General features: G+C 71.4%; 54 protein-coding genes, 1 pseudogene and 1 riboswitch (1 of these 56 running past the window's edge). Of the genes and pseudogenes, 32 read left to right on the top strand and 23 right to left on the bottom strand.

Annotation, left to right across the window (positions count from 1 at the left end):
- The first annotated feature begins 192 nt into the window (after positions 1–192).
- Both ACFUPX_RS27335 and ACFUPX_RS27340 read left to right on the top strand, forming a co-directional pair.
- Complete coding sequence (locus tag ACFUPX_RS27335) at positions 193–1,047, top strand: helix-turn-helix domain-containing protein (protein ID WP_383328033.1); 855 nt, start codon at positions 193–195, stop codon at positions 1,045–1,047.
- A 44-nt stretch (positions 1,048–1,091) separates the two neighbouring features.
- Positions 1,092–1,637, top strand: coding sequence for a hypothetical protein (locus tag ACFUPX_RS27340; RefSeq protein WP_383328036.1), 546 nt, complete (start codon positions 1,092–1,094; stop codon positions 1,635–1,637).
- Between the two features lie 237 nt (positions 1,638–1,874).
- On the opposite strand, the gene ACFUPX_RS27345 is transcribed toward ACFUPX_RS27340, so the two are convergent.
- Positions 1,875–2,090, bottom strand: a complete 216-nt coding sequence (locus ACFUPX_RS27345) for a DUF397 domain-containing protein (RefSeq protein WP_383328039.1) — start codon at positions 2,088–2,090, stop codon at positions 1,875–1,877.
- A gap of 244 nt (positions 2,091–2,334) precedes the next feature.
- Positions 2,335–2,469: riboswitch (cobalamin riboswitch) on the top strand.
- 104 nt (positions 2,470–2,573) lie between these two features.
- Between ACFUPX_RS27345 and ACFUPX_RS27350 the strand changes: the two genes are divergently transcribed.
- The 5 genes from ACFUPX_RS27350 (at position 2,574) to ACFUPX_RS27370 (ending at position 9,101) form a co-directional block, all read left to right on the top strand.
- Positions 2,574–3,515, top strand: coding sequence for a cobalamin biosynthesis protein (locus ACFUPX_RS27350; RefSeq protein ID WP_383328042.1), 942 nt, complete (start codon positions 2,574–2,576; stop codon positions 3,513–3,515).
- Complete coding sequence (locus ACFUPX_RS27355) at positions 3,512–5,020, top strand: cobyric acid synthase (protein ID WP_383328045.1); 1,509 nt, start codon at positions 3,512–3,514, stop codon at positions 5,018–5,020. The genes ACFUPX_RS27350 and ACFUPX_RS27355 overlap by 4 nt, the downstream gene beginning before the upstream one ends.
- Before the next feature lie 67 nt (positions 5,021–5,087).
- Positions 5,088–7,151 carry a putative cobaltochelatase gene (locus tag ACFUPX_RS27360; protein WP_383328048.1) on the top strand — a complete coding sequence of 688 codons (2,064 nt, stop codon included), beginning with the start codon at positions 5,088–5,090 and terminating at the stop codon, positions 7,149–7,151.
- Position 7,152: 1 nt separating this feature from the next.
- The gene (cobO, locus tag ACFUPX_RS27365) at positions 7,153–7,761 is read left to right on the top strand and encodes a cob(I)yrinic acid a,c-diamide adenosyltransferase (RefSeq protein ID WP_383328051.1); all 609 of its coding nucleotides are present in this window, start codon (positions 7,153–7,155) and stop codon (positions 7,759–7,761) included.
- The gene (locus tag ACFUPX_RS27370) at positions 7,755–9,101 is read left to right on the top strand and encodes a cobyrinate a,c-diamide synthase (protein WP_383328054.1); all 1,347 of its coding nucleotides are present in this window, start codon (positions 7,755–7,757) and stop codon (positions 9,099–9,101) included. Before cobO ends, ACFUPX_RS27370 begins: the two co-directional genes overlap by 7 nt.
- Before the next feature lie 64 nt (positions 9,102–9,165).
- On the opposite strand, the gene ACFUPX_RS27375 is transcribed toward ACFUPX_RS27370, so the two are convergent.
- Complete coding sequence (locus tag ACFUPX_RS27375) at positions 9,166–9,897, bottom strand: ZIP family metal transporter (RefSeq protein ID WP_383328056.1); 732 nt, start codon at positions 9,895–9,897, stop codon at positions 9,166–9,168.
- Between the two features lie 155 nt (positions 9,898–10,052).
- Here ACFUPX_RS27375 and ACFUPX_RS27380 point away from each other — a divergent pair.
- From ACFUPX_RS27380 to cobC, 3 genes and pseudogenes are all read left to right on the top strand, one after another.
- Positions 10,053–10,421 (top strand): annotated as a pseudogene (locus tag ACFUPX_RS27380) (cobalamin biosynthesis protein); the annotation flags it as partial.
- A 68-nt stretch (positions 10,422–10,489) separates the two neighbouring features.
- The gene (locus tag ACFUPX_RS27385; protein ID WP_383328059.1) at positions 10,490–11,326 is read left to right on the top strand and encodes a sirohydrochlorin chelatase; all 837 of its coding nucleotides are present in this window, start codon (positions 10,490–10,492) and stop codon (positions 11,324–11,326) included.
- A complete protein-coding gene (gene cobC / locus ACFUPX_RS27390) occupies positions 11,310–12,374 on the top strand; it encodes an Rv2231c family pyridoxal phosphate-dependent protein CobC (protein WP_383328062.1) in 1,065 nt (354 codons plus the stop codon). The genes ACFUPX_RS27385 and cobC overlap by 17 nt, the downstream gene beginning before the upstream one ends.
- Positions 12,375–12,570: 196 nt before the next feature.
- On the opposite strand, the gene ACFUPX_RS27395 is transcribed toward cobC, so the two are convergent.
- On the bottom strand, positions 12,571–13,503 hold the full coding sequence (locus ACFUPX_RS27395; protein WP_383328065.1) for an SCO1860 family LAETG-anchored protein: 933 nt from the start codon (positions 13,501–13,503) through the stop codon (positions 12,571–12,573).
- A 310-nt stretch (positions 13,504–13,813) separates the two neighbouring features.
- Between ACFUPX_RS27395 and ACFUPX_RS27400 the strand changes: the two genes are divergently transcribed.
- Positions 13,814–14,635 carry a 2-phosphosulfolactate phosphatase gene (locus tag ACFUPX_RS27400; protein ID WP_383328068.1) on the top strand — a complete coding sequence of 274 codons (822 nt, stop codon included), beginning with the start codon at positions 13,814–13,816 and terminating at the stop codon, positions 14,633–14,635.
- 111 nt (positions 14,636–14,746) lie between these two features.
- Here the strand turns inward: ACFUPX_RS27400 and ACFUPX_RS27405 are convergent, their stop codons facing one another.
- Positions 14,747–15,844, bottom strand: coding sequence for an amidohydrolase family protein (locus ACFUPX_RS27405; RefSeq protein ID WP_383328071.1), 1,098 nt, complete (start codon positions 15,842–15,844; stop codon positions 14,747–14,749).
- Between the two features lie 88 nt (positions 15,845–15,932).
- On the opposite strand from ACFUPX_RS27405, the gene ACFUPX_RS27410 reads away from it, so the two are divergent.
- The 6 genes from ACFUPX_RS27410 (at position 15,933) to thpD (ending at position 21,466) form a co-directional block, all read left to right on the top strand.
- Positions 15,933–17,036, top strand: a complete 1,104-nt coding sequence (locus tag ACFUPX_RS27410) for a pyridoxal-phosphate-dependent aminotransferase family protein (RefSeq protein ID WP_383328074.1) — start codon at positions 15,933–15,935, stop codon at positions 17,034–17,036.
- Between the two features lie 108 nt (positions 17,037–17,144).
- Positions 17,145–17,666 (top strand): DinB family protein, encoded by a 522-nt coding sequence (locus ACFUPX_RS27415; RefSeq protein ID WP_383328077.1) that lies wholly within the window; start codon positions 17,145–17,147, stop codon positions 17,664–17,666.
- 343 nt (positions 17,667–18,009) lie between these two features.
- Entirely contained in the window at positions 18,010–18,603 is a 594-nt protein-coding gene (gene ectA / locus ACFUPX_RS27420; RefSeq protein WP_383328079.1) for a diaminobutyrate acetyltransferase, read from the top strand.
- Between the two features lie 74 nt (positions 18,604–18,677).
- On the top strand, positions 18,678–19,949 hold the full coding sequence (gene ectB / locus ACFUPX_RS27425) for a diaminobutyrate--2-oxoglutarate transaminase (RefSeq protein ID WP_383328082.1): 1,272 nt from the start codon (positions 18,678–18,680) through the stop codon (positions 19,947–19,949).
- A 53-nt stretch (positions 19,950–20,002) separates the two neighbouring features.
- A complete protein-coding gene (locus ACFUPX_RS27430) occupies positions 20,003–20,407 on the top strand; it encodes an ectoine synthase (protein WP_371529901.1) in 405 nt (134 codons plus the stop codon).
- 159 nt (positions 20,408–20,566) lie between these two features.
- Entirely contained in the window at positions 20,567–21,466 is a 900-nt protein-coding gene (thpD, locus tag ACFUPX_RS27435) for an ectoine hydroxylase (protein ID WP_383328086.1), read from the top strand.
- A gap of 83 nt (positions 21,467–21,549) precedes the next feature.
- On the opposite strand, the gene ACFUPX_RS27440 is transcribed toward thpD, so the two are convergent.
- A complete protein-coding gene (locus ACFUPX_RS27440; RefSeq protein ID WP_383328089.1) occupies positions 21,550–22,617 on the bottom strand; it encodes an alkene reductase in 1,068 nt (355 codons plus the stop codon).
- A 144-nt stretch (positions 22,618–22,761) separates the two neighbouring features.
- On the opposite strand from ACFUPX_RS27440, the gene ACFUPX_RS27445 reads away from it, so the two are divergent.
- Positions 22,762–23,241: a MarR family winged helix-turn-helix transcriptional regulator gene (locus ACFUPX_RS27445; protein WP_383328092.1), complete on the top strand. Its 480-nt coding sequence runs from the start codon at positions 22,762–22,764 to the stop codon at positions 23,239–23,241.
- A 493-nt stretch (positions 23,242–23,734) separates the two neighbouring features.
- Here ACFUPX_RS27445 and ACFUPX_RS27450 read toward each other — a convergent pair whose 3' ends face one another.
- The 6 genes from ACFUPX_RS27450 to ACFUPX_RS27475 form a co-directional block, all read right to left on the bottom strand.
- Entirely contained in the window at positions 23,735–24,745 is a 1,011-nt protein-coding gene (locus tag ACFUPX_RS27450; protein ID WP_383328095.1) for a maleylpyruvate isomerase family mycothiol-dependent enzyme, read from the bottom strand.
- Entirely contained in the window at positions 24,745–25,359 is a 615-nt protein-coding gene (locus ACFUPX_RS27455) for a sigma-70 family RNA polymerase sigma factor (protein ID WP_383328097.1), read from the bottom strand. The genes ACFUPX_RS27450 and ACFUPX_RS27455 overlap by 1 nt, the downstream gene beginning before the upstream one ends.
- A gap of 69 nt (positions 25,360–25,428) precedes the next feature.
- On the bottom strand, positions 25,429–26,475 hold the full coding sequence (locus ACFUPX_RS27460) for an aminotransferase class V-fold PLP-dependent enzyme (RefSeq protein ID WP_383328100.1): 1,047 nt from the start codon (positions 26,473–26,475) through the stop codon (positions 25,429–25,431).
- Between the two features lie 70 nt (positions 26,476–26,545).
- Positions 26,546–27,265, bottom strand: coding sequence for a DsbA family oxidoreductase (locus ACFUPX_RS27465; RefSeq protein WP_383328102.1), 720 nt, complete (start codon positions 27,263–27,265; stop codon positions 26,546–26,548).
- Between the two features lie 77 nt (positions 27,266–27,342).
- On the bottom strand, positions 27,343–27,822 hold the full coding sequence (locus ACFUPX_RS27470) for a GNAT family N-acetyltransferase (protein WP_383328105.1): 480 nt from the start codon (positions 27,820–27,822) through the stop codon (positions 27,343–27,345).
- Positions 27,823–27,917: 95 nt separating this feature from the next.
- On the bottom strand, positions 27,918–28,949 hold the full coding sequence (locus tag ACFUPX_RS27475) for a GlxA family transcriptional regulator (protein WP_383328108.1): 1,032 nt from the start codon (positions 28,947–28,949) through the stop codon (positions 27,918–27,920).
- A 71-nt stretch (positions 28,950–29,020) separates the two neighbouring features.
- Here ACFUPX_RS27475 and ACFUPX_RS27480 point away from each other — a divergent pair, with 71 nt between their 5' ends.
- Positions 29,021–30,415: an MFS transporter gene (locus ACFUPX_RS27480; protein WP_383328111.1), complete on the top strand. Its 1,395-nt coding sequence runs from the start codon at positions 29,021–29,023 to the stop codon at positions 30,413–30,415.
- Between the two features lie 106 nt (positions 30,416–30,521).
- On the opposite strand, the gene ACFUPX_RS27485 is transcribed toward ACFUPX_RS27480, so the two are convergent.
- Positions 30,522–31,130, bottom strand: a complete 609-nt coding sequence (locus tag ACFUPX_RS27485; RefSeq protein WP_383328114.1) for a DUF1349 domain-containing protein — start codon at positions 31,128–31,130, stop codon at positions 30,522–30,524.
- A gap of 5 nt (positions 31,131–31,135) precedes the next feature.
- Complete coding sequence (locus tag ACFUPX_RS27490) at positions 31,136–32,665, bottom strand: aldehyde dehydrogenase (NADP(+)) (RefSeq protein ID WP_383328117.1); 1,530 nt, start codon at positions 32,663–32,665, stop codon at positions 31,136–31,138.
- Positions 32,666–32,813: 148 nt separating this feature from the next.
- Between ACFUPX_RS27490 and ACFUPX_RS27495 the strand changes: the two genes are divergently transcribed.
- From ACFUPX_RS27495 to ACFUPX_RS27515, 5 genes are all read left to right on the top strand, one after another.
- Positions 32,814–33,584 carry an IclR family transcriptional regulator gene (locus ACFUPX_RS27495; protein ID WP_383328120.1) on the top strand — a complete coding sequence of 257 codons (771 nt, stop codon included), beginning with the start codon at positions 32,814–32,816 and terminating at the stop codon, positions 33,582–33,584.
- Positions 33,585–33,602: 18 nt separating this feature from the next.
- Entirely contained in the window at positions 33,603–34,076 is a 474-nt protein-coding gene (locus ACFUPX_RS27500; RefSeq protein ID WP_383328229.1) for a GNAT family N-acetyltransferase, read from the top strand.
- Between the two features lie 37 nt (positions 34,077–34,113).
- Positions 34,114–35,415 (top strand): sensor histidine kinase, encoded by a 1,302-nt coding sequence (locus tag ACFUPX_RS27505; RefSeq protein ID WP_383328232.1) that lies wholly within the window; start codon positions 34,114–34,116, stop codon positions 35,413–35,415.
- A gap of 28 nt (positions 35,416–35,443) precedes the next feature.
- Complete coding sequence (locus ACFUPX_RS27510) at positions 35,444–36,112, top strand: response regulator (protein ID WP_383328123.1); 669 nt, start codon at positions 35,444–35,446, stop codon at positions 36,110–36,112.
- A 94-nt stretch (positions 36,113–36,206) separates the two neighbouring features.
- Positions 36,207–37,655, top strand: a complete 1,449-nt coding sequence (locus ACFUPX_RS27515; RefSeq protein WP_383328126.1) for a peptidoglycan D,D-transpeptidase FtsI family protein — start codon at positions 36,207–36,209, stop codon at positions 37,653–37,655.
- Between the two features lie 71 nt (positions 37,656–37,726).
- Here the strand turns inward: ACFUPX_RS27515 and ACFUPX_RS27520 are convergent, their stop codons facing one another.
- The 5 genes from ACFUPX_RS27520 to ACFUPX_RS27540 form a co-directional block, all read right to left on the bottom strand.
- The gene (locus tag ACFUPX_RS27520) at positions 37,727–38,461 is read right to left on the bottom strand and encodes a DUF6223 family protein (protein ID WP_383328129.1); all 735 of its coding nucleotides are present in this window, start codon (positions 38,459–38,461) and stop codon (positions 37,727–37,729) included.
- Positions 38,458–38,820: a PadR family transcriptional regulator gene (locus tag ACFUPX_RS27525; protein ID WP_383328132.1), complete on the bottom strand. Its 363-nt coding sequence runs from the start codon at positions 38,818–38,820 to the stop codon at positions 38,458–38,460. The genes ACFUPX_RS27520 and ACFUPX_RS27525 overlap by 4 nt, the downstream gene beginning before the upstream one ends.
- A 2-nt stretch (positions 38,821–38,822) precedes the next feature.
- Entirely contained in the window at positions 38,823–39,602 is a 780-nt protein-coding gene (locus ACFUPX_RS27530; RefSeq protein ID WP_383328135.1) for a CPBP family intramembrane glutamic endopeptidase, read from the bottom strand.
- 138 nt (positions 39,603–39,740) lie between these two features.
- Entirely contained in the window at positions 39,741–40,565 is an 825-nt protein-coding gene (locus ACFUPX_RS27535; RefSeq protein WP_383328138.1) for an HAD family acid phosphatase, read from the bottom strand.
- 149 nt (positions 40,566–40,714) lie between these two features.
- A complete protein-coding gene (locus ACFUPX_RS27540) occupies positions 40,715–41,302 on the bottom strand; it encodes a TIGR03086 family metal-binding protein (protein ID WP_383328141.1) in 588 nt (195 codons plus the stop codon).
- A gap of 164 nt (positions 41,303–41,466) precedes the next feature.
- On the opposite strand from ACFUPX_RS27540, the gene ACFUPX_RS27545 reads away from it, so the two are divergent.
- Positions 41,467–42,675 (top strand): MFS transporter, encoded by a 1,209-nt coding sequence (locus tag ACFUPX_RS27545; protein WP_383328144.1) that lies wholly within the window; start codon positions 41,467–41,469, stop codon positions 42,673–42,675.
- On the opposite strand, the gene ACFUPX_RS27550 is transcribed toward ACFUPX_RS27545, so the two are convergent.
- The 3 genes from ACFUPX_RS27550 to ACFUPX_RS27560 all read right to left on the bottom strand — a co-directional run bounded on the left by ACFUPX_RS27550 (position 42,650) and on the right by ACFUPX_RS27560 (position 46,204).
- The gene (locus ACFUPX_RS27550) at positions 42,650–43,996 is read right to left on the bottom strand and encodes a S28 family serine protease (protein WP_383328147.1); all 1,347 of its coding nucleotides are present in this window, start codon (positions 43,994–43,996) and stop codon (positions 42,650–42,652) included. The genes ACFUPX_RS27545 and ACFUPX_RS27550 overlap by 26 nt on opposite strands.
- Positions 43,997–44,087: 91 nt before the next feature.
- Entirely contained in the window at positions 44,088–45,254 is a 1,167-nt protein-coding gene (locus ACFUPX_RS27555) for a hypothetical protein (RefSeq protein WP_383328150.1), read from the bottom strand.
- Positions 45,251–46,204 carry a 5-dehydro-4-deoxyglucarate dehydratase gene (locus ACFUPX_RS27560; protein ID WP_383328153.1) on the bottom strand — a complete coding sequence of 318 codons (954 nt, stop codon included), beginning with the start codon at positions 46,202–46,204 and terminating at the stop codon, positions 45,251–45,253. The genes ACFUPX_RS27555 and ACFUPX_RS27560 overlap by 4 nt, the downstream gene beginning before the upstream one ends.
- A 253-nt stretch (positions 46,205–46,457) precedes the next feature.
- On the opposite strand from ACFUPX_RS27560, the gene ACFUPX_RS27565 reads away from it, so the two are divergent.
- The 7 genes from ACFUPX_RS27565 (at position 46,458) to ACFUPX_RS27595 (ending at position 54,102) form a co-directional block, all read left to right on the top strand.
- Positions 46,458–47,267 (top strand): NAD-dependent epimerase/dehydratase family protein, encoded by an 810-nt coding sequence (locus ACFUPX_RS27565; RefSeq protein ID WP_383328156.1) that lies wholly within the window; start codon positions 46,458–46,460, stop codon positions 47,265–47,267.
- 278 nt (positions 47,268–47,545) lie between these two features.
- The gene (locus ACFUPX_RS27570; protein ID WP_383328159.1) at positions 47,546–48,316 is read left to right on the top strand and encodes a DeoR/GlpR family DNA-binding transcription regulator; all 771 of its coding nucleotides are present in this window, start codon (positions 47,546–47,548) and stop codon (positions 48,314–48,316) included.
- Positions 48,317–48,472: 156 nt separating this feature from the next.
- Positions 48,473–49,843, top strand: coding sequence for an ABC transporter substrate-binding protein (locus ACFUPX_RS27575; protein WP_383328162.1), 1,371 nt, complete (start codon positions 48,473–48,475; stop codon positions 49,841–49,843).
- Positions 49,840–50,793: a carbohydrate ABC transporter permease gene (locus ACFUPX_RS27580; protein ID WP_383328165.1), complete on the top strand. Its 954-nt coding sequence runs from the start codon at positions 49,840–49,842 to the stop codon at positions 50,791–50,793. The genes ACFUPX_RS27575 and ACFUPX_RS27580 overlap by 4 nt, the downstream gene beginning before the upstream one ends.
- Positions 50,790–51,683 (top strand): carbohydrate ABC transporter permease, encoded by an 894-nt coding sequence (locus ACFUPX_RS27585; RefSeq protein WP_383328168.1) that lies wholly within the window; start codon positions 50,790–50,792, stop codon positions 51,681–51,683. Before ACFUPX_RS27580 ends, ACFUPX_RS27585 begins: the two co-directional genes overlap by 4 nt.
- Positions 51,680–52,669 (top strand): zinc-dependent alcohol dehydrogenase family protein, encoded by a 990-nt coding sequence (locus ACFUPX_RS27590; RefSeq protein ID WP_383328171.1) that lies wholly within the window; start codon positions 51,680–51,682, stop codon positions 52,667–52,669. Before ACFUPX_RS27585 ends, ACFUPX_RS27590 begins: the two co-directional genes overlap by 4 nt.
- A gap of 197 nt (positions 52,670–52,866) precedes the next feature.
- Positions 52,867–54,102, top strand: coding sequence for a TerD family protein (locus ACFUPX_RS27595; RefSeq protein ID WP_383328235.1), 1,236 nt, complete (start codon positions 52,867–52,869; stop codon positions 54,100–54,102).
- 154 nt (positions 54,103–54,256) lie between these two features.
- On the opposite strand, the gene ACFUPX_RS27600 is transcribed toward ACFUPX_RS27595, so the two are convergent.
- Both ACFUPX_RS27600 and ACFUPX_RS27605 read right to left on the bottom strand, forming a co-directional pair.
- On the bottom strand, positions 54,257–54,484 hold the full coding sequence (locus ACFUPX_RS27600; RefSeq protein ID WP_351161959.1) for a CarD family transcriptional regulator: 228 nt from the start codon (positions 54,482–54,484) through the stop codon (positions 54,257–54,259).
- Positions 54,485–54,663: 179 nt separating this feature from the next.
- Positions 54,664–55,661, bottom strand: partial view of a 1-aminocyclopropane-1-carboxylate deaminase gene (locus tag ACFUPX_RS27605; protein ID WP_383328175.1) — the 3' portion only. It continues 40 nt past the right edge of the window; 998 of the gene's 1,038 nt are visible here — the last part of the coding sequence; its start codon lies off the right edge, out of view; the stop codon is at positions 54,664–54,666.

The raw sequence follows: 55,661 nt of genomic DNA on the forward strand, positions 1-55,661 counted from the left end.
CACCTCATGGGTGCGTCCCACCCGGCTCTCGCATGTCCGCACTCCTCTGTCCTTCACACGATCGAGCGCATGCGATGCAGCGAAGTGACATATGGCATAATGCAATGGAGCTGTCTGCTAGCGTCGGCTGAACATATGGCCCTCTGCCTTATGTCATTGAAACTACAGCCATCACGACAGCGAGGAGCCACCATGTCGAGGGATGTCGACCCGAGCCTGAATCGCCGCAGGCTGCGCATCGCACTCCGTAAGGCCCGCGAGGCCACGAAGCAGTCGCAGGGCCAGGCCGCCCACGCCCTCGACTGGTCGCTTTCCAAGATCATGAGGATCGAACAGGGGACGGTCAGCCTCTCCGTCACCGACCTTCGCGCTCTTCTCCAGCAGTACGCGGTGACGGACCCGGAACTCACCGAGGAGCTGGAAGAGGCCGCCCGCGGCTCCAAGGGTCCGAGCTGGTGGGCCCGGTACAACGACGTCATCGGGCAGCAGTTCAGTCAGTACCTGGGGTACGAAAGCGCGGCCGCGTCCTTTCGCACCTACAACCCCGTCATCGTGCCCGGCCTTCTGCAGACGGACGAGTACGCGACCGCCCTCCTCGCGCCGCGCCTCGACGAGGACCGGGCAGGGAAGATCGTGGAGCTGCGGACACTGCGCCAGGAGCGCGCTCTGGAGGGTGAGAACCCGCCGTGGACGTTCTTCATCGTCGACGAGGCCGCACTGCACCGGCAGGTCGGCGGACCGCGCGTGCAGCGGGCCCAGTTGCAGCGCCTGATCGACGTATCGACGCGCCCGAAGGTGTCCCTCCAGGTTCTGCCGTTCACGGCGGGCGCCCACTACTCCACGCTGAGCAGCTTCATTCTGCTCGGCTTCTTCGACGACGAGGACCTGCTCTACCTGGAAGCCCAGGGGAACCAGTCGATCCGTGACGACCACGAGCTGATCGTGCGGCACCAGGAGTGCTTCGAGGCTCTCCGCGAGACCGCGTACGCAGGAGAGCAGGCCATCGACCTGATCAATCGGGTCAGGGACGGCATTGACAGCAGCTGATCTTCCGGACCCAAGGAGTCCGGGAGGAGCGAGGAGGCCTCAAGATGCCAGCCGCGTTGCGAGAGTGGTGGCGGGGGGTTCTGGCGGCCATCAGGCAGGCGCCGTGGCGTAACGGCGGTTCGGGTGGTGCGCAAGGTGCCGGTGGGGCCTCCACCGGCACGGCCGACGATGCCGACGCCGACGCCGCTTCCGAGCAGCCGACGGCGTCCGGCCCCTCCTACAACCAACTCGTCCGCGAAGCGATGACCGACCAGGGCCGCACGGACCGGATGGACACGCTGGACCGCCATCGCACGGACGACAACGTCCGGATGTTCACGACCAGGATCGTCTACTGCACCGGTTGCATACTCGTCCTGGCGCTGACGCTCACCGGAGTGCTCGTCGTTCTGGCCGTCGTGGGCATGACGGGCTTCTGGACGGTCGGATCGGTGATCGCCCTCTTCTCGGCCCCCGTCGTCGCACTCAGCCGCCAGCTCACCAAACTGATCTCGCAGACAGGGGCGACGCCCACGCTCAGCGACGACCGCCGTGCTGTGGTTCCCGCCCAGCAGTCCGAGCCCAGGGCCGAGGCCGATGATCCTGCCTGAACTCGGCCAAGCCCCACCAGAGCCCCATGGACACCGCGGCCGCCATGGCCGCGGAGGACCAGACGGCCAGCCGTGCGGCCGTGCCCTCGACCAGCTGGGAAGCCGCCGCGCCGACCAGCGTGGCCGCCGCGCCGAGCAGCACACACCCCGCCACGACCGCGACGACCCCTGCTGGTTTCCGCTTCCCCCCGCGCACACCGTTCACCAAGTGCCGCGCTTCAGCGAGATGACGCTCGGTCATCCTGCTCCCCCTCCCTCTCCCCCCGCGCCGACGAAAGCGCTCAGGAACGCCTGCCAGCGCCCGACGGAGAAGACGACATGTGGCGCCGAGGGGTTCTGCGAATCACGGACGATCACCGCCTCCCGCACGAAGGCGACTTCGACGCAGTCCCCGTCGTACCCGCTGAAGCTGCTCCTGCGCCACAACCGTCCGGACGACTTCTCATTGCCCACGCCGACCTCCCCCTACCAGAGAGCCGGTGTCCGCACGATAGCGCCGTGATGTCGGCGGGCCGACAGGTCCGCCGAGAACCACCGCACCACGTAACGACCCGGACCAAATGACTCTTGGACCGCTCTCCGGTTGTCGTGTTCCAGTCTAGGAAAGTTCAATTTCCAGGCCTAGGGAAAAACCGGCCTCATGTGGGCCTCGGCACACTCTCCCGTCCCAGGTCAACGGCAAGTTGACGGGCGTTCGCGGGCGTGGTGGACTGCCGGAGCCATTACGGCGGCAGGAGAGGAAGCCGGTGTGAATCCGGCGCGGTCCCGCCACTGTCATCGAGGGTTCGACTCCTCGGAAGCCAGGAACTCTCCCCGCCGGTCACGTCGAACCAGGGCGCGGACACCCTGAGTGAGGACATATCGCCATGCGCGGCCGCCCGTTGCCGGTTCCTGTGACCCTGCTCGCTCCCCTTCACGTACCGGCCGGCTGAACCCGTGCGTGCCGATCGCGACTTCGCGTACGGCGCTGCCGCCGGCCTCCTCGGTGATCTGTTCCTCGGCGATCCTCGCCGCGGGCATCCGGTCGCCGCGTTCGGGCGGGCCGCGGGCGCTGTCGAGCGGGTGCTGTGGCGTGACCACCGCGGGTGGGGCGCCCTGCACACCGTGGTGTGCGCCGGGGGCGCGGCCTGCGCCGCCGTTCTCGCCTCTTCCCTCGTACGGGACGCACGTGCCGCATCCGTCGCGCTGACCGCCGCCACGACCTGGGCCGTGGTCGGCGGGACCTCCCTTGGACGTGAGGCGCGGGCCATCGGCGGTGCGCTCGCCGCCGGGGACGACGAGGTGGCGCGGGAGCGGCTGCCGCATCTGTGCGGGCGCGATCCGCAGGCCCTGGACGCCGACGGCATCGCGCGGGCCGTGGTCGAGTCCGTCGCCGAGAACACGTCCGACGCGGTGGTCGGCGCCTTGGTGTGGGGGGCTCTGGGCGGGGTCCCCGGCCTCGTCGCCTTCCGGGCCGTGAACACGCTCGACGCCATGGTCGGGCACAAGTCCGTGAAGTACCGGCGCTACGGGTGGGCTTCCGCGCGGCTCGACGATGTCCTGGGGTGGCCGGGCGCCCGGCTCACCGCGGTACTCGCGGCCGTCGCCGGGGATGCTCCCAAGGGAGCGCTGCGGGCCTGGCGGGACGATGCCGCCAGGCATCCGAGCCCCAATGCGGGGCCGGTAGAGGCCGCCTTCGCCGGGGCGTTGGGGGTGCGGCTCGGGGGGACGCTCTCGTACGGAGGCCGGGTGGAGGAGCGCCCCGTCCTGAACACGGGCGGGCGGGCCGTCGAAGTGGCGGACATCGAGCGGGCCGTGCGGTTGTCGCGACGGGTCGGGCTGCTGGCCCTGGGGGTCGCGGCAGTGGTCAGCACTATGCGGAAAGGCGGCGCCTCATGAGTGGCGGACTGCTCGTTGCCGGGACCACCTCCGACGCGGGCAAGAGCGTCGTCACCGCGGGGATCTGCCGGTGGCTGGCCCGCAAGGGCGTCTCCGTCGCGCCCTTCAAGGCGCAGAACATGTCCCTCAACTCCTTCGTCACGCGCGAAGGCGCCGAGATCGGGCGGGCCCAGGCCATGCAGGCGCAGGCCGCCCGGGTCGAGCCGAGCGCGCTGATGAACCCCGTACTGCTCAAGCCGGGCAGCGACCGCAGCAGCCAGGTCGTCCTCATGGGCAAGCCCGTGGGCGAGATGACGGCGCGCGGCTACCACGGAGGGCGGCAGGAAGCGCTGCTCTCGACCGTCGTGGGATGCCTCGAAGAACTTCGGGGCAGCTATGACGCCGTGATCTGCGAAGGCGCGGGCAGTCCCGCCGAGATCAATCTGCGGCGCACGGACATCGTGAACATGGGGATCGCGCGGGCCGCCCGCTTCCCCGTGGTCGTGGTGGGAGACATCGACCGCGGGGGCGTCTTCGCCTCCTTCTTCGGGACGACCGCGTTGCTGAGCGCCCAGGACCAGGAGCTGGTCGCCGGGTATCTCGTCAACAAGTTCCGGGGCGACGTCTCGTTGCTCGAACCGGGGCTCGACATGCTCCTCGACCTCACCGGGCGGCGCACGTTCGGTGTCCTGCCGTTCCGGCACGGCCTCGGCATCGACGAGGAGGACGGGCTGCGGGTGTCCCTGCGGGGCGCCGTCCGGGAGTCCGTCGTCGCTCCCCCGGTCGGTGAGGACGTGCTGCGGGTCGCCGTCTGCGCCGTGCCCCTGATGTCGAACTTCACGGACGTGGACGCCCTGGCCGCCGAACCGGGCGTCGTCGTACGGTTCGTGGACCGGGCCGACGAGCTCCTCGACGCCGACCTCGTGGTCGTACCGGGAACACGCGGCACCGTCCGGGCACTGGAGTGGCTGCGCCAGCGCGGTCTCGCGGACGCCATCGCGCGGCGCGCCGCCGAGGGGCGTCCCGTGCTCGGGATCTGCGGTGGCTTCCAGGTGCTCGGCGAACACATCGAGGACGACGTCGAGTCGCGGGCGGGGGCCGTGGACGGCCTCGGACTGCTGCCCGTGCGCGTGCGCTTCGCGCGCGAGAAGACCCTGGCACGGCCGGTCGGCGAGGCCCTCGGTGAGCCCGTCGAGGGGTACGAGATCCATCACGGCGTCGCCGAAGTCCTGGGCGGAGAGCCCTTCCTGGACGGCTGCCGCGTCGGCGAGGTGTGGGGCACGCACTGGCACGGCTCGCTGGAGAGCGACGCGTTCCGACGCCGCTTCCTGACCGAGGTGGCCCGCGCCGCCGGGCGCCGTTTCGTGCCCGCGCCCGACACCAGCTTCGGGGCGCTGCGCGAGGAGCAGCTCGACCTCCTCGGCGACCTGATCGAGGAACACGCGGACACCGACGCGCTGCTCGGCCTGATCGAGAACGGCGCCCCCTCCGGCCTCCCCTTCATCGCACCCGGGGCGCCCTCATGACCGGCGGAGGCGGACGGCTGAGATCCGCTGTCCCCCGCCCCGCCCTGAACCACGTAATGGAGGCCTTGTGAGTACCCCCTATCCGTTCACCGCTCTCGTCGGGCAGGACGATCTGCGGCTCGCCCTGCTGCTCAACGCCGTCTCGCCCGCTGTCGGCGGTGTGCTCGTCCGCGGGGAGAAGGGGACCGCCAAGTCCACCGCCGTGCGGGCCCTTTCCGCCCTGCTTCCGCAGGTGCCCGTGGTCGCCGGGTGCCGCTTCTCCTGCGATCCGGCCGCCCCCGACCCCGCCTGCCCCGACGGCCCGCACGACGCGGGCGGGGCCTCCGTGCGCGACGCGCGGATGGTCGAGCTGCCCGTCGGCGCCTCCGAGGACCGTCTCGTCGGGGCGCTCGACATCGAGCGGGCGCTCTCCGAGGGCGTGAAGGCCTTCGAGCCGGGCCTGCTCGCCGACGCCCACCGCGGCATCCTCTACGTCGACGAAGTCAACCTGCTGCACGACCACTTGGTCGACCTGCTGCTCGACGCCGCCGCCATGGGCGCCTCGTACGTGGAACGCGAGGGCGTGTCCGTGCGGCATGCCGCGCGGTTCCTGCTCGTGGGCACCATGAACCCCGAAGAGGGCGAACTGCGTCCGCAGTTGCTCGACCGGTTCGGGCTCACCGTCGAGGTCGCCGCGTCCCGCGAGACCGATCAGCGCGTCGAGGTCGTGCGCCGACGGCTCGCGTACGACGACGACGCGGAGGGCTTCGCCGCGCGGTGGCACGACGACGAGTCCGCGCTGCGGGAGCGGATCGTCGCGGCGCGCGCGCTGCTTCCCCACGTGCGCCTGGGCGACGGGGCGTTGCGGCAGATCGCGGCGACCTGCGCGGCCTTCGAGGTCGACGGGATGCGGGCCGACATCGTGATGGCGCGTACCGCGACGGCGCTTGCCGCCTGGGCGGGGCGCGAGGACGTACTCGCCGAGGACGTGCGCCAGGCCGCTCTCCTGGCGCTTCCGCACCGGCGCCGGCGCAACCCCTTCGACGCGCCCGGCCTCGACGAGGACAAGCTCGACGACACGCTGGAGCAGAACGGCGACGGCGACGACGACCCGGAGCCGGACGGCGACGGCCCCGACGGGGGCGGTCCCGACGGGGGCGGGCAGCCGCCCCAGGAAGGGCCCGACGCGCCCGAGGCGCCTGACGTGCCCGACCAGCGTGATCCCCACGACGCACCGGCCGACGACGGCGAGAGCGGCCCGCAGGAGCAGGAGCCCGCACAGGCCCCCGCCACCGGTGGCGGTGCCGGTGAGCAGCAGGCCGTCCGGGCCTCCGAGCCGTTCCGTACGAAGACGCTGACCGTGCCCGGCCTCGGTGAGGGCGCCGCGGGGCGGCGCTCCCGGGCGCGGACCGAGCACGGGCGGACGACCGGGGCCCGGCGGCCCCGCGGGGCGCTCACCAAGCTGCACCTGGCGGCGACCGTGCAGGCTGCCGCCCCGCATCAGCGGGCGCGCGGGCGCGTGGGGCGTGGCCTCGTCGTGCGGCGGGACGATCTGCGGCAGGCGACGCGCGAGGGGCGTGAGGGCAACCTCGTGCTCTTCGTCGTCGACGCCTCCGGGTCCATGGCGGCGCGGCAGCGGATGAGCGCCGTGAAGGGAGCGGTGCTCTCGCTGCTGCTCGACGCCTACCAGCGGCGGGACAAGGTCGGCCTCGTCACCTTCCGTGGGTCCGACGCCGAGGTGGCGCTGCCGCCCACCTCTTCCGTCGACGCGGCGGCGGCCCGCCTGGAGACGCTGCCCACGGGCGGGCGCACCCCTGTCGCGGCCGGGCTGCTCAAGGCGCACGACGTGCTGCGGGTGGAGCGGCTGCGGGACCCGGCGCGGCGTCCGCTGGTCGTGGTCGTCACGGACGGGCGGGCCACGGGAGGCGTGGAGCCGGTGGCCCGCGCCGGGCGTGCCGCGCGGCTGTTCGAAGCCGCCGGGATCGCTTCCGTGGTCGTCGACTGCGAGTCGGGGCACGTGCGGCTCGGGCTCGCGGGGCAGCTGGCGGGCGAGCTCGGCGGGACCGTCGTGACGCTGGACGAACTGCGGGCGGATTCCATCGCCGGGCTCGTCAAGGACGTACAAGGAACTCGGATGAGGAGCGTGGCCTGAGATGCCGCAGGGACAGCCGAACGTGGTGCCGGACGACGGGCTCACCACGCGTCAGCGGCGCAACCGGCCGCTGGTGATGGTGCACACCGGGATCGGCAAGGGGAAGTCCACCGCCGCGTTCGGGATGGCGCTGCGGGCCTGGAATCAGGGGTGGCCCATCGGGGTCTTCCAGTTCGTGAAGTCGGCGAAGTGGAAGGTCGGCGAGGAGAACGCCCTCAAGGTCCTGGGCGCGAGCGACGAGGGCGGCCCCGTCGACTGGCACAAGATGGGCGAGGGCTGGTCGTGGATCCAGCGCGCGCCCGCCGAGGGCGAGCCCAGCCACGAGGACAAGGCCCGCGAGGGCTGGGAGCAGGTCAAGCGCGACCTCGCCGCCGAGACGTACTCGCTGTACGTCCTCGACGAGTTCGCCTACCTCCTGCACTGGGGGTGGATCGACGTGGCCGAGGTGATCGAGGTCCTGCGGGACCGCCCCGGGCATCAGCACGTCATCATCACCGGGCGCTACGCACCCGAGGCCCTGGTCGAGTTCGCCGATCTCGTCACCGACATGTCCAAGGTAAAGCACCCGATGGACGCCGGTCAGAAGGGCCAGAGGGGCATCGAGTGGTAGCTCGGCTTGTCGTTGCCGCGCCGTCTTCCGGGTGCGGCAAGACGACCGTGGCCACGGGTCTGATGGCTGCGTTCGCGGAGGCCGGGCTCGCGGTGTCCCCGCACAAGGTGGGGCCCGACTACATCGATCCCGGGTATCACGCGCTGGCCACGGGGCGCCCCGGGCGCAACCTCGACGCGTACATGTGCGGGCCCGGGATGGTGGCGCCCCTACTCAACCACGGGGCGCGCGGCGCCGATCTCGCCGTGGTCGAGGGCGTCATGGGGCTGTACGACGGGGCCTCGGGGCAGGCTGAACTCGCTTCCACCGCGCATGTGTCGAAGCTGCTGCGGGCGCCGGTGGTCCTGGTCGTCGACGCCTCCTCCCAGTCCCGCTCGGTCGCCGCGCTGGTGCACGGCTTCGCGTCCTGGGACCCCGAGGTGCGGATCGGGGGCGTGATCCTCAACAAGGTGGGCTCCGCGCGCCACGAGGAGCTGCTGCGGGACGCGCTCGACGAGTCCGGGGTGCCCGTGCTGGGCGCGCTGGGGCGGGTGCGCCAAGTCAGTACGCCCTCGCGGCATCTGGGGCTCGTCCCGGTGGCCGAGCGGCAGACCGAAGCCGTCGATTCGGTGGCCGCGCTGGCCTCGCGGGTGCGGGAGGGCTGCGACCTCGAAGCGATCCTCGCACTGGCGCGCAGCGCGCCCCCGATGACCGGCGAGACGTGGGATCCGGGGCCGGCGCACGGCGTGGCCGACGGCCGCCGCCCCGTGGTCGCCGTCGCGGGCGGGGCCGCGTTCTCCTTCTCCTACGCCGAACACAGCGAGCTGCTCACCGCGGCGGGCGCCGAGGTCGTCACCTTCGATCCGCTGCACGACGAGGAGCTGCCGCCGGGCACCGCCGGACTGATCATCGGCGGCGGGTTCCCCGAGGTGTACGCGCCCGAGCTCTCCGCCAACGAGCCGCTGCGCAAGGTCGTCGCCGAGCTGGCCCTGAGCGGGGCGCCGGTCGCCGCCGAGTGCGCCGGGCTGCTCTACCTGACCCGGGAGCTGGACGGAAAGCCGATGTGCGGGGTGCTCGACGCCCACGCCCGGATGTCCGAGCGGCTGACTCTCGGGTACCGCGAAGCCGTCGCCGTGTCGGACAGTCCGCTCGCCGCCGTCGGCACCCGGATGCGGGGGCACGAGTTCCACCGCACCGTCGTCGAACCGGGCGCGGGGGCGGCTCCCGCCTGGGGGATGCACTCCCCCGAACGACGCGTCGAAGGCTTCGTACAGCAGGGTGTGCACGCGAGTTATCTGCACACGCACTGGGCCTCCGACCCCCGTGTCGCCCGCCGGTTCGTGGCGAGGTGCGGGGGATGAACGGCGCCCTGGTGGGGGCAGGGCGGCGGGGCGGGGCCCGGTGAGCCCGGTCCGCGCCGTGGCCTCACTCCGCGATGCCCACCACCAGCCAGATGAAGGCCGCCCCCGCCACCGTGCACAGCAGCGTCGAGCGGGCCGGATGATCGTGGTGGGCCTCCGGCAGGATCTCCGCGGCAGCCAGGTAGAGGAGCGCTCCGCCGAAGAAGCCGAGATATCCGCCGAGAAGTTGCTCCGGAATGGTGAACAGGAGCGTCGACGCGGCGCCCACCACCGGGGCCACCGCGTCCGCGAAGAGCATCGCGAGGGCCTTGCGGCGGGCGTTCCCGTACAGGCTGGTGAGCGTGTACGTGTTGAAGCCGTCCGCGAAGTCGTGGGCGATGACCGCGAGCGCCACCGCCACGCCCATGCCGCCGCCCACCTGGAACGCGGCGCCGATCGCCACCCCGTCCATGACGCTGTGCCCGACCATCGCGCCGGCCGCCGTGAGGCCCACCTGGGGGACTCGGCCGTTCGTGTGCTCGTCCGCGCCGTGGGCGGCGTGGCGGCCCGCGAGGAGGTGCTCCACCAGGTGCGCGGTGAGGAAGCCCGCGACGAACAGGAGCAGCGCCGCCGGTACGCCGAAGACCGGGGCGCCCGCGGCCTCCAGGGCCTCCGGCAGCAGGTCGAGACCGACCACGCCGAGCATCAGACCGCCGGCGAGCCCCAGGACGAGGTGGCGCCGGTCAGTGACCCGCTGGGCCGTCCAGCCGCCCACCAGGGTCATCACAAAGGCGCCGAGCGCCACGAACACCGCCATGCGCCCTTGCTAGCCGATCCACCCCCTGCCCCGCACATCCACGACCCGCTGTGACACGGACGCCCACCGTTCTTCACCCGTACGAGAGGAACCCCTCGCCCATGGCCGACACCGGCCACGCCCGGACCTCCGCCGCCGAGGAGGGGGCCGAGTTCGTGGTGGGCGTCGGTGCGGGCAAGGGGGTGCCCGCCGCGGAGGTCGTCGGGCTCGTCGAGGACGCCCTCCGGGAGGCGGGGATCTCCGCCGCGTCCGTCACCGCGTTGGCGACCCTGGACACGAAGGCCGCGGAACCCGGCATCATCGGGGCGGCGGCGCGGCTCGGGGTGCCGGTCGTGGCGTACGCGGCCGACGAGTTGTCCGGTGTCGACGTGCCGAACCCCTCGGCGGCGCCGCTCGCCGCCGTGGGTACGCGCTCCGTGGCGGAGGCCGCCGCACTGCGCGGCGGCGGTGAACTCGTGGTACCCAAGCGGAAGTCGGCGCCACCGGGCCGTGCGTCCATGGCGACCTGCGCGGTGGTGCGCCGCACGTACGAGGCGCCGCGCGTCTTCGCACCTCATCCCGACGGAACAGGCACAGCAATCAAGGAGTCCGAGTGACCACCCCGCCCGCACTGCTCATCGCCGGTCACGGCGCCCGGGACGAGGCCGGGGCGGCCGCCTTCCGGGACTTCGTGCAGGAGCTCGCCCGCCGAAATCCCGGACTCCCGGTCGCGGGCGGCTTCGTCGCGTCGGCCCCCACGCTGGGCGGGGCGGTCACCGACCTCGTCGAACGGGGCGTGGAGCGTTTCGCGGCCGTACCCCTGACCCTGGTGCCGCCCTCGCCCGCCGAGGGCGACGTCCCCTCGGCGCTCGCCCGCGAGTTGGAACGCCACTCCGGCACGTCGTACGCCTGCGGCAGCGCTCTGGGCCCGCATCCCTCGCTCCTGAAGGTCCTGGGCCGCCGTCTGGACGAGGCGCTCGGCGGCTCGGCCCGCACGCCCCAGGACCGCGCGAACGTCACGGTGCTGCTCGTGGCCCGGGGGTCGGCCGACCCGGAGGCCAACGCCGAGGTGCACAGGGCGGCGCGGCTGCTGTGGGAGGGGCGGGGTTACGCCGGTGTGGAGACGGCGTTCGTGTCGCTCGCGGCGCCGGACGTGCCGTCGGGCCTGGACCGCTGTGTGCTCCTGGGCGCGCGGCGGATCGTGGTCCTGCCCTACTTCCTCCTCACCGGCGTCCTGCCGGAGCGGCTCCTCCAGCAGACGGAGGGCTGGGCGGCGGCGCACCCCGAGATCGAGGTGCGCACGGCGGACGTGATCGGCCCCGAGGAGGAGCTGCTCGACCTCGTCATGGAGCGCTACCGGGAGGTGGCCGGCGGCGATCCCCGGGCACTCCAGCACGGGCACCCTCACCACGACCACGACCACGAGGGTACGCATGCCCACGCACACTGACCGCGAGGGCGGGCCGGACCTGCGGCATCACGGGGACGCCGAGGTCCGGGGCGCCGTCGGCCTCACCGACCTCGCGGTGAACGTCCGCGCGAACACCCCGCCCGCCTGGCTGAAGCGGCACATCGCCGCCTCGCTCGACGGCCTTGCCGCCTATCCGGACGGCCGGGCCGCGCGGGAGGCGGTGGCGGCCCGGCACGGCGTGACGCCGGAGCGGGTGCTGCTCACCTCGGGCGCGGCGGAGGCGTTCGTGCTCCTCGCGCGCGCCCTGAAGGTGCGTCAGCCGGTGGTGGTGCACCCGCAGTTCACCGAGCCCGAGGCGGCGCTGCGGGACGCGGGGCATGTGGTGCGGCGGGTCCTGCTCCGGGAGGACGACGGGTTCCGCCTCGCGGGGGCGACGGTTCCGCAGGACGCCGATCTGGTCGTGATCGGCAATCCGACGAACCCGACGTCGGTACTTCACCCGGCGGCCTCGATCGCCGAACTGGCCCGCCCTGGCCGGGTGTTGGTGGTGGACGAGGCGTTCATGGACGCGGTGCCCGGCGAGCGGGAGGCGTTGGCGGGACGCACGGACGTACCGGGTCTGGTGGTGCTGCGGAGCCTGACCAAGACCTGGGGTCTGGCGGGGCTGCGGATCGGTTACGTCCTGTCCGACCCGGAGACGATCGAGACGCTGGCCGCCGCGCAGCCCTTGTGGCCGGTGTCCTCGCCCGCCCTCGCTGCGGCGGAGGCGTGCGTGGCGCCTGCGGCGCTGGCCGAGGCGTCGGAGGCGGCCCTGCAGATCGCCGCCGACCGGGCCCATCTCCTGCGTGGGCTCAGGGAGTTCGCCCCCTGGGGGGTGCGGGCCGTGGAGGGTGCGGAGGGTTCCTTCATCCTGCTCCGGGCGCCCGACGCCCCGGCCCTGCGCGAACGCCTCCGGGAGCGGGGCTTCGCCTTGCGGCGGGGGGACACTTTTCCGGGGCTCGGGGAGGAGTGGCTGCGGGTGGCGGTGCGGGATGTGGGGACCACGGATCGGCTGCTGGGGGCGTTGAAGGCGGCGCTGGGGGGCTGAGGTCTTTTTCTTCCCCAACCCCGCCCCTCCCCGAGAACCCGCTCGGCGCGGGGGCCCTGTGCTTGTGCGTGCCGTCATCACCGGCTTCGCCGAGTTCGTCCTCACACGCCGGACGGGCTGAATCTGTCAGCCCGTCCGGCGTGTGAGGCCATCTTGTACGGGGTCTGGGGCGGAGCCCCGCCGGGACTCCCGAGCCTCAGCCCCTGCGCCCCCGGCGAGTCATCGCCACCGCCCCGCCACCCGCGACGAGCAGCAGCGCCCCGCCGCCCAGCAGGTAGGGGGTGCTCGAGTTCCCGCCGGTCTCGGCGAGGTTCGACTCCGCGGGCTTCTCCGGCTTCGCGACGACCGGCTTCTCCCCCGTGCCCCCCTGCGGCTTCACCGGCGGCGAAGGCTTCGGCTTCGCGACCGCCGGCGTCTCGCAGGACGCGCCCGCCAGCGTCAACGTCCCTTCCACCTCCGCGACATTCAGCTTCAGCGGGTTCACGGACACCTTCAGCTCCAGCGCGGACGCGGCAGCCGTACGCGATGTCGTGTGCGTCTTCGACAGGTCGAGCCGCACCTCTCCGACGCCCGGCACCGCCACCTGGGTCGTACCCCCCGCCGACAGCGTGACCTTCTTGCCGAGCACCGTCACACCGCCCAGCAGATTCGCCTCGGCGACCGGCCGCTTGCCCGCCGCGCAGACCGCCTTGGACGTCACCTGCTCGACCTCGATCAGGGACAGCAGGGGCAGGCCGGGCACGTGCACCTTGGCCCGCGCGATGTTGCTGTACCCCTCGGCCCTGCCGTCCTCGACGGTCGCCTTCGCGGTGGCCACGTCCGCCCGCAGCACGCTGAACGCCTGGCCGCCGTTGACCCCGTCCAGCTTGGCGGTGAGCGCGGTCTTCTGGGCGCTGGCCGGCGCCTGCACCTCGTTGAGCGAGACCCTGAGCGGGACGTTCACGGTCTTGTTGAGCAGGGACACGTCGAGCCCGGTGCGCAACACGACGGCGTTCGCGCGGCCCTTGTCGCCACCCGTCGCCGAGGCGGGGCCCGCGGCGGCGAGCGCCAAGGGTCCCGCGACGAGTGCCGTGGCGGTGGCGATCACGCCGAGACGGCGTGCGGGCAGGCGGAAGGCATTGCTGTTCACGGTGGTGGAACCCCCACAAGAGTTACGGAGTCGCCGGAAGCGTCGCGCTTCGCTGGATGGGGACATCGCTGGAGCGCGACACCGGCAACATCGACAGGGGGAATCTTTACGCACTGAGAGTGAATAGCCAGCGACCAAGCGTGAGTTCACTCCAAAGGGAGGTTTCCGCCCTTGCTTTCGAATCTTTCGGCACGCGCGTTCCCACCAGCCACCTGAGCAACTCCCTGGCTCGAACACGCCGGTTGACGCCGGGTCCATGGCCGAATGGTGTGCAACGAATCAGGGGCCTTGCGCGTAACGCTCCGTCAATATGAGGCACGTGGAACACATGGCGCAGGGCGAGTACGGGGTGCGGTTCGAGTGGGGGCCAGAGGGAGCCCGGCGGCTCATGGCGGGCGGGGAGGTGACGTGCCTGGTCGTCGTCGACGTGCTGTCGTTCACGACGGCAGTGTCGGTCGCGGTCGATGCGGGGACGAAGGTCTTCCCGTACGCGTGGCGGGACGAGAGCGCGGTCGCCTTCGCCGCCGGGCGGGACGCCGAACTGGCGGTGGGGCGGCGCGCGGTGAGCGCCGGGTCGCCGTGGTCCCTCTCCCCCGCCGCGCTGCGCCGGGCACCCTTCACGCCCCGCCTCGTGCTGCCCTCCCCCAACGGGTCGGCGATCGCCGCAGCCGCGGGTACGTCCGGTGCGGTCGTCGCCGGGTGCCTCAGGAACGCGGCGGCGGTGGGGAGTTGGCTCGCGGGGCAGGGCTACGGAGCGCCCGGCCGGCCGGTGGCCGTGGTCGCCGCGGGCGAGCGGTGGACCGACGGGGGCTTGCGTCCCGCCCTGGAGGATCTGCTGGGGGCAGGGGCGATCATCGCCGCGGTCGCATCGGCGGCGGGCGGCACCGCGGGGCTCTCACCGGAGGCGGCCATGGCGGCGGCCTCGTACACGTCCTGCCCGGATGTCGCATCGGCGGTGACCGACTGCGCGTCGGGGCGGGAACTGCGGGGCCACGGCTTCGCGGAGGACGTGGCGGTGGCCGTGGAGGTGGGGGCTTCGGAGGGGGTGGCGGTGTTGGTGGACGGGGCCTTTTCCTTCACCGATCCCGCCCCTTCCCGAATCCGCGGCTCCGCCGCCACCGGTGGCCGTTGACCACCGGCTTCGCCGAGTTCGTCCTCACACGCCGGTCGGGCTCACACGCCGGTCGGGCTGAATCCGTCGGCCCGCTAGGCATGTGGGCGGGATCGGGGAAAGAACCCGCCCTTACCCCACCACCCTCCCGTTCAGCACCACCCGCCGCGGATTCCCCAGCACCCCCACGTCCTCCCGCGGATCGGCCCCGTACACCACCAGGTCCGCCGGCGCCCCTTCCACCAGGCCGGGGCGCCCCAGCCAGGCCCGCGCCCCCCACGTCGTCGCCGCCAGCGCGTCCAGTGCCGGGATCCCGGCGAGCCTCAGCTCGGCCACCTCGGCGGCGACGAGGCCGTGGGCCAGGGAGCCGCCCGCGTCCGTGCCCGCGTATACGGGCACCCCTGCGTCGTACGCGGCCCGCACGGTGTCGTAGCGCCGCTCGTGCAGCCGCCGCATGTGCCGCGACCACTTCGGGAACTTCGACTCGCCGCCGTCGGCCAGCTGCGGGAACGTCGCGATGTTCACCAGCGTGGGGACGATCGCGACGCCACGCTCGGCGAAGAGCGGGATCGTGTCCTCGGTGAGGCCGGTGGCGTGCTCGACGCAGTCGATGCCCGCCTCCACCAGGTCCCGCAGGGAATCCTCGGCGAAGCAGTGCGCCGTCACCCGCGCGCCCAGGCGGTGCGCCTCCGCGATCGCCGCCTCCACCTCCGCCCGGGGCCAGCACGCCGTCAGGTCGCCCGCGTCCCGGTCGATCCAGTCGCCGACCAGCTTGACCCAGCCGTCGCCGCGTCTCGCCTCCTGGGCGACGTACGCCACGAGGTCGGAGGGCTCGATCTCGTGGGCGTAGTTGCGGATGTAGCGGCGCGTGCGCGCGATGTGGCGGCCCGCCCGGATGATCTTCGGGAGGTCCTCGCGGTCGTCGATCCAGCGGGTGTCGGACGGGGAGCCCGCGTCGCGGATGAGAAGGGCGCCGATCTCGCGGTCGGTCAGCGCCTGCTTCTCGGCCGTGGCCGCGTCCACCGGGCCGTGCCCGTCGAGGCCCACGTGGCAGTGCGCGTCGACCAGGCCGGGGAGCGTCCAGCCGTCGATCGTGACGTCCGGCGCCGCCGCCGGGCGGTCGTACGTCACCCTGCCCCCGACCACCCACAATTCGTCCCGGACCTCGTCCGGGCCGACCAGCACCCGGCCCTTCACGTGCAGCACCGCGTGATCGCTGTGATCGCTCATGTGCAGCAGCTTAGGAGCCTGTCGGTACGCTCGGACCGGCAGCCCGAACGAACTCGTGAGCGAAGTGAGCAGCGAAGTGAGCAGTACCGTGACGACGCATCCTTTCCTTGACCTGGCCCCCTTGAGCGCCCGGCACTTCGCCTCCATCGAGGAGCGCGTCGCCGGGCTGCTCTCCACCTCGCAGGACGTCGTGATCATGCAGGGCGAGGCGCTGCTTCCCCTGGAGGGCTGCATCCGGGGTGCGGCGCGGCCCGGCACGACCGCCCTGAACGTCATCACCGGGCCCTACGGGCAGACGTTTGGAAACTGGCTGCGGGACTGCGGGGCGACCGTCGTCGATCTCGCCGTTCCCTTCCACACCGCGGTGACCGCCGAGCAGGTCCGCGAGGCGCTCGCCGCGCACCCCGAGATCGACTTCGTCTCGCTCGTCCATGCCGAGGCCGCGACCGGCAACACCAATCCGGTCGCCGAGATCGGTGAGGTCGTACGTGAGCACGGCGCCCTGTTCATGCTCGACGCCGTCGCCTCGGTGGCCGCCGAGCCGCTGCTGCCGGACGCGTGGGGCGTGGACCTGTGCGTGATCGGCGCGCAGAAGGCGATGGGCGGCCCCGCGGGCGTCTCGGCGGTCTCCGTGAGCGAGCGGGCCTGGACGCGGCTCGCCGCCAATCCGCAGGCGCCGCGCCACTCGTACCTCTCCCTCCTGGACTGGAAGGAGCGGTGGATCGACGGCGGGCGCAAGGCGCTGCTGCACGCCCCGGCCCAGCTGGAGATGCTCGCGCTCGAAGCGTGCGTGGAGCGCATCGAGGCGGAGGGGCTCGACGCGCTGACGGCGCGGCACGCCACCGCCGCCGCCGCGACCCGCTCGGGGGCGATCGCCCTGGGCGGCGGCCTCTCGCCGTACGTCCACGAGGCGGGGGACGCCGCTCCCGTCGCCACGACGCTGCGGGCCCCGGAGGGCGTCGACGCCTCGGTGCTCGTCGCCAAGGCGCTCGCGGCGGACCCGGTGCTTCCGCTGGTCGCCGGTGGCGGCGCGCTGGCCAAGGAGATGATCCGGGTGAACCACTACGGCCCGGACGCGACCCGTGGCGTCGTGCACGCCTCGCTCGCCGCCCTGGGCGCGGCGATGGGCGAGGCCGGTCTCGCAGTCGACCTCGAAGCGGCACGGCGTGCGGTGACGGCCGCCTGGCAGTAAGCGGGCCCCCGTCTGCCCGGCGGCCCGCGATTCATGCGGCTGCGGGCCGCACCAAGCTCACAGCGAACAGCCGACGTCCGGGTGCGTGTCCGTGGCAGCGTGAGCGCCATGCCCACGCTCCCCGACGGCCGCCCCGTTCCCGACCCGAGCGCCGATGAGCCCGCGATGCTGGCGGGCTGGCTCGATTTCCATCGCGGGACCCTCGAAGTCAAGTGTTCCGGGCTCGATGACGCACAGGCCCGTATCGCTTCGGTCCCGTCCTCGTCGTTGACCCTGCTCGGTCTTGTGCAGCATCTGGCCGAGGTGGAGCGGAACTGGTTCCAGCGCGTGCTCGCCGGGCAGGACGTGCCGACGGTCTACGAGGACCCCACGGGCTTCACCCTGGACCCGCAGTGGACCTTTGAGCAGGCACTGGCCGTGTGGCGGCGCGAGGTGGCGGTGAGCAGGAAGCTCTGCGAGGGACGGCCGCTGGACGGCGTCGGGCGGCTGAGCGAACGGGAGGCGGCCATGACGGGCGGCGCCGAGGTCAGCCTGCGCTGGATCCTGGTCCACCTCATCGAGGAGTACGCACGGCACAACGGTCACGCCGATCTCCTCAGGGAGGGAATCGACGGGGTGACGGGGCCGTAAATACTCTACGTAAATTCACGGACGCATTCTCACCGCTTCTTTATCCACTTTATCAGCACAGCTTCCCGTATTCTTCTGCCCGCTTTCCGGAGACCTAAACACTAAGGTTTCGTCAGGGTCGCGTCAGCACTAAGTCTCACAATTCGGACAGGCTTCGTGGGAGTTACGGTTCTGTGACGTACTCCACATCGCGCCCGAGATGTGCCCTATGACCCCATCAAATCAGGCCATATCGCAGGGGATTCCTGCGGGCGCGCACCCCCGCGTGATAACACATCGGGCGTACTTACGTAACCCCTCTCGCCGATGCAATTAAAGAAATTGCTCGGTAAATTCAATCCGCATGACCGCTGCACAAGCCGATCTACCGACCGACCTGCAAGCGAATTCCCTGGAAATGCCCGAGGGGTTGCGCCTCGACACCCCCGACGTCGCCGACGGCGCCGCAATCTGGCGGATCGCCCGCGACTCGAAGGTGTTGGACCTCAACTCCTCGTACAGCTACCTGCTGTGGTGTCGCGACTTCGCGGCGACCTCCGTGGTGGCCAGGGACGCGAACGGTGAGCCCGCCGGGTTCATCACCGGCTACATCCGGCCCGAGCGGCCGCGCACCCTGGTGGTCTGGCAGGTGGCCGTCGACCAGGCGCACCGAGGCCGTGGCCTCGCCGGTGCGCTGCTCGACGGGCTCACCGCCAAGGTCGCCGCCGACCGGGAGCTGGTCTCGGTCGAGACGACCATCACGCCGGACAACGCCCCGTCCGAGCGGCTCTTCACCTCGTACGCACAGCGCCACAGCGCGTCCGTCGAACGCACGGTGCTCTTCGACGCGGGGCTCTTCCCCGAAGAGGGGCACGAGCCCGAGGTCCTGTTCCTCATAGAGCCGATCAACGAGACCGGGAACGCCGCGCAGATCGAGCCGGTCGAGCCAGTCGGCTGAGTTCCGCCCTTCCCCCCATGCACCACCCGTCACCCCCCACCTCCCAAGTCTTTCCATCTCCCAGGAGATCTGCTGTGACCATCACCCAGCCCGACCTGAGCGTCTTCGAGACCCTGGAGTCGGAGGTGCGCAGCTACTGCCGCGGTTGGCCCACCATCTTCGACCGTGCGCAGGGCAGCCGCATGTTCGACGAGGACGGCCACTCGTACCTCGACTTCTTCGCCGGGGCCGGCTCGCTCAACTACGGCCACAACAACCCGGTCCTCAAACGCGCCCTGATCGACTACCTCGAGCGCGACAGCATCGTGCACGGTCTCGACATGTCGACGACCGCCAAGCGCGCGTTCCTCGAGTCGTTCCAGAACATCATCCTGCGCCCGCGCGACCTGCCGTACAAGGTCATGTTCCCGGGCCCGACGGGCACCAACGCGGTCGAGTCCGCGCTGAAGCTGGCCCGCAAGGTCAAGGGCCGCGAGTCGATCGTGTCGTTCACGAACGCCTTCCACGGCATGTCGCTCGGCTCCCTCGCGGTGACCGGCAACGCCTTCAAGCGCGCCGGCGCCGGCATCCCGCTGGTGCACGGCACGCCGATGCCCTTCGACCGCTACCTCGAAGGCACGACCCCCGACTTCGTCTGGTTCGAGCGTCTGCTCGAAGACCAGGGTTCCGGCCTGAACCAGCCCGCCGCCGTGATCGTCGAGACGGTGCAGGGCGAGGGCGGCATCAACGTCGCCCGCGCCGAGTGGCTGCGCAAGCTCGCCGACGTGTGCGAGCGCTGGGACATGCTGCTCATCGTCGACGACATCCAGATGGGCTGCGGCCGCACCGGCGCGTTCTTCTCCTTCGAGGAGGCGGGCATCACGCCGGACATCGTGACGGTGTCCAAGTCCATCAGCGGCTACGGCATGCCGATGGCGCTGACCCTGTTCAAGCCCGAGCTGGACATCTGGGAGCCGGGCGAGCACAACGGCACCTTCCGCGGCAACAACCCCGCCTTCGTCACGGCCGCCGCCGCCCTGGAGACCTACTGGTCCGACGGTCCGGCCATGGAGAAGCAGACCCGTGCCCGCGGCGAGCAGGTCGAGGAGGCGTTCAAGGCGATCGTCGACGAGAACCCGGGCGCCATCAAGGAGTACCGCGGTCGCGGGCTCGTCTGGGGCATGGAGTTCATCGACAAGTCGCGCGCGGGCGCCATCGCCAAGCGGGCCTTCGAACTCGGCCTGCTCATCGAGACGTCCGGCCCCGAGAGCGAGGTCGTCAAGCTCCTTCCGGCGCTGACGATCACCGCCGACGAGCTGGACGAAGGACTGCGCACGCTGGCCCGCGCGGTGCGCGAGACCGCCTGAGCGGCCCCCGCGCCGCGACGTCACCCCCGTAAGAGAAAAGGAACCGATTCACCGTGATCGTCCGTTCGTTCAAGGACATTGAAGGCACCGACCGGCATGTGAAGTCCGCGTCGGGCACCTGGGAGAGCAAGCGCATCGTCCTCGCCAAGGAGCGGGTGGGCTTCTCGGTCCACGAGACCATCCTGTACGCGGGTACGGAGACGTCGATGTGGTACGCCAACCACATCGAGGCCGTCGTGTGCACCAAGGGTGAGGCCGAGCTGACCGACGACACGACCGGCAAGAAGTACACGATCACGCCGGGGACCATGTACCTGCTCGACGGGCACGAGAAGCACACGATGCGGATCAAGGAGGACTTCCACTGCATCTGTGTCTTCAACCCGCCCGTCACCGGTCGTGAGGACCACGACGAGAATGGCGTGTACCCGCTGCTGACGGAGCCGGAACCGGCCTGAAAAACTAGCGGTGCCGGAGCCGGGGCATTCTCTGCCCCGGCTCCGCGCCGCAGGGCTGAAGCAACACGCCCCATGAATCTCCTCCGCCGCCCTCTTCCTCTGGGCGGCGGAGGTGTACATCCCGGAAAGGGCCGTACGAGAGGAGAGGCAGGCAACACCATGACCACCGCACCCGAACGCACCGCCGATCTGTACCCCACGCGAGGCGCCGAAGAGGTCCTCATCGAGCGCAAGGACCCCGTCGTGTGGTCCGAGCCGGGTACGCCGGGGCCCATCGTGGCCGACGAACTGGCGGGGTTCGAACGGGACGGATTCCTGGCGATCGACCAGCTCATCACGCCCGACGAGGTGAGCGTCTACCACGCCGAACTCGAGCGGTTGATCGACGACCCGACGATGCGGGCGGACGAGCGCTCCATCGTGGAGCCGCGCTCCCAGGAGATTCGCACCATCTTTGAGGTGCACAAAATGAGCGAGCTGTTCGCGAAGCTCGCCGCCGATCCGCGCGTGGTGGGTCGGGCCCGGCAGATCCTGGGTTCCGACGTGTACGTCCATCAGTCCCGGATCAACGTGAAGCCCGGTTTCGGTGCCTCGGGGTTCTACTGGCACTCGGACTTCGAGACCTGGCACGCCGAGGACGGCCTCGCGAACATGCGGACCGTATCGGTCTCCATCGCGCTCACCAAGAATCACGACACCAACGGCGGCCTCATGATCATGCCGGGGTCGCACAAGACGTTCCTCGGCTGTGAAGGTGCGACGCCGAAGGACAATTACAAGCGGTCCCTGCAGATGCAGGACGCGGGCATTCCCTCGGACGGGACGCTGACCCGCCTCGCCTCGGACTACGGCATCCGGCTCTTCACCGGCGAGGCAGGCTCCGCGACCTGGTTCGACTGCAATGCCATGCACGGTTCGGGGGACAACATCACGCCGTTCCCGCGCAGCAACGTCTTCATCGTGTTCAACAGTGTGGAGAACACGGCGGTGGAGCCGTTCGCGGCGCCGATCCGGCGGCCGGATTACATTGGGGCTCGGGACTTCACTCCGGTGAAGTAAGCAGTCTCGTACGCGAGTTGGCCCGGCACCTGGGGGTGCCGGGCCATGCTTGGTGCGGGGCGCTTCGTGGTTTTCGTTTCGGGTTACAGCGTCGGGTAGTCCGTGTAGCCCTTTTCCGTGCCGCCGAAGTACGTTGCCCTCTCAGGTGTGTTGTACGGGCCTTCGGCCTTGAGGCGGGCCGGCAGGTCGGGGTTGGCCAGGAACAGCGCGCCGTACGCGACGACGTCCGCGGTGCCGTCCGCCACCAGGGCGAGGGCTTCGGGGCCGGTGGGGCCCTCGGTGGCGGGGTTCAGGATGAAGGTTCCGCCGAAGGCGCCGCGCAGGGTGGTCACCAGGTCGCGGATCTCGCCCACCTCCATGATGTGCAGGTACGCCACGTCCAGCGCGTTCAGCTCCTTCACCAGGGAGGTGTACGTCTCTTCGAGGCCGGCCTCGGGCTCCGAGATGCTGTTGACGGCGTTGCCGGGCGAGAGGCGCAGGCCGGTACGGGCGGCGCCGATCTCGGCCGCGACCGCCCGCACGGCTTCGACCGCGAAGCGGATGCGGTTCTCCGGGGTTCCGCCCCATTCGTCGGTGCGGCGGTTGGAGCCGGGCGCCAGGAACTGGTGGATCAAGTAGCCGTTGGCGCCGTGCAGTTCGACTCCGTCGAAGCCCGCGTCGATCGCGTTGCGGGCCGCGGTCGCGAAGTCGTCGATGGTGGCGCGGATCTCTTCGCCGGTCAGTTCGCGGGGCGTGACGAAGTCCTTGGGGCCCTCGGCCGTGTACACCTGTCCCTCGGCGGCGACGGCCGAGGGGGCGACGTTCACCAGGCCTTCGGGGAGCAGGGAGGGGTGGCCGATGCGGCCCGCGTGCATGATCTGGGCGAAGATGCGGCCGCCGGCGGCGTGGACGGCGGACGTGACCTTGCGCCAGGAAGCGATCTGCTCCTCGGAGTGCAGGCCCGGGGTGTCCGGATAGCCCTGGCCTACGACCGAGGGCTGGATGCCCTCCGTGATGATCAGGCCCGCGGAGGCGCGCTGGGCGTAGTACTCGGCGGTGAGGTCCGTGACGGTGGCGCCGGTGCCTGCGCGGCTTCGGGTCATGGGGGACATGGCTATGCGGTTGCTGAGGGGTGTGCCGGAGAGGTCCAGGGGGTCGAAGGCGGTGGTCATCGGGGCTGGCTCCTGGGGATGCGTCGTGGGTGTAATTGGTCGGCCAATTACCTGAACCGAGCGTCACCGCAACTCATTCCTTGGTCGGCCAAGTTAATCTGGTGGGACTGGACCGCGACCCGCTACCGCCCCTCAGGAGCACCGATGAAAGCCCCGTCCGAACCCGCCTGTACCGAGCTCCCCACCGCGAAGCGGCGGGGGCCTGTCAGCCACGCCGTGAGCCGGGTCGCCCGGCTGCACCGGAACGCGGCGGGCAAGGTGCTGAAGAAGGTCGGGCTCTACCCCGGCCAGGAGTTCGTGATGATGTACCTGTGGGAGGCGGGGCCCGCGCGCCAGTCGGAGATCATCAAGGCGGTCGGCCTGGATCCGTCGACGGTCACGGTGATGCTGCAGCGCCTTGAGCAGGCCGGACACGTGCTGCGGCGCCCGGATCCGGAGGATCGGCGCGCGGTCCTCGTGGAGGCGACTGACGCGAGTTGCGGGTTGCTGACGGAGGTGGAGCTGGCTTGGGGGGAGCTGGAGGAGCAGACGTTGGCGGGGCTTGGTGAGGGGGATCGGGCGGAGCTGGTGCGGTTGCTGGGGCGGGTTGAGGCGAATTTGTGCGGGGAGGGCGTGGAGCGCTAGCCGCAAGCTGGGGGCTGCTGCGGGCTGCGGGGCTGCTTCGTCCTGGGGGCGGGGCCGCGCCGGTATGTCCGTCCTCGCCATCGTCCGGTGGCCGCTTTGGTGCTTCGGCTGGGGAGTGAAAGGAACCGTGCTCCGGGCGGAAATACCGGCACGTCCCCTCGGGTGCGATGCCGACCGCGGGTGCGTTGGGGCCGGTCTCCAACGGCTAGAGACTCGCCCTGCAGATGCGTTGGGGACCGCCTCCCAAGGCTAGAGAGCTCATCCCGCAGGCGCGTTGGGGACCCGCCTCCCACGGCCAGGGAGCTCGCTTTACAGGCGCGTTGCGGGCCGCCCCGCCATCGCTAGGGAGCTCGTCCCGCCTATGTGTACGCCCCCGCCCACCCCCGGTGGTTGCCCGCCCGCCCACCCCTCTCGTTCCAATCCCCTGGCGCTGCGGGGTAATCGGGTGGGTGGGCGGGAAATGTTTGTTCGTGGTGTTGGGTGCGGGTGGGAGTTAGAGCCAGGCCAAGGATGAGGCTCGGGTCAGGATGTGGGCCGCGGCTGAATTGTCGCCGGAGACTCCCCGAGGGACCGTTGCGGGGTCCACCCTGCCGCCCATCAGGAGGCAGAAGTCCACGGGGTCCAGGACGAGCTCCGCGCTCACCGGGGCCGCCCCTTCGCCCAGGATCCACGTCACCTCGCCCCCCTCCCCCGCAACCGTCAGCGCGACGTCCGGCGCCTTTGAGCCCAGGGCCAGTTCCAGGATCCGTACGGCCAGCCGCACCAGTTGCCACAGGTGAGGAGTGCGGGGTGCGGGGACCGGCAGGTCCAAGGCCCTGCCGATGTCGTCCGTGTGCACCCACGCCTCGAAGGCCCGCACCAGGAAGTGGTCCGTGACCGGAAGCCTCGCGCCCATCAACTTCGTGGTCCGTCCCGCCAGTTCGGGGTCGTGCGCCTCCGGGGAAGCGAGGAGCGCGGTCGCCTGGGCCCGCCAGGACGCGACCGTCTCCGCCGGGCTGCGGCCCCGCTCACGGGCCAGGACCTCCTCCGTACGCGTCGCCCATGCCTCGCGCCACGGCGTACCGTCCACGCCGTCGCACACCGAAGGCTCCCGCAGGCCGAGGCGCACCGCCAGCGGCTGGTCCGCCGCCAGCAGATGCGCGACCGTGTCGTGGACGTCCCAGTCGTGCACGACCGGAGTGCTCCAGGACCCGTCCAACTCCCCCAGGAGCGCCTGGAGTCCGGCCACGGCAGCGGCGTACGGAGCGGCGTGCGGAGCCGTGCGGGAAGCCGCGGGGCGGGTGCGCAGGGCCAGGGCGAGGCCCCGGTCGGCGGGGGCGGGTCCGGCGTCCGTGAAGGGCGGACCGTCCAGGTGCCGCACCGTCGCCCGCAGGCGCCCCGCCTCCACCGCGCACCGGTCGCAGTCGGCCAGATGCGGATCGACCGTCAGCTCGTCGCCCGGCATGAGCGCGCCGACGGCCCAGGCCCCTAGAAGCTCACGTACGGCTTCGTGATCCGTGGTCATCACGCGCCTCTTTCGCCTGGAGCGTCGGCAAGTGCCGGTGGGTCGGATGAGTCGGGTGGGTCCGCCAGGGCCTCTGCCAGCCTGCGCAGGGCCGCCCGTAATCGGGTTTTCGCCGTGCCTTCGGGGATGCCCAGTTCCACCGCCGCCTGGCGGTACGTGCAGCCCGCGAAGTACGCCAGGTGCACCACCTGGCGCTGTGGGAGCGGGAGTCTGGCCAGCGCCGAGTGCAGGAGCAGGGATCGTTCTCGTGCCATGACCACGTCTTCCGGGGGCGGATCCGGGGTGGGGATCGTGTGCAGCGTCGTGTCGTCGGCATGGGCCGCCTTGCGGTGGCGCTCCTCCCCGCGTACCCAGTCCACCGCCCGCCGATGCGCCAGCATGCAGAGCCAGGTCCGCAGGCTGCCCCGCCGCGCGTCGAACGCGTAGGGCCTGGACCAGAGATGGGCGAAGACCTCCTGGGCCACATCCTCCGCGGCGGCGGGGCTACGGGTGACGCGTCCCGCGACGCGGTGGACCAGGGCGCCGTACGTGTCGTAGACCTCGGCGAGAGCCGTCTCATCGCCGTACACCAGGCGTTGGTGCAGGTCGGTGTCCTGACAGGACTGCTGAGCCACTGACACCACCGCCTCGTGAGGCCACCCCGTCCTGCCTTCCTAGCGCCCCGCCGCCCGACGCGCCAGGGTTCAGCCGGAGAGCACGTCGAGGATCCGGTCCACGTCCGCCTCCGTGTTGTACAGATGGAACGAGGCTCGCAGGTGCCCCGCCCGTGCGGAGGCGATGATCCCCGCCCGGCTCAACCCGGGCTCCCTGTCGGCGAGTCCGGGCACGGAGACGATGGGGGACGCGCCCGGCACCGGCTCGTGGCCGAGCGATGCGAGCCCCGCGCGGTAGCGGGCCGCCAGCGCCGTGTCGTGGGCGTGGACCGCTTCGATGCCGGTCTCCTCCAGGTACGCAAGGGACACCGCCGCGCCGTGGTAGGAGAGGAAGGCGGGGGGTTCGTCGAAGCGGCGGGCGTCGGGGGCCAGTTCCGAGAGCGGGCCGTATGTGGAGTTCCAGCCGTCCGCCGACGCCAGCCAGCCGCCGTGCAGCGGGACCAGGGTCTCCTGCGCCTCCTCGCGCACGGTCAGGAACGACGTGCCGCGCGGGCAGAGCAGCCACTTGAAGGCGCCGGTGACGGTGTAGTCGTACAGACCCGCGTCGAAGGGCTGCCAGCCCGCGGCATGCGTGGCGTCGTTGAGGGTGCGGGCTCCGTGGGCGGCGGCGGCCTCGCGTACCGCCGTGTCGTCGGCGAGTCGCCCGTCGGCCGACTGGACGGCGGAGTACACGACGAGGGACGTGGTGGGGCGGACCGCTTCGGCGAGGTCCTCGAGGGGTGCGTAGCGGATCTTGAGGTCGCCGCGCACCACGAAGGGGTTGATGATCGAGCTGAAGTCCCCCTCGGGGAAGAGGACTTCGGAGCCGGGCCGCTGGGCCGCGGCGATCAGTCCGGCGTGGACGGCGACCGATCCGCCGTGGGCCACGCGCGCGTGCGCCACGCCCACGAGCCGTGCGAAGGACTCGCGGGCGGCCTGCACGATCCCGAAGTCGCCCGCGCCGCCGCGTCTGCCCGCGCCGTTCTCGGCCGCGAGGCCCTGGATGGCCTCGACGGCTCGGGCGGGCAGCAGGCCGCAGCTCGCCGTGTTCAGATACGTCGACGTGGGCGCGAACTCGGCGCCGTTGATGATCCCCATGGGATCAACTCTCGCGCCCCTTCGCACCCACGTCCATCGCCGATGTGTGGAAGTGACCGGTCAGCGGTGCTTACGCGTCGCCGGCGGACTGCGGGACCGCGCAGCCGTCAGGACCGCAGGCGTCGCCGTCCGCGAGGGTGGTGAGGGGCGAGCGGCTGCCCCACGCCTGCTCCAGGGCCTGCGCGAAGACGTCGGCGGGCTGGGCGCCGGAGACGCCGAACTTGCGGTCGAGGACGAAGAACGGCACGCCGTTCGCGCCGAGCTCGGCGGCCTCGCGCTCGTCGGTGCGGACGTCGTCGGCGTAACGGGAGGAGTCGGCGAGGACCGCGCGGGCGTCGTCCGCGTCGAGACCGGCCGCCGCCGCCAGCTCCACGAGCCGCTCGTCGTCGTCGAAGACGGAGCGCTCCTCGGCGAAGTTGGCGCGGTAGAGGAGCCCGATCAGCTCGTCCTGCCTGCCCTGCTCCTTGGCGAAGTGCAGGAGGCGGTGCATGTCGAAGGTGCTGCCGTGGTCGCGGCCCTCGGTGAGGTAGTCGAGGCCTTCGGACGAGGCGTTCACGCCGAGGTTGCGCTCGGCCTCCTGGGCCTGCTCCTCGCTCATGCCGTACTTCTTGGCGAGCATCGGGATCACGAGCCCGCTGTCGCCCTTGGCGCGCGAGGGGTCGAGCTCGAAGGAGCGGTGCACCACCTCGACGTCGTCGCGGTGCGGGAAGGCGGCGAGTGCCTTCTCGAAGCGGGCCTTGCCCACGTAGCACCAGGGGCAGGCGATGTCGCTCCAGATCTCGACGCGCATGTGACTAGCTCTCTTCAGGTCGGACGGTAGTGCGGAGGATCCCTCCGGTCAGTCGGAGAACGTACGACCCGGCCCGCTCATTCCCCGGCCGGCACGGTCAGCCGCATCCGCAGGTGCGTGCCCGCGCCCTCGCCCGGCTCCGCGGGCCGCCAGCCGTGGCGGGCGTAGAAGGCCTGGGCGCGGTGGTTCTCCCGGTGGACGTCCAGGGTGGCCGCCCTGATGCCGTCGGCCCGCCACTCCTCCACACAGGCGGCGTGCAGGGCCGTGCCCACTCCCGCGCGCCAGTGCTCGGGGTCCACGTGGAACTGGAAGAGCGCCACGGTGTCCGCCGCCTCGCCCTCGGGCGTACGGAAGGACGCGACGCCCACGATCCGGCCCGCGCGGACCGCGCACAGCACGTGCCCGTTGCGGCGCTCGACGGCGCCCCGCCACGTCGCCGTGGCGTCCACGCCGCTGTCCGGCAGCCCCTCGGGGTAGTACGTGGCGCGGGCGCGGGCGTGCAGGGCCGCGAGGGCCGGGGCGTCGGCGGTGAGGGCGGTGCGTATGACGGTCGGCATCACGGTCCGCCTCGGCGTGGGGAGAATCGTTTCGGGCTGCGTCGTTTCGGGGAGCGGCGGCTCGGGGGGCGTCGTCTCGGGGCGGGCTGAGTGGATCACGCTGCGATAGACGTGTTCCGGGCGCCGTGAGTTCCGAGAGTTCCCAGGCGGCTGAACTGGGCCCGGTAGGCGCTCGGCGTGAGCCCGGTGCGGCGCACCAGGTGGCCGCGGAGCGAGTCGGCGGTGCCGAGGCCGCAGGCCTGCGCCACCTGGTCCATGGCGAGCGACGTCGTCTCCAGGAGCTCCTTGGCCCGCTCGATGCGCTGGTGGAGCAGCCACTGCAGCGGGCTCACCCCGCTCTCGGCGTGGAAGCGCCGGGTGAGGGTGCGCACGCTGACGCCCGCCTGCCGGGCGAGGTCGGTGAGCGTGAGCGGCTCGTCGAGGTGGCGCATGGCCCAGCCCCGGGTGTCGGCGCAGGCGTTGCCGCGCTCGGGCGGGAGCGGGGTCTGGGTGAACTGGGTCTGGCCGCCGGGGCGTACGGGGGCGACGAGGGCGGCTCTGGCCACTTCGTTGGCGACGGCCGCTCCGTAGTCGGTGCGGATGATGTGCAGGCACAGGTCGATCCCGGCGGCGTATCCGGAGGACGTCATGACCTGCCCGTCCTCCACGTAGAGGACGTCTCCCTTGAGGTCGAGCGCCGGATAGCGGCTGCGCAGCTCGTCGGCGAGCTCCCAGTACGTGGTCGCGCTGCGTCCGTCGAGCAGTCCCGCCTCGGCGAGCACGAAGGCGCCGCTGCAGATGGAGGCGATGCGCCGGCCCGCGTCGGCGGCCTCCCGGACGGCGGCGACGGTCCGCGGGTCGGGTTCGTAGCGGTGTCCGGTGCCCGCGACCAGGAGGGTGTCGGCCTCGCGCAGGGCGTCGAGCCCGTGCTCCACGTGGAGGCTGAGCCCGCCGGTGGTGGCGACGGGGCCGGGCTGCGGGGTGCAGACGACCACCTCGTAGCCGGGTCCGCCCGCCACCTCGACCTTCCCGAAGAGCATCTCGGGGATCGCGAGATTGAACATCGACACGGGTGAGGGCGCGATGACGGCGACCCGGTGGGGGCGCTGGGGCTGGTCGGGCCGACGGGCGGGCTTCGGGCGGGGCATGGCCAGAACCTCCGGAGGTATGGCATTCAGGCCACTACTGTAACCGCGCCGCCGTCAGCAGACTCATGGACATGGCAACGAACGACCTCCTCGAAGACTCCCGCGCGGCAGGGCACTTGACCCGGCCTGCTCCCGCTCCGGCACCCGGCGGGCGCCGCGCCTCCCCCGGCCTCACGCTCACCGCCGCCATGCTCGGCTTCGCCCTGATCACGCTCGACGCCTCCGTGGTGAACGTGGCGCTGCCCGCGATCGGCGACTCCCTGGGCGGCGGCATGTCCGGGCTCCAGTGGGTCGTCGACGCCTACACCCTCGCCTTCGCCGCCCTGATGCTCTCCACCGGCGCGCTCTCCGACCGGATCGGCGCGACCCGGGCGTACGCCGTCGGCATCACGGTGTTCACGGCCGCCTCGGTGGCGTGCGGCCTCGCGCCGTCCCTGCCCGTGCTGATCGGGGCGCGGGTGGTGCAGGGCATGGCGGCAGCGGTGGTCCTGCCCGCCTCGCTCTCCCTCGTGCGCCAGGCCTACGCGGACGCGGCCAAGCGGGCGCGCGCCGTGGCGATGTGGGCGGCGGGCGGATCGGTGGCGGTGGCGCTCGGCCCGGTCGCGGGCGGCGCGCTGACCACCGCGTGGGACTGGAGCGGCATCTTCTTCATCAACGTCCCGCTGGGCGCGGTGGCTCTGGTCCTGCTGCTGCGGGCTCCGCGCTCGCAGCGGCGGCCCGCGCCGCTCGACGTACCGGGGCAGGTGCTCGCGGTCCTGACGCTGACGGCCGTGACCTTCGCCGTCATCGAGGGCGGTACGACGGGTCTGCTCGCCCTGGTGGTGGCGGTGGCGGCGGGTGTGGCGTTCTGGCGGACGGAGGCGCGGCAGGCGCATCCGGTGGTGCCGCCGGGCCTCTTCCGCGACCGGACGGTGGCGATCACGGTGGCGGCCGGGGCCGCGTGCAGTGTCGCCTTCTACGGTCTCGTCTTCGTCTTCAGCCTCTTCTTCCAGGAGGTGCAGGGGCGTTCGGCGCTGTGGGCCGGGCTGATGTTCCTGCCGATGACGGGGCTCATCGCGGTGACGAACGTCTTCGCGGGGAAGCTGGCGGCGCGGGTGGGGCCGCGGACGCCGATGCTGGCGGGGCAGTCGCTGGCCGTACTGGGACTGCTGGCCCTGCTGTTCACGGACGCCTCTACGCCCGCGCTCGGCCTCGCGTTCCTGATGGTGCCGCTGGCTCTGGGGTGCGCGCTGACGATTCCGCCGCTCACCGCGGCGATGATGGAAGCGGTGCCTGCCGACCGGGCGGGTCTTGCCGCTGGAGTCCTCAACTCGGCCCGGCAGGTGGCCGGGGGACTGGGGATCGCGGCCTTCGGGGGGCTGGTGGCCGGGGACTTCGTCTCCGGGATGCGGGTGAGTCTGCTGATCTCGGCGGGGCTGCTTGCGGCTTCGGGGGTGGCGACGCTGGGGCTGCGGCGGGGGCGGTGACTCTCCCCGCCCCCGCCCCTTCCCGAGAACCCGGCTCCGCCGAGTTCGTCCTCGAACGCCGGACGGCCTGAAAGCCGGACGGCCTGAAGGTCAGCCCCGCCGGTGACTAAGAACCGTCCCTCAGGCCCCGGGGCCAGTTCGGGCGGAACTCGATGTCCTCGTACGTCACCACGCACCCCTCCCCCACCGGGGACTGCGCCATGAAGCCCACCAGTGCCGCGCCCGCCGTCTCCTCCTCGCCCAGGGAGAAGATCCGGACGAACGTCCAGTGCTTCCCGTCCTGGGAGGCGTGGAAGGCGAAGGCCGAGCCCGTGCGGCTTATCCGGAGCCAGACGCTGCTGCCGTCCACCACGAAGGCGTTCGAGTCGTCGGAGCGGCCGCGGGTGACGACCGTGCAGACCGTCGCCTCGTCCGGCGACCGCTCCAGGCAGAGCTTCGCCCACTCCCGGTCGCCCACGTGCAGGTACAGCACGCCCGCGTCGAACGCCGCCGCGAAACCGACCGTCACCCGCGCGATCAGCTGGAAGTCGCCTTCGGGCGCGCCGAGGAGACGCGGCGCGTCCGACGCGGGGTCCAGCGCCTCGCCCGTCGGCGGCACGAAGCGGTCCTGCCGGGAGCCCGCCCAGCCGGTGAGCGCGCCGTCCTCGTACGACCAGTTGCCGTCGGGGCCGTACGTGCGCAGGTCGAAGGGCAGTTCGGGGATAGTGACGTCCATGGGCGTCAGTGTTCCAGGCGCCCTTCGTAGCGACGCGGCAGCCCCAGCGGATTGTCGTCCCGCAGCTCGGGCGGGAGCAGCGCGGCAGGCGTGTTCTGGTAGGCGACAGGACGCAGCCAGCGCTCGATCGCCGTACCGCCCACGGAGGTGGAGGTGGACGTCGTCGCGGGGTACGGACCGCCGTGGTGCTGCGCGGGCGCCACCGCGACCCCGGTCGGCCACCCGTTGACCAGCACGCGTCCGGCCAGCGGCGTGAGCTCGGCGAGCAGCGCGGCGCCGCCGCCCTCGCCCGCGGCCTCCTCGGCCGACAGCTGCACCGTGGCCGTGAGGTTGCCGGGGAGCCGGGTGAGCACGGAGGTGATCTCCGCCTCGTTCTCATAGCGCGCGACGACCGTCACCGGACCGAAGCACTCTTCAAGGAGCAGGTCGTGCTCGCCCTCCTGGGCGAGGGTCGCCGCGAGGACCGTCAGGAAGCCCGCGCTCACCGTGTGCTCGCCGCCCGCGCCGGGCGTCACCGGCGCGTCCACGTCCGGCAGTTCGCCGCGCTCGCGCACGCCCGCCACGAAGTTGTCCCGCATCCGGTGGTCGAGGAGCACCCCGGCCTCGGTGTCGCTGACCGCTTCCGTGAGGGACTTCACGAACCGGTCGCCGCCCGCGCCCGCCGGCGCGAAGACCAGGCCCGGCTTGACGCAGAACTGGCCGACGCCGAGCGTCATCGAGCCCGCGAGGCCCGCGCCGATCTCCTCCGCGCGCTCGGCCGCCGCGGCCTCGGTCACGACGACCGGGTTGAGGGAGCCGAGCTCGCCGTGGAAGGGGATCGGTACGGGACGGGCCGCCGCCGCGTCGAAGAGGGCGCGGCCACCGCGGATCGAGCCGGTGAAGCCCGCGCCGGAGACGAGCGGGTGCCTGACCAGTTCCACGCCCGCGTCGAAGCCGTGCACGAGGCCGACGACGCCTTCGGGGACGCCGTGCAGGGCCGCGGCCCGCCGCAGCGTCGCCGCCACCAGCTCGGAGGTGGCCGGGTGGTCCGGGTGCGCCTTGACGACCACGGGGCAGCCCGCGGCGAGCGCGCTCGCGGTGTCGCCGCCGGGGACGGAGAAGGCGAAGGGGAAGTTGGACGCGGAGTAGACGGCCACGACGCCCAGCGGGATCTTGTAGCGCCGCAGGTCCGGGATGGGCGGCGTGGCGCTGCTGTCGGGGTGGTCGATGACGACGCCGAGGAAGCCGCCCTCGTCGACGACGTCCGCGAAGGCCCGCAATTGGTAGCAGGTGCGGGCCAGTTCACCGGTGAGCCGGACGGGGCCGAGCGCGGTCTCCGCGTCCGCGGCCTCCACCAGGTGTTCTTTCGCCCCGTCGAGCAGTTCGGCCGCGGAGCGCAGGAAGGCCGCGCGTACGGTGCGGTCGGCGAGGGCGGCCTGGGCGGACAGGGCGGCGCGTACCGCTTGGTCCACCTCCTGGACCGTGGCTTCTACCGCGACCTGTTCGCGCTGCTTCCCGGTTCGGGGGTCGACACTCCAGACTGGTGCTGCTGCCACCGCGGGCTCCTCAAGAGGTGATGCCACAGATGTGCTTACAGATGTGCTGCCACCCACCTGGGCTGTTCGATATGCTGAACGCTGTCTCCGATGATGAATAGCGGAGACTTCGGAGACTATTTCTCGTCGAACTAAGGGGTCAAGGGCGATGTCGGCTGGCGAGACTGGCGGGGCACAGGTCAAGTCCGCGGTGCGGACGGTGGAGTTGCTCGAATACTTCGCGGGCCGCCCCGGAATGCACTCTCTGGCCTCCGTCCAGGAAGCCGTCGGTTACCCCAAGTCCAGCCTCTACATGCTCCTTCGTACGCTGGTGGATCTTGGCTGGGTGGAGACGGACGCGACGGGCACGCGGTACGGGATCGGGGTACGGGCCCTGCTGGTCGGCACCTCGTACATCGACGGCGACGAGGTCGTGGCGGCGGCGCGGCCCACGCTCGACCGCCTCTCGGACGACACCACGGAGACGATCCACCTCGCGCGGCTCGACGGCACGAACGTCGTGTACCTCGCCACGCGGCAGTCGCAGCACTACCTGCGCCCCTTCACCCGGGTCGGCCGCCGCCTCCCCGCGCACTCCACGTCCCTGGGCAAGGCGCTGCTCGCCACCCACACCGACGAGCAGGTCCGCAAGATGCTCCCGGAGACGCTGCCCGCGCTGACCGAGCACACGATCACCGACCGCGAGAAGCTGATCGAGGAGCTGCGCACGGTCCGCGAGCAGGGCTTCGCCGTGGACCGCGAGGAGAACACGCTGGGCCTGCGCTGCTTCGGCGTCGCGATCCCGTACCGCACGCCCGCGCGTGACGCGATCAGCTGCTCCGTGCCGGTGGCGCGGCTGACACCCGCGCACGAGCAGATGGTGAAGGACGCGCTGTTCGACGCGCGGGACCGGCTGACGCTGGCGACTCGTAGGCTCTGAACCATGGTGAACATGAGCATGGACGTCGTGCTGCGCCCGGTCCACGACAGTGATCTCCCGGTCTTCTACCGGCAGATGAACGACCCCGAGTCGAACCGCGTCGCCGCGTTCACCTCGCCCAAGACGGCGGACTGGACGCTCTTCGAAGCCCACTGGAAGGGGCTTCGGGAGTCGGCCACGGTCGACGTGCGCACGGTCCTCGCCGACGGGGACGTGGTGGGGAGCGCGGCGGTGTACGGGGAGCCGGGCGAGCGGGAAGTGACGTACTGGATCGACCGCTACTACTGGGGCCGCGGGCTGGCCACGGCTGCCCTGCGGGCGCTCCTCGCGGAGGTGCGGGAGCGCCCGCTGCACGCACGGGCGGCTGCGGACAACGTGGGGTCCCTGCGGGTGCTGGAGAAGTGCGGGTTCCGGGTGACTGCGCGGGAGAGCGGGTTCGCGCATGCGCGCGGGGCGGAGATCGCCGAGGACGTTCTCGTGCTGGAGGGATGAGGTCGCGGAGCCCCGCGTGCAAGCTTCCGCGGCAGTCATGACCGTCCTGACGGCCCTGTTCGGGCGGCGGGCGCGGCGCCGGTGGATCCATCTGATCCTCGGTGGCGCGCTCGCCATGCCGTACGTCTTCGTGGGCTCCGTCATCGTCGGGCCGCTGCTCGGCGACGACAACGTGTTCGGCTCGATCACCGCCCAACTCGGCGCGTTCACCGTGGGGTTGCCGCTCGCGGCGATCACCGCGCTCTTCCCGCTCACGCGGCCCATGTCGGTGGCCGCCGTGCGCGCGCTGTGCGACGTGCCGGGCGACGTGTTCGCCGACGGGCCCGCACGGTCCCGGCAGGCGCGCGGGCGCACCGTCGCGTGGTTCACGCTGCACCTCGGGTTCGGCGGGATCATCAGCGGAATGTCCCTCGCGCTGCCGCCCTTCGCGGCGGTGCTCGTCGCCCTGCCGTTCGCCCCCGCGCTGCGGGACAGCCGGGCCGGGGCGCCCGCGGTCCTGGACGAGGGCTGGATGCTGGCGCTCTGCCCGGTCATCGGGGTCCTCTCCCTCACCGCGCTCGCGGCGTGCGCCGCGGCGGCCGGGGGCCTGCTCGCGCGCTGGGCGCCCGCGCTCCTGGGGCCCTCGCCCGCCGACCGGCTCGCGGCGGCCGAGCAGCGCGCCGCCGACCTCGCCGTACGCAACCGGCTCGCCCGGGAGCTGCACGACTCGGTGGGCCACGCCCTGAGCGCCGTCACGCTCCAGGCGAGCGCCGCCCGCAGGGTCCTCGACCGCGACCCGGAGTTCGTCCGCGAGGCGCTGGCCGCCATCGAGGAGACGACCCGGCGCACGGTGGGCGAACTCGACGCGGTTCTCGGCGTGTTGAGGGAGGGCGGCGACGGACGGGCGAGTCCGACCGCCCCGGCCCCCACCCTCTCCGCCGACCTGGACGGCCTTCTCAAGCGCACCCGCGCGGGCGGCCTTCGTGTGCGGGCCACGGTCGAGCTCGGCCCCGAGGGCCCGGACGCCCTGCCCCCGATGGTGTCCCGCGAGGCCTATCGCATCGTCCAGGAGGGCCTGAGCAACGCCCTGCGGCACGCGGGCCCCGGCGCCCCGGTGACCCTGCGCATCGCCCTGGACGGCACCGACCTGGAGATCCTCGCGGAGAACCCGCTGCCCCGCACCGCCCCCGCGTCCCGCCCCGGCGGCGGCCACGGCCTGCGCGGCATCACCGACCGGGCCAGGCTCCTGGGCGGCGCCGTGCGGGCAGGTCCCGCCGACGGGGTGTGGCGCGTGCACGTACGCCTCCCCCTGAAGGGGCCCGCCACGGCCACGGACCCGAAGGGCCCCGCACCCGCATGACCACCGACCCGAAGGAATCCCTGCCCCCATGACCGAGACAGCCGCCGCCCCCATCCGCATCGTCCTCGCCGACGACGAACGCATGGTGCGCACCGCCCTGCGCGCGATCCTCTCCGCCGAGCCCGACCTGGAGGTCGTCGGCGAGGCGGCGAGCGGCGCGGAGGCGGTGTCCGTCGTGCGCGAGCTGACGCCCGACGTGGTGCTCATGGACGTACGCATGCCGGAGATCGACGGCATCCAAGCCACCGAGCAGATCCTGCGGACGCACGCCGACCCGCCGCGCATCGTGGTCGTGACGACCTTCGAGAACGACTCCTACGTGTACGAGGCGCTGCGCGCCGGGGCCTCTGGGTTCCTGCTCAAGCGGGCCGACGCGGACTCGCTCGTCCAGGCGGTGCGGCTCGTCGCGCGCAGCGACTCGCTGCTCTTCCCTGCGGCGGTGCGCGCCCTGGCCGCCGAGCACGCGCGCGCGAAGCCCGCGGCCCCGGCCTGGGTGGGCAGGCTGACGGGGCGCGAGAGCGAGGTGCTGAAGTTGATGGCGGCGGGCCTGACCAACGCGGAGATCGCGGGGCGGATGGGTGTGGGACCGGCGACGGTGAAGACGCACGTGGCCTCGGTGCTCGCCAAGACGGGGGCGCGGGACCGTACGCAGGCGGTGATCGCGGCGTACGAGGCGGGCTTCATGAACCCCGCGTGAGCCCGGCATCACCGGCGGTCCCACAGTATGAGGAATCTCTAAGAAACCCGGCAGAACGGAACGAATACATCCGGGCCGCTCGTCCTTTCCAGGGATGAACAAGACGATCAGGCAGGCCTCGGTCTTCACGCTGCTGCTCGTGGTCGCCCTCCTGGTGCGGGCGACGTGGGTGCAGTTCTACGACTCGAAGGCTCTCGCGGACGACAAGCTGAACCGGCGCAACGTGATCGAGCAGTACGCGAACCCGCTGGGCAACATCATCGTGGGCGGTGACGCGGTCACCGGCTCCGAGCGGACGAAGGGCGGCGACCTCGCGTACAAGCGCACCTACAAGGACGGCGATCTGTACTCGGCCGTCACGGGCTACAGCTCGCAGGTGTACGGAGCGACGCAGGTCGAGGGCATCTACAAGGACGTTCTCGACGGCACCGACAACCGGCTGAAGAACCCGCTGGACACGGTCACCAACAAGCGCTCCGACCCGGGTGACGTGGTCACGACGATCGACCCGGCGGTGCAGAAGGCCGCGTACAAGTCGCTCGGCGACAAGAAGGGCGCGGCGGTCGCCGTCGACCCGAAGTCGGGCAAGATCCTGGGGATGGTGTCGACTCCCTCGTACGACCCCTCGGACATCAGCGGTTCCACGGACTCCAAGGAGTGGTCGGCGCTCCTGAAGGACAAGGAGAAGCCGCTGGTCAACCGCGCGCTGCGGCAGCCGCTGCCGCCCGGTTCGACGTTCAAGCTGGTCGTCGCGGCGGCGGCCCTGGAGGACGGGCTCTACGGCTCGGCGGACAGCAAGACCCACAGCCCGAACCCGTACATGCTGCCCGGCACGACCACCCCGCTGAAGAACGAGAGCGCCTCCGCGCCCTGCGAGGACGCGACGATCCGTACGGCCCTTCAGTACTCGTGCAACAACGTCTTCGGGAAGATGGCCGTCGACCTGGGCCAGGACAAGGTCAAGTCGATGGCCGAGAAGATGGGCTTCAACACGGACAAGCTGGACGTGCCGGTGCGCGCGTCCGAGAGCGTGTACCCCTCGGACATGGACAAGGCCCAGACGGCGCTCACCGGCATCGGCCAGTTCGACGTGACGGCGACGCCGCTGCAGATGTCGATGGTCACCGGGGCGATCGCCAACGGGGGCGAGCTGGTGTCGCCGCACATGGTGTCCCAGATCACCGATTCGGGCGGCGACGTCCTGCAGTCCTTCGACGACGCGGATTCCGAGCGGGTGATGAGCCAGGACACGGCGAGTCAGCTGCAGTCGGCGATGGAGACGGTCGTCGAGAAGGGCACCGGCACGAACGCGCGGATCAGCGGCGCGGACGTGGGCGGCAAGACGGGCACGGCCCAGCACGGCGAGAACAACAGCAAGACGCCGTACGCGTGGTTCACCTCGTACGCCAAGGGCAGCGACGGCAAGGAGGTCGCGGTGGCGGTCATCGTCGAATCGTCGAGCGCGGCGAGGTCCGAGGTCAGCGGCAACGGCCTGGCGGCGCCGATCGCCAAGGCGATGATGTCGGCGGCTCTGAAGTCATAGCCGCCGAGGGGTGGGCAGCACGAGCTGTAGCCGCGGGGTGCCGGTCGGGTATGACGGGCACCCCGCGGAGGTCAACGGCGCGACCTCCACACCTGCCAGCCCCAGAGGGCGGCGAGCGGAATCAGCGCGCCCGCCAGGAGACCTCCGACGAAGCCGAAGCCGCTGCCGGTGTCCCCGTCGTCGACGGCGACGACCACACCCGCCAGGACGACGACCACCGCCATGACGGCCGCCAGCGCATAGAACCGCCGGCTGAAGAACCGCCACCGCTCCGGCATCCGCGGCGGCGCCGCGATCTCCGCCTCGGGCCCGAGGCTCGCGGCCAGGGGCCGCTTGAACCACGCGTAGACGATCCAGTTCCCGCAGGCCTCCCAGCCGTCGGGAGCCAGCTGCTCGTCGATGCCCTCGCGCCCCCGCGTGACCAGCTCACGCCGGTACTCCCAGCGCTGCGGCCGTTCGAGGTCCCGGTGGCTGACGAAGCGCCCGATGGCGTCGACCCGCTCGACCTCCCACCCCTCGGCGCCGAAGCGGTTCAGGAGCTCCTCGTCGACGTACGTGTCGGCGGTCCACCGCCACGTCTCGACGTGCGCGCCGGGCTCCCCGGGGCCTTGGTCCCCCTGGTCCCCTCGGCCCCCCGCGGGCACCAGCTCACGGGCGAACTCCCCGACGGGGCCGAACTCCGCCTCCGGGTCCGCGCCGCCCGACTCCTCCAGGTGCGCCGCCAGATCGGCGAGGGTCGCCTCCACGCGGGCGGACGGCACCCCCTGCTCCCCCAGCCGCACGGCGAGGTCGTCGAAGTAGCTCATCGCACACCCGCCTTCGCGAGGACCTCACGTACCGATCCGTCGAAGGCGAGCCACAGCCCGCCCTGCTCGCCGAGGGTGGCGCGCCCGGCGTCCGTCAGGGAGTAGTAGCGCCGGCCAGGACCCTTCTCGGTGGCCCGGAACTCCGCGGCGACCAGGCCCGCCTCCTCCAGGCGGTTGAGCACGGGGTAGAGCGTGCCGCCCTTGATCTGGCCGAAGCCCGCGGCGCCGAGCAGCTTGGCGATCTCGTAGCCGTAGCTCTCGCCGTCGGTGAGGCCGGCGAGCACGAGCAGATCGAGTACGCCCTTGAACCAGCTGGCCCGGCGGTCGGTCTTCGCGCCCCCGGAGGCGGGTGGGGTCATGGTCAGCTGCCCTTCGGGGTCGGTTCGTAGGTGGGGGTCACGGAGCCGATCGGCGCCGGCACGGGAAGCGTCAAGTCCCTTATGGAGAGGGCGACATGGATGGCGACGGGCAGCAGCAGGCTTCCGGTCGACACATAGAGCCCGGCGAACAGCACGCCGACGAGGGCGAAGGCGATGGCGCCGCTGCGGCCCTGGTAGAGGCCCGCGAGGGCGTAGACGAGGACCGAAAGGGCCGCCGCGGCATAGAGGTTGAGGCCGAGCACGCCGACGCCGAAGGCGATCAGGAGGCCGCGGTAGACCAGTTCGGCGCAGATTCCGTCGGTCACGGCGACGGCGATCGCGAGGCGGCGCTCCTGCGGGGTGCGCGGCAGCATCGCCTGGATGGAGGCGAGCCCCGGCACGTTCCTGCCGCCTTCGGCGAGGGCGCGCATCTTCCGTCCGGACACCACCGAGACCGCCACGACAGCGACGATGACGACGGCCGCGGACACCGGTGATTCGGGGGCCGCGATGCCGAGGTCGGCGGCGGACATGGCCGGTGAGAGCAGCAGTACCACTCCGGCGAGCGCGGCGAGGACCCACCAGAAGGCGAGCACGAAGGTGAAGTAGCCGACGAGGGCGCGTGGTTCGGTGTCGCGGCGGCGGGCGAGCGAGCCGTACAGGCGGCGGCCGAGCAAGGGCTCACCGAGCAGCAGATACGCGCCGAGCACGGCGGCGACGGCCATGGACGCGGCCGAGAAGTCGGGCGCGAAGTCAGGTGCGAGGCCGGACGAGATGGTCATGGTGGGATTCCCCCTTCCCGAAGGGGCCGCGGCGGACGTGCCGCGCGGCCCCATGAGCTTGTGAGCTACCTAGACCGTAGAGCGATCTAGTCAGGATTACAACCTATCTCGGTATGCCGAGTCTCCCTGGGCGCCCGCCTACTCCACGAAGTACGTCGGGTTCGGCAGCTTGTACGTCTTGTCCGCGTAACCGCCCGCGAGGTCGGAGACCTGGTCGCCGAAGCTGCCGACGATGTTGTAACCGGTCGACTCGATGTGCTTGCGGGTGCCTTCCTTGAACTGCACGGTGGTGCACTCCCACTTGGCGGGCGTGGCGCAGTTGCTCAGGTAGGCGGGCGGGGCGGTCTTGTTCTTGGTGAACACGTGCTGGGTGTCGAGCCGCGTGTCGTATCCGGCCTTGGCGAGGTTGGTGACGGCGCCCTCGCGCTGCGACTCGCTCAGGCCGGTCAGGAAGAAGACCTCGACGCCCTTGCTCTTGGCGTACGCGACGAGTTCGGGCATGCCGAAGACCGCGGGCCGCTTGGCCGCCTTCACGTAGGCGTCCCAGGTGGTGTTGTCGTAGGTGTAGTTGGCGGTCTTCTCGTAGTCGAAGCTCAGCAGCGAGGTGTCGTCCACGTCGAGGACGATCGCGGGCTTCTTGCCGTGGCCGCCACCCTTCGTGCCGTGGCCACCGCTCTTCGCGCCGTGCGCCGCGGCCTTCCTGATGTCCTTCTTCGCCTTCGCCTGGATGCGCGCCAGGTCCTTGGCGTACGGACTGTCGGGCGAGGACTGCCAGACGCCGTCGGCGTCCTGGTACGCGCCGTAGTAGTCGTCTATCTCGCCGACGAGCAGGCCGATGTTCTGGGGTTCGGCGGTGTGCCGCGCCGAGGCGTTGTCGGCGGTGGCGGCGCCGGTGCCGTACAGCGCGGCGCCGGCGACGGCACAGGCGGTGGCGATGCCCGCCACCCGTAGGGACTTGCGCATAGGTCGATTTCTCCAGGATCAGAGCAGGGTCGGTACGTCTGTTCAGGGGCAACACGTTCAGGCAGGTCAACGCCTGTCTACGCGCACTGTCTACGCGCATCACATGCTGCCCCGCGAGACCCCCGCGAGACCCTTTACCCGATCAATACCTACGCTCCCGGCCGCCAGCCCGGGTCCCGGCCGCTGAGACCGACGACACGGTCCAGGAGTGGCGCGCCGTCCGGCACCGGCACCACGGCCCCGAACAGGCTGTTCCCCGACATGTCGCCCTCCTCGGGCGTGAGCAGCGCCCGGGCCACGCCGAGGCTCGCCTCGTCGGGCGCGTACGCCTGCCCCGTCGCCCGCGCCAAGTCCCAGCCGTGCACCACGAGTTCGTCCATGGCGACGGCGCCCGCCACGGCACCCGGCAGATCGATGCCGCCGGCCCGCGTCATGCCTTCGTACGCGGCCGGGTCGCGCCACGCCTCCACCAGTTCGTCGAGCAGCTTCGGCAGGTCGGCACGCCACTCGGGGCCGAGCTCCGGCACGGCGTCCCCCGGGTCCTGGTCGAGGTTCGCCCCGAGGTCCTTGCGCGCCGCGTCCCGGAACGCGCCGGTCAGACCGACCAGATGGCCCAGCAGCTGGCGCACCTGATACTCCGGACAGGGCGTGGGCCCCGCGAGCTGTTCGTCCCGCACGCCCTCCGCGACGGCTGCCACAAGCCGGGCCTGCGGCGCGAAGTCGATCGTCTCCGTCATGGATCCTCCAGAATCTCGGCGGCCCTGCCCCACGGACCGATGTCCTGCCCTGTAGACCGGCCGGGCCCCCGGAACTCATCGCCGAAGCCGACACCCGCGGCCCCGTCTAACTACTGCACCTGCCCTATGCCGGACCGTGCGCCTTAGCACCACCATCACCTGCCATGACACCGACGATCACCCGAATCCTGCGCGACCGCGACGCGAGCCTCTGCCTGGGGGCAGTCGTGGTCTCCGGCTTCGGGAGCTCCGCGATGTGGCTGGTCTCCGGGATCTGGGCGAAGGAGCTGACCGGCTCGGACGGCCTGGCCGCCCTCTGCGCCTTCGCCCTGTGGGCCCCGGCCCTGTTCGGCCCCCTGCTGGGCACGATCGCCGACCGCACCCACCGCAGACCCCTGCTCATCGCCACGAACCTGGCCCTGGCCGCCCTGCTGACCTCCCTCCTGCTCGTCGACTCGGCCGGCAGCCTGTGGATCCTCTACACGGTGCTCTTCCTGTACGGGGCCTGCGGCGCCGTCACCGACGCGGCGGAGGCGGCACTGGTGACGGCGGCGGTCGGCAAGGACCTCACGGGGGACTTCAACGGCCTGCGGATGTCCGCGAACGAGGGCATGAAGCTGATCGCACCGCTCGCCGGAGCGGGCCTCTTCGCCGCCTACGGAGGCGCGCGGGTGGCGCTCCTGGACGCCGCCACCTCCGTACTCGCGGCAGGGATGTTCACGCTGCTGCGGGTGCGCGAGGACGCACCCCTGCGCGACGCGTCGGGCTGGCGTGCGCAAACCGCCGATGGGGCACGCCACTTGTGGGGCGACCCACGGCTGCGCCCGCTCGTCCTCGCGGGCGGCCTGACCATGCTGACCTCGGGGATCAGCGGGGCGGCCGGCTACGCGGTCGTGGAGGGACTCGGCCGCTCCCCCGCGTACACGGCCGTGCTGTACGTCGTGCAGGGCGCGGGTTCGGTCGCGGTCGGCCTCGCGTCGGGAACACTGATGCGCCGCTTCAAAGGCCCCCGGTTCGGCGGAACGGGCATCGCGCTCACCGCACTCGCCGCGGCCCTGCACGCACTGCCGTACGACGCGACGGCCCTGGCGGGCAGCCTCGCCAACGGCCTCGGCCTGCCCTGCGTACTGATCGCGGGCATGACGGCGGTGCAACGCGCGACCCCACAGGCCCTGCTGGGCCGCGCGGCGGCAACAGCGAACACTCTGATGTTCACCCCGACGGCACTGGGCACAGCCCTGGGCGCGGCCCTCGTCGAAACAGTCGACTACCGGCTCCTGCTACCGGCCCTCGCGGGGGCGCGACTACTGATCGCCGCGCCCCTCCTCAAGGCCCGTCCCGCGCGGGCTACTTCACATTCGCCCACCGCTTGATCGTCGCCGTCGCCTCCGCCTGTTCCGCCGCGGGGAGCTTGGCGATGGAGGCGCCGTGGTTGGAGCCCGGGACCTCGTAGCGGTAGGAGTCGCGGTGGCTCGGGGTGAACTTTTCCGCGCTCCACGGGTCGTTCTCTCCGTAGACGAACATCATGCGCTGGCCGCGCGTCTTCACCCAGCGGTCGACGTCGGCGGTGGTCCTGTTGTTGTACGAGCCGCGCATCGCCTCGGGGAGCACCGAGTTGGGCTGGTAGATGTCCGGGTAGTGGCGCACGTCCCGCAGGTGCTTGAACTTCAGGTCGGCCCAGCCGAGTTGGGTGGCGGCCTGCCGGTAGTAGGGGCCGGTGCCGTTCGTGCCGAGGGTCTCGTCCTGGTAGACGCTGAAGCCGTGCTTCTTCGACCAGGAGTACAGCTCGTCGTCGGTGGCCTTCCGGGCGTCGGGCACGGTGGGGCAGTCGTCGATCGTGCCGCTCTGCCAGAAGTTCCACACCTGGTCGAGCACCGCGAACTCGTAGGCACGGTCGGTGGTGCCGAGCGTCTCCTCGAAGGTGTCGCCCGCCGCCTTCGCGTCCGCCTCGAACTTGGGGATCAGTGCCTCACGGCGTACGAGCATCTCGCGCTGCACGGCGTTGAGCGCGCTGCGGCACTCGGCGGTGCCCACCGTCCTGAAGAAGCGCTCGTAGCCGCTGTCGTCCCTGTTGTTCGCGTCGTTCGGCGCCACGAACGCGACGACCGCGTCCAGGTCATCGGGGTAGAAGCGCTCGTGGAACGTCGCCGTCATCCCGCCCTTGCTGGCGCCCGTGCCGAGCCACTTGCCCTTCTCGATGCCCCGCAGCGCCTGGGTGAGGCGGTGCTCGTCGGCGGCCTCCTGCTGGATGGTGAGCTTGGACCAGTCGGAAGCCGCCGCGCCCGAGGGGCGGGACTGCTCGAAGTAGCGGTGCTCGACGCTCACCTGGTTGGCGTCGATCAGCTTGGTGAGGGCGGTGGTGTTGGACGCCAGGGTGTAGCCGCCGGTGTACAGGACCGTCGGCTTGTCGGTGGCCTTGTGCCAGAGCGTGGCGCGCTGCGTGAACGTGCCGGCGCGGGGGTCGTCGTGGTCGACGGGCTGGGCGTACGTGAGCGTGTAGAAGGGGTAGCCCTCCCGGTCGGCCACGGAGACGACCTTCATCCCGGGGATCTTCTCCAGCCGCTCCCGGATGTCGGGCGCGGCGGTGGCCTGTCCGCCGTCGGCCCGCGCGGCGGCGGTCCCGGCCCCGCCGAGCACCGCCGTGCCCGCCATGATTCCGGCACAGACCAGCGCCGCTATCCCCTTGTCGCGCACCTTGTCTCCTCGTACTGGAGCGAAATGGTTGGGCGGATGGTAACCGCTTCCACTTCCTGGGCGACAGAGGGTGATTGGGGCGCGCGCCGGGCTAACCGAGCCGCGCCAGGGCGGCCCTCACGTGCGCGAGATCCGCGTCCGACGCCAGACCGGCGTGGTAGAGCCGCAGTTCGTCCGCGCCGAGCGTGAGCGCCTGCGCGGCGTCGGCGGCGAGCGTGGCGGGGCTGCCGCCCATCGCGGATACGACGGTGAGGTTCGCGGCGAGGGTGGTGCGGGCCGTGCGGTGCGCGTCGAAGGGGGCCAGGGCCTGGGCGCCGCCCGTGCAGGGGACGACCACGCCGTCGGCCACGGAGAGGATGTGCGCCGGATCGACCCCGGCGTTGGCTCCGCAGTGGTAGGCCACCGGGTCGGCGTGCAGCAGGACCTGGAAGCCGTCGGGGGCCGCGGCGCGCACGGCCGCGATCGCCGACTCCTGGAGTGTGCGGGCGGTTTCCTCGCGCCACGCGCGCGTGGCGGCCGCTGTCTCGGCCCCGAGGAGCTTCTCCACCGCCTCCCAGCCGCCGGAGGGCTCCTCGCCCCGCCACACGGGCTCCAGGGCGCGGCGGACCCCGGCCGCCAGCTCGTCGGGGGCGAGGCCTCGTCCGGCGTACCCCGCACGGCAGTCCGCGCAGAAGCACAGCGACATCAGGTACTGCCCGGCCTCCCCGAGCGGCACCCCCGCGATCTTGTCGTGGGCGTGCAGATGCGCGAGGCCGTACCAGCCGAGGGACTCCAGCTCGGTGCCGCCCGCTCCGGGGCGTACGGCGGCCTCCGCCGCGAGGTCGACGAGGTACGCGCGCGTGGCGGGCCGTGCGATGCAGGGCGCCCAGGGGTAGCGGTCTCCGTAGGCGTTGACCACGGAGGTGTCCGGATGGTCGGCGCCCATACGGGAGTTGTGGGCGAGGACCACCCAGGTGTGCACGTCGAGCCCGGCGGCGGCCAGCGCTTCGGCGGCCTCTCCGTAGGCATCACCCGGGGCCCAGTCCCCGGCCGCGTACGGGCGCAGCTCGCGCCCCTGCCACTGCGCACCAGCTTCGTAGAGCACCGCCGCGTGCTCGGCGGTGACGATGCGGTGGCGCGGGTGGCGGGGGGTCAGCGCGCGCGTGGAGTGGTACGCGGAGGCGAGGGTGACCTGCCGGACGCCGAGGTCCGCGACGCGCGCGGGCGCCTCGGGGTCGCCGACGACGTCCCAGGGGTACAGGAAGGCGGAGGTCCTCACGCGCTCTCCTCCCGCAGCAGGGCGCGCCCGCACTCGGTCAGTTCGGCGAGGCGCTTGATGTGTTCGTCGGCGGGTTCGTGCAGCGGCGTCCGCACCCCGCCCACGTCGAGCCCGCCCAGGCGCACGCCCGCCTTGACGAGGGAGACGGCATATCCGCGGCCCTCGCTGCGCAGCTCCACGAAGGGCCGGTAGAAGCCGTCGATGAGCCGGTTCACGAGGGCGTCGCCCTCGGCGGTCCGGGCGTTGAAGGCGCGGTGGAAGGCGAGCGCGATGTCGGGCGCGAAGCAGAAGACCGCCGACGAGTACAGCGTCACGCCGATGCCCCGGTAGGCGAGTCCGGTCAGCTCGGCGGTGGGCAGTCCGTTGAAGTAGAGGAATTCCTCCGGGACTTCGGTGCGCACGGCACTGACGATGCGCTGCATCAGGTCCATGTCGCCGAGGCCGTCCTTGAAGCCGATGACGCCTTCGGTACGGGCGAGCTCGACCACCGTCTCCGGGGTGAACACGGCGTTGTCGCGCTGGTAGACGATGACGTCGAGCGAGGTCGCCGCGGCCAGTTCGGCGTAGTGCGCGAGCAGCCCCTCCTGCCCGGCGACGACGAGATAGGGCGGCATCGCGAGCAGCCCGTCGGCGCCCGCCTCCTCGGCGATCCGCGCGTACCGCACGGCGAGCGCGGTACCGTACCCGGCGCCCGCGACCACCGGCACCCGTCCGGCGGTCTCCTCGGCCGCCGCGGCGACGCAGGCCCCGAACTCCTCGGGCGTCAGGGCGTGGAACTCGCCGGTGCCGCAGCAGGCGAACACGGCCGCCGCGCCCGCGTCGACGCCCGCGCGCACGTGCGCGCGAAAGACGTCGAGGTCGATGGAGCCGTCGGGGCCGTAGGCGGTGACCGGGAAGAACAGCGGCCCGCTGGGGATGTCGAGTCGAGCGGCGAGGGGTGCTGACGTCACGGGCTCTCCCTTAGCGTGCACGTTTCTGATCCACGTCCATATTTCTGAACGGACCCACGCTAAGCCGCCCTCTGAGCCCCGGTCAAGCGTCAAGGTCACCAAGAGAACCGCGATTCAAGAGCGGATTCCCCGCCTCCGTACGACACTTGACGCGACGGGGCGCCGATCCTTAGCGTGTCCACACATGTGAATGCTGTACGTACACGCGAATGCACGCAGACGAATACGGCCGCTGATCCGAGGAGACCCCTTCATGCCCGCTCCCCGCACCGTCCTGCTCACCGGCGCCGCAGGCGGCCTCGGCACCTTGATGCGGGGGCTGCTCCCGGCCTACGGCTACGACCTGCGGCTGCTCGACGTGCGGCCCATCGAGGGCGAGCCGGACGCGGTCACGGCGGACCTCAGCGACAAGAAGGCGCTGCGGGAGGCCGTGCGGGGCGTCGACGCGGTCATCCATCTCGCGGGCATCTCCCTGGAGTCCACCTTCGACAAGATCCTGCGGGCGAACATCGAAGGCACGTACAACCTCTACGAGGCCGCGCGCGAGGAAGGCGTCGGCCGTGTCGTCTTCGCCTCGTCGAACCACGCGGTGGGATTCACCCCGCGGCCCGTCGGCGACGATCCGCTGATCACGGTGGACACGCCGCGCCGCCCCGACACCCTCTACGGCCTGTCGAAGTCCTTCGGCGAGGATCTCGCCCAGTTCTACTGGGACAAGCACGGCGTCGAGACCGTCTCCGTGCGGATCGGCTCGTGCTTCCCGGAGCCGTCGAGCGTGCGGATGCTGTCGGTCTGGATGAGCCCCGGCGACGGCGCCAGGCTCTTCCACGCGGCGCTGACCGCCCCCGAGGTGGGGCACGCGGTGGTGTACGGATCCTCCGCGAACACACGGCTGTGGTGGGACCTCTCGTCGGCGCGCGCGCTCGGCTACGAACCGCGGGACGATTCCGAGCAGTACGCGCAGAAGCTCGTCGCCGAGCAGGGCGAGCTGGACCCCGCGAACCCGGATCACGCGCACCTGGGGGGCCACTTCTGCACCAACCCTCCGGTGTGGCCGTACTGAGACGACGCGCGCGCAGGGCGGCCGGGCCCGCGACGGGCTGAAATCAGCCTGTCCGGCGGAGCACGACAAGCCGCCCCCGCCCGCATTCGGGCATCGAACGGGCAGCCCGCACCCCCCGAACGGGCACCGCTTGCGCCCGTCGCACAGGCCGTCGCGCTACCAAGCGGGCAGAGACGGGCATCATCGCCCCGATTCCGAGCCTGTTCACACACCGTCCCCCGCTGTAGAACTTTCCACCAGGGCCCGAACGGGCACAGCGAGGGAAAGAGGCGGCACCCATGACCGCGGAAGAGCGCCAGCGGGAAATCGTCCGGGCAGCACGGACCTCCGGCTCCGTGGACGTCACCGCACTCGCGGACAAACTGGGCGTCGCCAAGGAGACCGTCCGCCGGGACCTGCGCGCCCTGGAGGACCACGGCCTGGTCCGCCGCACCCACGGCGGCGCCTATCCCGTGGAGAGCGCGGGCTTCGAGACGACCCTCGCGTTCCGCACCACCATGCACGTCCCGGAGAAGCGAAGGATCGCCACCGCCGCCGCCGAACTGCTCGGCGACGCCGAAACGGTCTTCGTCGACGAGGGCTTCACCCCGCAGCTCATCGCCGAAGCGCTCCCCGAAGCCGCCAAGGGCCGCCCCCTGACGATCGTCACCGCGTCCCTGGCCACCGCCGGCGCCCTGGCCGAAGCGGACAACATGTCCGTCCTGCTGCTCGGCGGCCGGGTCCGTCCCGGCACCCTCGCGACCGTCGACCACTGGACGACGCGCATGCTCGCCGGGTTCGTGATCGACCTCGCGTACATCGGGGCCAACGGCATCTCCCGTGAGCACGGCCTGACCACGCCCGACCCCGCGGTCAGCGAGGTGAAGGCGCAGGCCATCCGCGCGTCACGGCGCACGGTGTTCACGGGCGTGCACACCAAGTTCGGCGCGACCAGCTTCTGCCGGTTCGCGCACATCGGCGAGCTGGAGGCGATCGTCACCAGCACCCAGCTGCCCGCGTCCGAGGCCCACCGCTACTCCCTCCAGGGCCCCCAGGTCGTCCGCGTCTGACACCCCGGCCCGCGCACCCTCCCCTCCCCTCCCCTCCCCCTCCCCCTCCTCCTCTTCTCCCCGTGCTCCCCGCACCTTTCGTGATCCCGCACGCCCTCACCCACCCTCGACGCACCCCCACACCTCCCATAAGTCCCCATACGTCCAGGAGCATTCATGCGAACCCAGAGCCGACGGAGGCCGCGCGCACTCGCCGCGGCAGCCGCAGGGACGCTGCTTGCCCCGCTGCTCTCCGGCTGCTGGGCCGGGGCGGGCGGGACCGGTTCCGGCGACTCCATCAACGTACTGATGGTGAACAACCCGCAGATGGTCGAATTGCAGAAGCTCACCGCCTCCCACTTCACCAAGGAGACGGGCATCAAGGTGAGCTTCACGGTCCTGCCCGAGAACGACGTCCGCGACAAGATCAGCCAGGACTTCGCCAACCAGGCGGGCCAGTACGACGTCGCCACGCTCTCCAACTACGAGATCCCGATCTACGCCAAGAACGACTGGCTGCACGAAGTCGGCTCGTACGCCAAGAAGGACAAGGCGTACGACGAGAAGGACGTCCTGCCGTCCATGCGCCAGTCCCTCACCGGCGACGACGGCAAGCTCTACGGACAGCCCTTCTACGGAGAGTCGTCCTTCCTGATGTACCGGAAGGACGTCTTCAAGAAGGCCGGTCTCACCATGCCGAAGAAGCCCACCTGGCAGCAGGTGGCGAAGCTCGCGGGTGACGTCGAAGGCTCCGGCGCCGAGTCCGGCATGAAGGGCATCTGCCTGCGCGGGCTTCCGGGCTGGGGCGAGCTGATCGCGCCCCTGACGAGCGTGGTGAACACCTTCGGCGGGACCTGGTTCGACAAGGACTGGAAGGCCCGCCTCGACTCCCCCGAGTTCAAGAAGGCGACGCAGTTCTACGTGGACCTCGTCCGCGAGCACGGCGAGTCCGGAGCCGCCCAGTCCGGCTATGCCGAGTGCCTGAACAACCTCACCCAGGGCAAGACCGCCATGTGGTACGACGCCACGGCCGCCGCCGGTTCGCTGGAGTCCGCCAAGTCGCCGGTCAAGGGCAAGATCGGCTACGTACCGGCGCCCGTGGAGAAGACCGAGAGCTCCGGCTGGCTCTACACCTGGGCCTGGGGCCTGCAGAAGGCCTCGCGCAACCCGGACAAGGCCTGGAAGTTCGTCTCCTGGGCGTCCAGCAAGGAGTACGAGGAGCTGGTCGGCGAGAAGATCGGCTGGTCCAACGTCCCCGCGGGCAAGCGGGCGTCGACGTACGACAATCCCGCGTACCGCAAGGAGGCCGCCGCCTTCCAGGGCGTCACCCACGACGCCATCGAAGGCGCACGGCCCACCGATCCCGGCGTGCAGCCCCGGCCCGCGCCCGGCATCCAGTTCGTCGGCATCCCCGAGTTCACCGACCTCGGCACGAAGGTCTCCCAGGAGATCAGCGCGGCCATCGCCGGGCGCCAGTCCGTCGAATCGGCCCTCAAGAAGTCACAGAAGCTCGCCGAGAAGATCGCCGAGGAGTACGAGGGACGATGACCGCCACCGCGAGTACCCCCACCGTCGCGCCCAGGACCGCGCGCACCCCCGGACCGAAGACACCGGGCAGGCTGCGCGCCTGGGCCACCAGGGCGCCGCTCCTGCCCGCCCTGATCTTCATGGTCGTCGTGACCCAGCTGCCCTTCGTGGCCACGCTGGTGATCTCCTTCTTCGACTGGAACGCCCTCTACCCCGACGCCCGCAGCTTCGCCGGCCTCGACAACTACTCCGAGGTCCTCACCGACCCGGACCTGCGCAAGTCCGTCCTGACGACCATCGTGCTCACGGCCACCGTCGTCATCGCGAGCCTCGTCATCGGGCTCGGCCTCGCGCTGCTCCTCGACCGGAAGTTCCGGGGGCGCGGATTCGTGCGTACGCTGCTCATCGCGCCGTTCCTGCTCGTGCCGGTGGCCGCGGCCCTGCTGTGGAAGCACGTGCTCTACAACCCCGAGTACGGCCTCTTCAACGGCCTGCTGCACTGGGTGGGCGGTGACGGCGCGGCGCAGCCCGCCTGGGTCTCCAACACTCCGCTGCTCGCCATCGAGGCCTCCCTGATCTGGCAGTGGACGCCCTTCATGATGCTGATCCTGCTCGCGGGACTCCAGAGCCGCGACAGCGAGCTCATCGAAGCCGCCCGCATGGACGGCGCGGGCAACTGGCAGGTGTTCCGCTACCTGACGCTGCCGCATCTGCGCCGCTATCTGGAGCTGGGCTCGCTGCTCGGCTCGATCTACATCGTGCAGAACTTCGACGCCGTCTTCACGATCACCTCGGGCGGTCTGGGCACGGCCAACCTGCCCTACACCGTCTACCAGAGCTTCTACCAGGCCCACGAGAACGGCCTGGCGTCCGCCGCCGGCGTCCTCGTCGTCATCGGTTCCATCATCATCGCGACCTTCGCGCTGCGGGTCGTCTCGTCCCTGTTCCGTGAGGAGGCGTCCCGCGCATGAGCACCGACGTGACGCGCGTACGTACACAGCCCGGGACACAGCCCGGGACGCAGCCCGGCAGCCGCTTCCGGGTCCGGGGCTCGGCGGGCCTCGGCCTCGCCGCCTGGCTGGCCGGAATCCTGTTCTTCCTGCCCGTCGCCTGGATGACGCTGACCTCCTTCCACTCGGAGTCGGACGCGGCGACCAACCCGCCCTCGCTGGCGGCCTCGCTCACCCTGGACGGCTACCGCGACTTCTTCGGCTCGGGCGGCGGTGCGAGCCCCTGGCCCTCGCTCATCAACTCGACGGTGGCGTCGGTCGCCTCGACGCTCCTGGTGCTGCTTCTCGCGCTGCCTGCCGCGTACGCCCTGTCCATCAGGCCGGTGAAGAAGTGGACGGACGTCCTGTTCTTCTTCCTGTCGACGAAGATGCTGCCGATCGTGGCGGGCCTGCTGCCGATCTATCTGTTCGCCAAGAACACCGAGATGCTCGACAACATCTGGCTGCTCGTCATCCTCTACACGTCGATGAACCTGCCGATCGCGGTGTGGATGATGCAGTCCTTCCTCTCCGAGGTGCCGGTCGCGATCATCGAGGCCGCGCAGATCGACGGGGCGCGCCTGCCCACCATCCTCGCGCGCGTGGTGGCCCCCATCGCGCTGCCGGGGATCGCGGCGACGTCCCTGATCTGCTTCATCTTCAGCTGGAACGAACTTCTCTTCGCGCGGGTGCTCACGGGCGTCGTCGCCCAGACCGCGCCCGTGTTCCTGACCGGCTTCATCACCAGCCAGGGCCTGTTCCTGGCGAAGGTGTGCGCCGCGTCGCTCGTGATCTCCCTGCCGGTGCTCGCCGCGGGGTTCGCCGCCCAGGACAAGCTGGTCCAGGGCCTGTCGTTGGGAGCCGTCAAGTGAAGGCCGCCATCATCGAGTCCGTTGGCAAAGCCGTCGTCGGCGAGGTGCCCGACCCCACGCCGGGGCCGCGCGACGTCGTCGTCGAGGTCGCCGCCTGCGGACTGTGCGGGACCGATCTGCACATTCTGCAGGGCGAGTTCGCACCCACGCTGCCGGTGGTGCCGGGGCACGAGTTCGCCGGGACGGTGGTGGGGCTCGGCCGTGAGGTCAGCGAGCTCGCGATCGGCGACCGGGTCGCCGTCGACCCCTCGCTCTACTGTTACGAGTGCCGCTACTGCCGCACCGGCCACAACAACCTCTGCGAGCGCTGGAACGCGATCGGGGTCACCACTGCGGGCGGCGCCGCCCAGTACGCGGTCGCGCCCGTCGCCAACTGTGTGCGGCTCCCAGAGAACGTACGCACCCAGGACGCGGCCCTCATCGAGCCGCTGTCGTGCGCGGTGCGCGGCTACGACGTGCTCCGCGCCCAGCTGGGCTCCCATGTCCTGATCTACGGCTCCGGGACGATGGGCCTGATGATGCTGGAGCTCGCCAAGCGGACGGGAGCGGCGAGCGTGGACATCGTGGACCTCAACCCGGAGCGCCTGGCCACGGCCCGGCAGTTGGGCGTATCGGGCTCGGCCGCCGGAGCGGACGAGCTCGACCGGCCCCAGGGTTGGGACATCGTCGTCGACGCCACCGGGAACGCGGCGGCGATCCAGGACGGACTCGGGCGGGTCGCCAAGGCAGGGACGTTCCTGCAGTTCGGGGTGGCCGACTACGCGACGCGGGTGAGCATCGACCCGTACCGCATCTACAACCAGGAGATCACCATCACCGGGTCGATGGCGGTGCTGCACAGCTATGAGCGGGCGGCGGAGCTGTTCGCCGGGGGCGTCCTCGACCCGGACGTGTTCATCAGCGACCGGATGCCGCTGACGGCGTACCCCGATGCTCTGGAGCGGTTCGCCTCCGGGGTGGGCCGCAAGATCGTGGTGGTTCCCTAGGGTTCTCAAGCGCCGGACGGCCACAAGACTGGGCCGTCCGGCGCTTGCGGACGCCCCCGCGCAGCGGCCCGCGGCGGAGCCGCGAGTGTCACGGCCGGGAAGGTGCGGGGCCGGGAAGGTGCGGGGTCGGGGAAGAAAAGTTCTGTAGGTAAGGGAACGGCAAAGCCGGGACGTTCGTTACCCCGGACATGACCGCTATGACACCCGGCTCGAACATCCCTCTCACCGCCACCCGCGTGGCGGTGGACGTCGCCGCACCGGTGCGGCTCGACGTATCGGGCCTGCTGCTCACCGCCGACGGCAAAGTGCGATCCGACGACGACTTCATCTTCTTCAACCAGCCCGCGGGGCCCGGTGTGACCTACCAGTCGGGTGGCGGCACGACCCCCGACAAGATCACGGTGGACACCACGGCCGTGCCCGCCGGCATCGAGAAGATCGTCGTCACCGCGAGCCCGGACGCTGCGGGCCAGACCTTCCAGGGCGTCGAGCCCACCGCCACCATCCGCAACGCGGACGACGGCACCGTCCTCGCCACGTTCACTCCCCCGCAGCTCGGTGGCGAGACCGCCCTGGTGATCGTCGAGGTCTATCTGCGCAACGGCGCGTGGAAGGCGCGCGCCGTCGGCCAGGGGTACTCGAACGGCCTGGCAGGCATCGCGACGGACTTCGGTGTCTCGGTCGAGGAGCCCGCGGCCCCGGCCGCTCCGGCCGCCGCCGCGCCCGCCGCCCCGATGGCGCCCCCGACCGGCGCCCCGGTCCAGGGCCCGCCCCCGCCGGCCGCCGACCCCCGCCTCGCCGCCCCGGCGGCGCCCGCCGCTCCCCCGGCGCCCGCGGCTCCCGCGCCGGGTGCCGGGAAGATCAACCTGGACAAGGGCCGGGTCAGCCTCCAGAAGAACCAGACGGTGTCCCTGGTCAAGGGCGGCAGGCCGCTGCTCTCGCAGGTCAAGATGGGCCTGGGCTGGGAGCCCGCGTACGGCGGCAAGGACATCGACCTGGACGCCTCCGTCATCGCGTACGGCCCGCAGCGCAACCACGTGGACAGCTGCTACTTCGGCAAGCTGTCGATCGTGAACGGCGCGATCAAGCACTCCGGCGACAACCTCACGGGCGAGGGCGGCGGTGACGACGAGGTGATCGTCGTGGACCTGGGCCGGCTGCCGCAGGAGGTGACGGGTCTCGTCTTCACGGTGAACTCGTTCTCGGGCCAGAAGTTCACGCAGGTCGCCAAGGCGTACTGCCGTCTGCTGGACGCGGCGACGGGCGAGGAGCTGGTCCGCTTCGACCTCACGAACGCGGAGGCGCAGACGGGCGTGATGATGGCGAAGCTGATCAAGCAGTTCACCGGAGAGTGGGACATGACCGCCATGGGTGACTTCGTGAAGTCACGGACCGTGCGCGGCATGGTGAAGCCCGCGGCGCAGGCGCTGTAGCCGCCGCGCGGGCTCCTCGGGGCCCGCGTGAGCCGCACGGGGACATGCAGAGGCGGTCGGTGCGGAAGGTTCATCCACGGGATGAGCCTTCGCGCCGACCGCCTCTTGTCGTGCGTGGTGGTGCGTGCGGACGCGCCCGGAGGCGTGCGTCAGGTCAGAGCTTGGCCAGCTTCGCGTAGGGGCTCAGGAAACGTCCCTGACGGCCCGCGAAGTCGATGACCACCGCGTCCTCGCCTTCGACTCCGACGATCCGTCCGAGTCCGTATTGGTCGTGGGAGACCCGGTCGCCCACGGCGAACTGCTCGATGGGCGGTGCGGGGGGCGGCGGAACGTTAAAGGGGCTGTTCGGCAGGTGGCGTCGGGTACCGGGGGGCCTCGTCATGTTCCGAGTATGCGCCCTCCGGACCCCGCCGCACCATGCTCCGAGCTCACACGGTCCTCACATCGGCATCAAACCGACACACAACCCGGCGCTCCTCGTAGCGGTACGTAGTTGTTCCGTGGCCCCACGCGCACATGTGTGCACCACCGGCATCCGTCAACCCTCGCCCGCCGGGAAGATCAGAACAGGGCGCTGTAGGCGTTCAGCGCGGGCTGCCCGCCGAGGTGGGCGTAGAGCACGGTCGCGTCGCGCGCGATCTCTCCCCTGTCCACCAGATCGATCATCCCGGCCATCGATTTCCCCTCGTAGACCGGGTCGGTCACCATGCCCTCGGTGCGGGCCGCGAGCCGCATCGCGTCGAGTGTCGCCTCGTCGGGCAGGCCGTACGTGCCCGCGTGGTAGCGGGCGTCCAGCTCGATGTCGGCGTCCTTCACCTCTGCCTGCACGCCGATGAGCTCCGCGGTCCCCCGGGTGATCCTGGCGATCTGCTCGTGGGTGCGCTCGGGAGCGGCGGACGCATCGATGCCCAGGATGCGGCGGGGGCGCTCGCCCTCCTCCGTGAGCGCGGCGAATCCGGCGATCATTCCCGCCTGGGTGGACCCGGTCACCGAGCAGACCACGACGGTGTCGAAGAAGACACCCAGCTCCTCCTCCTGCTCGACCACTTCGTAGGCCCAGCGGGCGAAGCCAAGACCGCCCAGGCGGTGCTCCGAGCAGCCCGCCGGGATCGCGTACGGCCTGCCGCCCGCCTCCTCGACCTCGCGCACCGCCCGCTCCCAGCTGTCCTTGACGCCGCCGAATCCGGCGCGTACGAGGCGTACGTCGGCGCCCGCGAGCCTGCTGATGAGGATGTTGCCGACCTTGTCGTACACGGAGTCGGGCCAGTCGACCCAGCTCTCCTGGATCAGCACGCACTTGAGCCCCGCGCGGGCGGCGACGGCCGCGACCTGGCGGGTGTGGTTGGACTGGACGCCGCCGATCGAGACAAGGGTGTCGCAGCCCTGCGCGAGGGCGTCGGCGACCAGGAACTCCAGCTTGCGCGTCTTGTTGCCGCCGAAGGCGATGCCGGAGTTGCAGTCCTCCCGCTTGGCCCAGAGCGCGGCGCCGCCGAGGTGGTGGGTGAGGCGGTCCAGGGGGTGGACGGGAGAGGGGCCGAAGAGGAGGGGGTAGCGGGCGT

Source organism: Streptomyces sp. NPDC057302 (genome assembly GCF_042667685.1).
Taxonomy (GTDB): domain Bacteria; phylum Actinomycetota; class Actinomycetes; order Streptomycetales; family Streptomycetaceae; genus Streptomyces.

Coding starts and splice junctions, on each gene's coding strand:
- ACFUPX_RS27335 (WP_383328033.1), top strand. CDS start 193: ATGTCGAGGGATGTCGACCCGAGCCTGAATCGCCGCAGGCTGCGCATC.
- ACFUPX_RS27340 (WP_383328036.1), top strand. CDS start 1,092: ATGCCAGCCGCGTTGCGAGAGTGGTGGCGGGGGGTTCTGGCGGCCATC.
- ACFUPX_RS27355 (WP_383328045.1), top strand. CDS start 3,512: ATGAGTGGCGGACTGCTCGTTGCCGGGACCACCTCCGACGCGGGCAAG.
- cobO (WP_383328051.1), top strand. CDS start 7,153: ATGCCGCAGGGACAGCCGAACGTGGTGCCGGACGACGGGCTCACCACG.
- ACFUPX_RS27375 (WP_383328056.1), bottom strand. CDS start 9,897: ATGGCGGTGTTCGTGGCGCTCGGCGCCTTTGTGATGACCCTGGTGGGC.
- cobC (WP_383328062.1), top strand. CDS start 11,310: ATGCCCACGCACACTGACCGCGAGGGCGGGCCGGACCTGCGGCATCAC.
- ACFUPX_RS27400 (WP_383328068.1), top strand. CDS start 13,814: ATGAGGCACGTGGAACACATGGCGCAGGGCGAGTACGGGGTGCGGTTC.
- ACFUPX_RS27405 (WP_383328071.1), bottom strand. CDS start 15,844: ATGAGCGATCACAGCGATCACGCGGTGCTGCACGTGAAGGGCCGGGTG.
- ACFUPX_RS27415 (WP_383328077.1), top strand. CDS start 17,145: ATGCCCACGCTCCCCGACGGCCGCCCCGTTCCCGACCCGAGCGCCGAT.
- ectA (WP_383328079.1), top strand. CDS start 18,010: ATGACCGCTGCACAAGCCGATCTACCGACCGACCTGCAAGCGAATTCC.
- thpD (WP_383328086.1), top strand. CDS start 20,567: ATGACCACCGCACCCGAACGCACCGCCGATCTGTACCCCACGCGAGGC.
- ACFUPX_RS27440 (WP_383328089.1), bottom strand. CDS start 22,617: ATGACCACCGCCTTCGACCCCCTGGACCTCTCCGGCACACCCCTCAGC.
- ACFUPX_RS27445 (WP_383328092.1), top strand. CDS start 22,762: ATGAAAGCCCCGTCCGAACCCGCCTGTACCGAGCTCCCCACCGCGAAG.
- ACFUPX_RS27450 (WP_383328095.1), bottom strand. CDS start 24,745: ATGACCACGGATCACGAAGCCGTACGTGAGCTTCTAGGGGCCTGGGCC.
- ACFUPX_RS27460 (WP_383328100.1), bottom strand. CDS start 26,475: ATGGGGATCATCAACGGCGCCGAGTTCGCGCCCACGTCGACGTATCTG.
- ACFUPX_RS27465 (WP_383328102.1), bottom strand. CDS start 27,265: ATGCGCGTCGAGATCTGGAGCGACATCGCCTGCCCCTGGTGCTACGTG.
- ACFUPX_RS27470 (WP_383328105.1), bottom strand. CDS start 27,822: ATGCCGACCGTCATACGCACCGCCCTCACCGCCGACGCCCCGGCCCTC.
- ACFUPX_RS27475 (WP_383328108.1), bottom strand. CDS start 28,949: ATGCCCCGCCCGAAGCCCGCCCGTCGGCCCGACCAGCCCCAGCGCCCC.
- ACFUPX_RS27480 (WP_383328111.1), top strand. CDS start 29,021: ATGGCAACGAACGACCTCCTCGAAGACTCCCGCGCGGCAGGGCACTTG.
- ACFUPX_RS27485 (WP_383328114.1), bottom strand. CDS start 31,130: ATGGACGTCACTATCCCCGAACTGCCCTTCGACCTGCGCACGTACGGC.
- ACFUPX_RS27495 (WP_383328120.1), top strand. CDS start 32,814: ATGTCGGCTGGCGAGACTGGCGGGGCACAGGTCAAGTCCGCGGTGCGG.
- ACFUPX_RS27500 (WP_383328229.1), top strand. CDS start 33,603: ATGGACGTCGTGCTGCGCCCGGTCCACGACAGTGATCTCCCGGTCTTC.
- ACFUPX_RS27505 (WP_383328232.1), top strand. CDS start 34,114: ATGACCGTCCTGACGGCCCTGTTCGGGCGGCGGGCGCGGCGCCGGTGG.
- ACFUPX_RS27510 (WP_383328123.1), top strand. CDS start 35,444: ATGACCGAGACAGCCGCCGCCCCCATCCGCATCGTCCTCGCCGACGAC.
- ACFUPX_RS27515 (WP_383328126.1), top strand. CDS start 36,207: ATGAACAAGACGATCAGGCAGGCCTCGGTCTTCACGCTGCTGCTCGTG.
- ACFUPX_RS27520 (WP_383328129.1), bottom strand. CDS start 38,461: ATGAGCTACTTCGACGACCTCGCCGTGCGGCTGGGGGAGCAGGGGGTG.
- ACFUPX_RS27525 (WP_383328132.1), bottom strand. CDS start 38,820: ATGACCCCACCCGCCTCCGGGGGCGCGAAGACCGACCGCCGGGCCAGC.
- ACFUPX_RS27530 (WP_383328135.1), bottom strand. CDS start 39,602: ATGACCATCTCGTCCGGCCTCGCACCTGACTTCGCGCCCGACTTCTCG.
- ACFUPX_RS27535 (WP_383328138.1), bottom strand. CDS start 40,565: ATGCGCAAGTCCCTACGGGTGGCGGGCATCGCCACCGCCTGTGCCGTC.
- ACFUPX_RS27540 (WP_383328141.1), bottom strand. CDS start 41,302: ATGACGGAGACGATCGACTTCGCGCCGCAGGCCCGGCTTGTGGCAGCC.
- ACFUPX_RS27545 (WP_383328144.1), top strand. CDS start 41,467: ATGACACCGACGATCACCCGAATCCTGCGCGACCGCGACGCGAGCCTC.
- ACFUPX_RS27565 (WP_383328156.1), top strand. CDS start 46,458: ATGCCCGCTCCCCGCACCGTCCTGCTCACCGGCGCCGCAGGCGGCCTC.
- ACFUPX_RS27570 (WP_383328159.1), top strand. CDS start 47,546: ATGACCGCGGAAGAGCGCCAGCGGGAAATCGTCCGGGCAGCACGGACC.
- ACFUPX_RS27575 (WP_383328162.1), top strand. CDS start 48,473: ATGCGAACCCAGAGCCGACGGAGGCCGCGCGCACTCGCCGCGGCAGCC.
- ACFUPX_RS27580 (WP_383328165.1), top strand. CDS start 49,840: ATGACCGCCACCGCGAGTACCCCCACCGTCGCGCCCAGGACCGCGCGC.
- ACFUPX_RS27585 (WP_383328168.1), top strand. CDS start 50,790: ATGAGCACCGACGTGACGCGCGTACGTACACAGCCCGGGACACAGCCC.
- ACFUPX_RS27595 (WP_383328235.1), top strand. CDS start 52,867: ATGACACCCGGCTCGAACATCCCTCTCACCGCCACCCGCGTGGCGGTG.
- ACFUPX_RS27600 (WP_351161959.1), bottom strand. CDS start 54,484: ATGACGAGGCCCCCCGGTACCCGACGCCACCTGCCGAACAGCCCCTTT.